Below are 49,022 nucleotides of genomic sequence, written 5' to 3' on the forward strand. Positions count from 1 at the left end.
TCCAGCCTTCCTTAACCCCGATCTGGCACAGCGCGCCTGCGGTTGACCCGTTCTTTACGCCCGCACGCGTAAGGGGCGCTTAGCCATAGACAGGAATCACCCGGGCCGTTCGATGACCAGTGCCAGTGCCATCCATGAAGGTTCCACCGGGGCCACACCGCCGCTGAGCGTGGCGATGAGCGTCTATAACGGCGCGCGCTTCCTCGAATCGGCGATCGATAGCGTGCTGGCGCAGGACTTTGCCGACTTCGAGTTCCTGATCGTGGACGACGGCTCCAGCGATGGCACCCCCGATATCCTGCGCGCCTATGCCGCGCGCGACCCGCGCGTGATCCCCATAGTGCGGGAGAATCGCGGACTGGTGGCCAGCCTCAACCAGTTGCTGGGCCTGGCCCGCGCGCCGCTGGTGGCGCGGATGGATGCCGACGACCTGGCGGCGCCCGACCGGTTCTCCGCCCAGCTCGCTTTTCTGGCCGAACACCCCGAGGTGGGCGTGCTGGGAAGCTGGACCACCGATATCGACGAATATGGCGAGCCCTGCACTGCCGGGCCGGAAGACCATCCGGTGACGCACGAGGAGTTCCTGGCCAACGTGGTGCGTGGCGGGCCGCTGCTGGCCCACCCCACCGTGATCTACCGGCGCGACGTGGTGCTGTCGGTCGGCGGCTATCACAAGGCCTTTCGCCACTGCGAGGATTTCGACCTGTGGCTGCGGCTGGCCGACCGCACCCGAATCGCCAACCTGCCCCGGCGGCTGCTGCGTTATCGCCACTATGCGGGGCAGGTCTCGCAGCGGCACGCGGTGGAGCAGCAGATCGGCGTGGCCGTGGCCCGCCTGGCGCAGGCCGAGCGCGCCGCCGGCCGCCCGGACCCCACCGAGACGCTGGACGCCCTGCCCCCGCTGGCCGAACTGGATGCCTTGTTCGGCCGCCCCGATGTGGCGCAGGAAGTGCGCGGCCGCGCCGCCCGGTCCCTCGTCTATTCGCGCGAGGCGATGACCGGCGCGGGCTATGACCTGCTGTTGCAGCACGTCGAGGAGGGCGGCACCGGGCGCGACCTGTGGCGCACCGCCGCCCGCCTGCTGCGCTTTGGCGAGCCGGCGCGCGCCCTGCGCCTGGCCGCCGCACTGGCCAGCCGATGAGCATCCGCCGCGCCGCGCTGTGGTCGGTAGCTGCGCAGTACGCCAGCTTCGCCATCCAGTTCGCCACCAGCGTCATTATCTCGCGGCTGTTCCTGCTGCCGGCTGACGTGGGGCTGTTCTCGATCGCGCTGGCGGCGGCGATGGTGGTGTCGATCTTCCAGGACATGGGCATCAGCCGCTTCGTGACCGGCCAGCCTCAGATGCGGATGGAGCACGTGCGCGACTATGCTGCCGTGGCCACCGGCATCGGCTGGGCCGTGGCGGCAGTAGTGGCGCTGGCCGCCCGGCCGCTCGAATCGTTCTATGGCGAGGCGGGGCTGGCCAGCCTGGTGCTGATCATCGCCGCATCCTACGTGGCGCTGCCGCTGGGCATCGTGCCCGCCGCGCTGCTGACCAGGCGGATGGATTTCCGCGCCCTATTCTTCGCCAATGCCGGCTCTGCGCTGGTGGGCGGCATGGTGGCGGTGGCGACGGCGGCCAATGGTGCCGGGCCGGCCTCGCTTGCCTGGGGGATGCTGGCCACGGCCCTGACCAAGCTGGTGGTGGTGCAGGTGCTGATGCCGGTGCTGCCGCGCTGGCCGCGCGCCTATGAGATCGTCCGCCCGATGCTGGGCTTCGGCGGAGCCTCCTTCATTCTCAGCCTGTCGGGATCGGTGGGCATGAGGAGCCAGGATCTGATCGTAGGCCGCCTGCTGGGGGTGACTGCCACCGGCCTTTTTACCCGCGCGGGCGCGCTGGCGGGGCAGATGTCGATGCTGGTAGTGGGGGCGATCAACGCCGTGTTCTATCCCGCCTTCGCGAAAAAGCGCGACGCGGGCGAGCCGCTGGCCGCGCCCTACCTGCACCTGGTGGCCTGCAACACCGCACTGCAATGGCCCGCCGCCCTGGGCCTGGCGCTGGCGGCCGAGCCGGTGGTGCTGCTGCTTTATGGTCCCAACTGGATCGAGGTGGCCCCATTGCTGCGCTGGACGGCGATTGCCGAGATGTTCTTCATCGCCATCCCGCTGCAGATGGACATTCCCATCCTGCTTGGCCGGATCAGGACACTGGTGTGGGTCAACCTGATCGACACCGCGCTGACCGTGGGCCTGCTGGCCACATTCTGCCTGTGGGGTGTTGAGGCCGCGGCGATGAGCCGCATCGCCACCGGCGCGGTGTGGTTCGCGATCTATGCCGCGCTGCTGGGCCACCTGCTGGCCATGCCCTGGGGCCAGGCGGCGCTAACCTATGGCAAGAGCGGCCTGTGCGCGCTGGCAGCCGGAACCCCGCTGGCCGCCACGCAATGGTTCGGCTGGTTCGGGGCCGACATGGGCCTGGCGACCCTGCTGGGCCTCGTGGCTGCTGGTGTGCTGTGCTGGCTGGCCGCACTGGTGCTGGTGCGCCACCCCTTCCTGGCCGAAGTCCACATCGCCCTGGCACAGGTGAAACGGCCCCGCCCCGTACGCCCCCAGGCGTGATTCGCCGCCTGGTTCGCGGCCGCCGCTACCGCCTTTGGCCTGCCATTGTAGGGCAGCGCGGTCCTGTGGTATTTCTCTCCCTACAATAAGGGAGCACACGGGATGGACTGGCGCACGTTCGCTGCCGCTTTGTCGCTGGCCGCACTGCCGGCCGGGGCCGCCGCCAACACGCAGGTGGCAAATTTGCCGGGGGAGGGCGCGCCCGTTGCCGCCGCCGCACCCGCCGCCACCACCGACTTGGCGCAGACGCTGGCCCAGACCTTGGCCATGCAGGTCGATGCCTATCGCCGGATGACCGTGGCCGTGCAACTGAACGGCCAGGGCCCGTTCCGCTTCATGGTCGATACCGGGGCCCAGGCCACCGTGCTCAGCCATGCCCTGGCCGACCACCTGCAACTGACCGAGCGATCTACCGCCACGCTGGTGGGCATGGCTTCCACCCGCCAGGTGCAGACCGCGCAGATCGCCGAGATCGCCTTTGGCGACCACAGCGCCTTCGATGCCCGCGCCGCGCTGGTCGACGGGGAGAACATCGGCGGGGCCGACGGCATCCTGGGGCTGGACAGCCTGCAGGACCGCCGCGTGCTGCTGGATTTCGAGAACCGCGAGATGCACATCGCCCATTCCAGCGAGCGCGCCAGCACCCGCGGGTTCGACATCGTGGTGCGCGCCCGCGCCCGCAACGGCCAGCTGATCATCGCCAGTGCCATGATCGACGGTATCCGCACCGCCGTGGTGGTGGATACCGGGGCGCAGGGGTCGATCGGCAACGAGGCGCTGCAAAACCGCCTGCGCCGCGCCCGGCAGAACACCGAGACCGAGATGACCGACATCAACGGGGTGCAGACCACCGGCATGATGCGGTCGATCCGCAGCCTGGATTTCGGCCGCGCGCAGATCAACAACCTGATGATCACCTTCACGCCCAGCCCCACCTTCGCGGCGCTGGAGCTGGATGACGAACCGGCCCTGATCCTGGGTATGAACGAACTGCACCTGTTCGAGCGCGTGGCGATCGACTTCCCCAGCCGGCGGGTGCTGTTCGACCTGCCGCCGGGCGCTTCGCTGCCCACCGCGGTGGACTTCGGGCGGCTCTAGCTATTGCGTAAGGCACGATAGCGGCCCACTTGGTGCCGCATGGGACCGCCGACAGAGAAGACCACTACGATCCCCACCCACGATGGTGGCTGGGCCACCGTGCGCCGCTTCCTGCCCTACCTGTGGCCCGATGGCCGGCCAGACCTGCGCCGCCGGATCATGGTGGCCGCGCTGTTCGTGCTGCTGGCCAAGGTGGTGGTGCTGGCCCTGCCCTTTGCCTACGCAAACGCAGTGGACACCATGTCGGCGCAAGGCGACCCCGCGCTATGGGTGGCGCTGGGGCTGGTGTTTGCCTACGCCGCCGGGCGCTTTGCCACCGTGTTGTTCGACAATGTGCGCAACGTGGTGTTCGAGCGCGTGGGGCAGGACGCGGTGCGCGAGCTGACCGAGGACGTGTTCGCCCGCCTGCACCGCCTGTCGCTGCGCTTCCACCTCTCGCGCCGCACGGGCGAGGTGACAAAGGTGGTGGAACGCGGCACCAAGTCGATCAACTCGATGATCTACTTCCTGCTGTTCAACATCCTGCCCACGGTGGTGGAATTGGCGGTGGTGGGGGTGATCTTCCAGATCAAGTTCGGCTTCGAAGTGGTGGCCGCCACGGCAATTACCGTGGTCCTCTATATCTGGGTCACTCGCCGCGTCACCGAATGGCGCACCGAATTGCGCAAGGCGATGAATGACCTGGATGGCCTAGCCATGGCCCGCGCGGTCGACAGCCTGCTGAACTACGAGACGGTGAAGTACTTCGGCGCCGAGGGGCGCGAGCGCGAGCGCTATGGCCGCGCTGCGCGCCAGTATGCCGAGGCCGCGATCAAGAGCGAGAACTCGCTGGCCTGGCTCAATATCGCCCAGGCGGTGCTGATGAACGGGCTGATGGCTGCCGCGATGGGCTTTACCGTGTGGCAGTGGAGCAAGGGCAACCTGACCCCGGGTGACCTGGTGCTGGTGCAGACGTACCTGGCGCAGCTGTTTCGCCCGCTGGACATGCTGGGCTGGGTCTATCGCACGATCCGCCAGGGCATCATCGACATGGCCGCCATGTTCAGCCTGATGGATACGGCGGTGGAAGTGGCCGACGTGCCCGGCGCACCCGCGTTGGTGGTGCGGCGGCCCGGCGTGGTGTTCGACAACGTGGACTTCGGCTACGAGCGTGACCGGCAGATCCTCCACGGCCTCAGCTTCGAGGCACCGGCGGGCAAGCATATCGCGCTGGTGGGACCATCGGGCGCAGGGAAAAGCACGATCGGCCGCCTGCTGTTCCGCTTCTACGATCCGTGGGCCGGCCGGGTGCTGATCGACGGGCAGGACATAGCGCAGGTGACGCAGGAGAGCCTGCGCGCGCACCTGGGCATCGTGCCGCAGGATTCGGTGCTGTTCAACGATACCATCGGCTACAACATCGCCTATGGCCGCGAACACGCGAGCGATGCCGAGATCGAGCGGGCCGCGCGCGGGGCGGCCATCTGGCCCTTCATCCAGAAGCTGCCGCAGGGATTGGAAACCGAAGTGGGCGAGCGCGGCCTGAAGCTGTCCGGCGGCGAGAAGCAGCGCGTGGCCATTGCCCGCACGCTGGTGAAGGATCCCCCGGTCCTGCTGCTGGACGAGGCGACCAGCGCACTCGATTCGCAGACCGAGCAGGATATCCTGGCCACCCTGCGCCGCGTGTCCGAAGGGCGCACTACCCTGGCCATCGCCCACCGCCTGTCGACCATTGCCGACGCGGATTTGATCTACGTCATTCAGGATGGGCGCGTGGCGGAGCATGGTAGCCATACCGCCCTGCTGCGCCACGATGGCCTGTACGCCGACATGTGGACGCGCCAGTTGCGCGACGAGGCGGAGGAAGGGGAAGCCATCCCCGAGCCCGCCCAGTAGAGAGAGGATCGGATCATGCGTGCCATTCTTGCAATTTCGTGCCTGGCCCTGCTGGCCAGCGCCAGCGCCGCCGGATCGCAGGACCCTGCGCCGGTAGACGTGCGCCATGCCATGCAGGCCGAGGTGAACCCCGCCATCGTCGCCATCTGGGACGTGACCAACGAGGCGCTGGACGACAACGGCAACATCTCGCCGGCGCTGATCGCCGATGCCGGATGGACGCAGATTGCCGACAATGCCGCCAGGCTGGCCGAATCGACCGAGCGGATGGCCGCGGCCGACCGCTTCATCGCGGCCAGCCCCGGCAACTGGGCGACCGAGGATTACGAGGTGTCGATGGACGTGGTGCAGGCCAGCCTTGATGCCCAGCCCGCCGCTTATCGCGCCTTTGCCGCGGCCTTCGCCGCGAAGGCCCGCGAACTGGAAACCGTCGCCCGCGCCCGCGATGCGGCCAGGCTGGCCGAGATCATGCCCGAAATGGACGGGGCCTGTGCCGGGTGCCACTCGGCCTTCTGGTATCCGGAGGCCTGAGCCCTAGCGCAAAGTCGCGCTCGCCAGGTCCAGCTCGGCCACCGGGATTACCTCCACGTCGGGCCTGATGGCGCGCAAGTCGTCGATGAACTCGGCGGCATTGCCAACGATCAGCAGCGATGTGCGCGCCGGATCGAACCAGTGAGCGCCCGCCGCCGAGGCCGCCGCCGCGCTGGCCGCGTCCAGCCGCTCGGCATAACGCGAGACTTCGGCGGGATCGATGCCCTGGGCCAGCAGGTCCAGCATGACCCCGCCATAGCCCGCGCCCGTTTCCAGCGCCCGCGCGCGGCCCCCGGCCAGCAGCAGCCGGCGGCGGGCCACGGTATCGGCATCCAGCGGCTCTGCCCCCAGCCGCGCGAACTGCTCCAGCATCACCGCCGCCACTTCGTCTGCCGTGGCATTGGCGGTCTGCGCGCTGGCCACGATCGCCGGATCATCGGCCGTGCTGCCGATCGAGGAATAGGCCCCATAGGATAGCGAGCGGCGGGTGCGGATTTCCTCGAACAGCCGCCCGTTGGCGCCAACGCCCAGCACCGCATTGGCCAGGTCCAGCGCATAGGCATCTTCCGCCCGGCGCGATGGCCCCCGCGCGGCCAGCACAACGGCGGCCTGTCCGGCATCGGGCATGTCGATCACCACGGTGCGGACCGGCTGCGGCGGCCCCGCCCGGTCCGCCACCGGGGCGGGCGCGGGGCTCCCGGCGGGCTGCCAGTCACCCAGCAGGCCTTGCACCAGGGCAAAGGCATCCTCGGGCGCAATGCCGCCAGTCACCACCACCTGCGTGCCGGCGGGCCGCCACCACCCGTGCGCGTGGGCCAGCAGGTCCTCGCGCGTGATCGCGGCCAGGCTCTCGGGCGTGCCGCCGCCCACCGTGCCATAGGGCGCCGCGCCGTAGAGCAGCGGGCGCATGGCCATGCCCGCCAGGCTGCCCGGCTCGCGCATGGCCACGCTCAGCCCGTCAATCGTGCGGGCCTTCTCGCGAGCCACCTCGTCCGCCGGATAGGTGGGGTTGCGGATCATGTCGGCCAGGATCGCGCCGGCCTCGGCCACGCCCGCGCGCGGGGCAGTGAGGATGAATACGGTGCCATCGCTGCGCGCCACGGATGACAGGTCTGCCCCCAGCCCCTCCAGCCGCCGGGCCAGGTTACGCGCATCGGCATGGGACGTGCCCTTGCCCGCCAGCAAGGCCGCCAGGTTGGCCAGGCCCGCCTGCCCGCGCGGATCGCTGGCGCTGCCGCCGGGCAGCAGCACGCTCAGCGTCACCAGCGGCACGTCGCCGGTCTGCGTGGCAATCACCTCCAGCCCGTTGGCCAGCCTGCTCCGAGCAATCGCGGGCACGGCCACGGCGGGCCGCTCGCCCGCTGCCGGCGGCGGCTGGCGCTCGCCATCGGGCAGCACCACGCGCGGCGCGCCGGTGGGCGGCGGCAGGGTGACGAACTGCGGCATGGGCACGGGGTTGGCGTATTCCGCCGGATCGTGCGGGCCGCTGGCATAGGTGATATCGGTGCGGGCGTCGGGTGCCAGATAGAGCCGGGCGACGCGCTGCACGTCCTCCACGCTCACCGCCGCAATCCCCGCCAGCCGCCGGTCGGCCGCTTGCGGATCGCCGGTCATCACCAGGTATTCGCCCAGCTCGAAGGCACGTCCGCGCGCGGTTTCGCGCCCGCGCAGACTGTCGGCTACCAGTTCGGCCTTGGCCTCGGCCAGTTCGGCGGTGCTGACCGGCCGGTCACGCAGGGCCGCCGTTACCGCAGCCAGAGCCTGCGCCGCCACCGCCGGATCGGCCCCGGCGCTGACCGTTGCCGATTGCAGCCACAGGCTCCCCTCCTCCGCGGTATCGACATAGGCTTCGGTCTCCACCGCCAGCCCCGGCAGGACCAGGCCCAGGTAGGCGCGGCTCGATTCGCCGCGCGCCATGATCGCGCCGAGCACTTCCAGCGCCGGCATGTCAGGGTGTGCGGCACCGGGCAGTTGCCACAAGGTCGCCACCACCGGCAGCGGCACGCCGGGGGCACGGGCGACGATGGTGCGCGGCGCGGTGCGGCCCGGCTCGCGCGCGGCGATGGCCACGTCCACCGGCGCAGTGCGCGGCGGGATGTCGGCGAAATAGCGCTCGACCAGCGCGCGCAGGTTCGCCGGATCGAAGTTGCCCGCTACGATCAGCGTGGCCGTGTCCGGCCCGTAATAGGCCTGGTGGAAGGCGCGGGCATCGTCCAGCGTGGCAGCGTCGAGGTCGGCCATTACGCCGATGGAGGGGCGGCGCTGGGGCAGCAGGTCGAAGCCCGCTTCGGGCACCACGAAGCGTTGCAGGATACCATAGGGCGGGGCGAGCACGCGGGTGCGCAGCTCCTCCTTCACCACGCCGCGCTCGCTTTCGAACACGTGGTCGTCGATCACCGGCAGGGCCATCCGCTCACGGTGGGTCCAGAGCATGGTTTCGAGGTATTCGGCCGGCACCGTCTCGAAGTAATTGGTCCGGTCCGGGCTGGTGGAGGCGTTGCGCGTGCCGCCCACGTCCGCCACCAGCGAGTAGATCAGGTTGTAGGGCATGTTCTCGGTCTTGCGGCTGAGAATATGCTCGAACAGGTGGGCAAAGCCGCTGCGGCCTTCGGGATCGTTCTTGGCCCCCACATCGTACCACAGGCTGGTGGTGACCGTGGCGGTGGAAGGATCGCGCAAGGCGATCACGGTAAGGCCGTTGGGCAGTTGCCAGCGATCATAGGCGATGGGCGGCACTTCCAGCGCGGTTCCGGCAGCTTCCTGCGCACTGGCCGGAAGCGGAAGGGCCAGCACGGCGCAGGCGGCCAGCAGCACGGATCTGAACATGGTCATGTGCAAGAATGGTCCCCTGGCCGGTCACAGATACAACCGGTTTCAGCCTAAACCATGTCCACGGCGCGCCGCAAGCGCACCGGCCGCTCGACCGGACACCGCCTTTGGTCGACGGGTGACTTGGTCGCAGGCCGTGATACACCCGGCCGCATGATCACCGCACTCGCCTGGCTTGAACAGACGCCGCCCAGCGTGTTCATGCGCGAGGATTTCTACGCCTATTTCGTGGCCCTGATCGGCCACGCCTGGGGCATGGCGCTGCTGGTGGGCGGCGGGCTGGCGATCAACCTGCGGGTGCTGGCGGGCGGGCCGGGAGAAGTGGCAGCGTGGCGGCGGCTGGTGCCGGTGCTGTGGCTGGGGGCCGTGCTGGCATCCATCAGCGGGCTGGCACTGCTGGCAGGCTATCCGGCCAAGGCGCTGACCAACTGGATCTTCGCCGCCAAGTTCGCCTGCCTGATCGCCGCCGCCCTGCTGACCGGGCGGGTCCTGCACGGTGGCAGCAAGCCGCAGGCGGCGCTGGCCCTGGCGCTGTGGCTGGGCGGCGTGGGCGCGGGCAAGCTGCTGCTCTATACCTATTCCATGCTGACCACGGCGGAGGTGCTGCCATGAGCGCTTATCCGGTGGACCGCGTGCTCGACCCGGTGAAGATCGTCGACTGGGCGATCGACACCGGCCTCTACGATATCGCCTATTCGGCCTGGGGCTGGCCGCTGGCGGAAATCGTCCATTTCACCGGCCTCACCCTGCTATTCGGCAGCGTCGGCTTCTTCGACCTGCGCCTGCTGGGCCTGTTCCGCGGCATCCCCTTTGCCGCCATGCACCGGCTGGTGCCGTTCGGCGTGATGGGCTTTGTGCTGAGCCTGGCCAGCGGCACGCTGTTCGTGGCCAGCGCGCCCGACCAGTATCTTTATAACCCCGCCTTCCAGATCAAGATGGTGCTGCTGGCGCTGGCGGGGGTGAACATGGCGGCCTTCTACCTGCTGGCGGCACGGCGCCTGCGCGGGCTGGGGCCGGATGATGCGGCCCCCTGGCAGGCCCGTGTCTTCGCCCTCGTCAGCCTGGTCTGCTGGACCGGCGTGATCGCGGCGGGCCGGGTGATCACCGCGTTCCGCCCGCCCGCCTGGTTCTGGTGCGCCTGGTGCGGCTAGGCCGCGGGCGTCCCGCCATAGCCCGGCCACACCACCGCCTGGGCACACTTGTTCTCCCCGCGCCACCAGTCGAAATGGGTGCGCGGCGGACCATAGAGGTGCCAGCCTTCCTCCAGCGCCTGTGAAACGCGCTCGCAGAACTCGCGGTCGTCCTTGCCGGTGAGCAGACGATAGGGGAGCTTGCCGGGCGGCGGGGTGGTCGACATCGATCGGTCTCCGGTCACAGGATATACTTGCTCAAATCCGCGTTGCCCGCCAGCCCCGCCAACCTGTCGCGGACATAGGCGGCATCGATCGCCACCGTCTCGCCCTGGCGGTCCTCGGCGGTGAAGCTCAGCTCCTCGAACAGCTTTTCCATCACCGTCTGCAGCCGCCGCGCGCCGATGTTCTCGACGCTGGCGTTGACCTGTGCGGCGATGGTGGCGACTTCGCGCACGGCGCCCTCGTCCATCGTCACGGTCATGCCCTCGGTGGCCAGCAGGGCCTGGTACTGGCTGACCAGGTTGGCCCGCGTTTCGGACAGGATGCGGACGAAGTCCTCCTCGGTCAGGCTTTGCAGCTCCACGCGGATCGGCAGGCGGCCCTGCAGTTCGGGCAGCATGTCGCTGGGCTTGGCCACGTGGAACGCGCCAGAGGCGATGAACAGCACGTGGTCGGTCTTCATCGGGCCGTACTTGGTGGCAACCGTAGTCCCTTCGATCAGCGGCAGCAGGTCACGCTGCACGCCTTCGCGGGAAACGGAGCCGCCGCGCACGTCGGACACGGCGATCTTGTCCACCTCGTCCAGGAACACGATGCCGTTGGTTTCGGCATTGGCCAGCGCCACGCGGGCCACATCGTCTTGGTCCATGCGGCGTTCGGCCTCTTCCTCCACCAGCTTGTCCCACGCATCGGGCACCTTCAGCTTGCGGCGCTTCTTCGGCGGGCCGCCAAAGGCCTTGCCCATCATTTCGGACAGGTTGATCATCGTTGCCCCGCCGCCAAGGCCGGGAATGTCCATCTGCATCTGCGGCGCGTCGGCCACCTCGATCTCCACCTCGGTGTCGTTCATGGCGTTTTCGACGATCCGCTGGCGGAAGCTTTCGCGGGTGGCCTGGCTGGCGCTTTCGCCCACCAGCGCATTGAGCAGCCGCTCCATCGCCGCCTTGCTGGCAGCCTCGCGCACCGCTTCGCGGCGGCGGTCCTTTTCCAGCCGGATGGCTTCTTCAACCAGGTCGCGGGCGATCTGCTCCACGTCGCGGCCGACATAGCCGACCTCGGTGAACTTGGTTGCCTCCACCTTCACGAAAGGGGCATCGGCCAGCCTGGCCAGCCTGCGGCTGATCTCGGTCTTGCCGCAGCCGGTGGGGCCAATCATCAGGATGTTCTTGGGCGTGACCTCGTCGCGCAGTTCGGCGGAGAGCCTTTGCCTCCTCCAGCGATTGCGCAGGGCTACGGCCACGGCGCGCTTGGCTTCGGCCTGGCCGATGATGTGTTCGTCCAGAGCGGCGACGATTGCCTTGGGTGTCAGGTTGTCCATAGGCCCCCCATGTGGCAAGCGTGCCGCGCCCCTGCAAGTCCACCCGGCCAGCGGAGTTCGCACCATCGCCACCCTGCCCCGCCTGCATCCGCAATTGGTGATCGCGCTGCTTGCCGCCGCCGTGGCGCTGGGGGCCGGCCTGCTACTGCTGGCCCTGCACAATGCCGACTGGCGGGGGGACGAATACACCTATCATGCCTGAGCCCGCGCGCTGGGCGACGTGCTGGCGGGGCGCACCTCGGTGGAGGCGGCGTGGCAGGTAGTTGTTGGCACCGGCTGGTTCATGCCCGGCATGTGCGCGGTGGCCGCTCCGCCGCTGGCCCTCGATCCGCAGGCCCCGTACTGGCTGCTGCGCGGCAGGGTGTGGCTGGTGAACATGGCGCCGCCGGCCACGCTGGCGGCGATCCTGCTGTGGCGGCACTGGCGCGATTGCCAGCCGGTGGTGCAGCAGGACGGCGCGGCGCGGTGGCTGGAGCGGGTGCCGCTTGCCTATGCCGTGCTGCTCGTGGCCGTGGCCGGCGCGGTGCTGCTGGCCTAGGGTCAGGACCCTAGATCGTTTCCACCGTCACGCGGTCATTGGTGTAGACGCACAGTTCCGCCGCCACGGCCATGGCGCGCCGGGCGATCTTCTCGGCGTCGGTCTCGTAATCGGAGAGGGCGCGGGCGGCGGCCAGGGCATAATTGCCGCCGCTGCCGATGGCGGCAATCCCGCCTTCGGGCTCCAGCACGTCGCCGTTGCCGGTCAGCACCAGCATCACCTCGGCATCGGCCACGATCATCAGGGCTTCCAGGTTGCGCAGGTACTTGTCGGTGCGCCAGTCCTTGGCCAGCTCCACCGCAGCGCGCAGCAGTTGCCCGCGATGCGCCTCAAGCTTCCTTTCCAGCCGCTCGAACAAGGTGAAGGCATCGGCGGTGGCCCCGGCAAACCCGGCGATGACCTTGCCACCCTCACCCAGCCGGCGCACCTTGCGCGCGTTGGGCTTCATCACCGTGTTGCCCATGCTGACCTGGCCATCGCCGGCGATGACCGTGCGGCCATCGCGCTGGACGCCGATGATGGTGGTGCCGTGCCAGGGAATCAGGCCGTGGCTGTGTGCGTGATCGTTCATGCCGCGCATATGGGAGCCACGCCGCAGGGGTGCAAGAACGCGCGACTTACGGGAAGGCGGGGCTTACTGCCCGCCCGCGCCGCCGGCCCCGCCGCCCATGCCCGCCGCGCCGACCGTGCCGATATTGCCGAACAGGTCCTGCAGGAAGGTGCGGTGGCGGCCCAGGGTGGGCGTCTTGTCGCTGTCGGGATCCAGGCGGACGACGTTTTCCATCCCCGTCTGGTCCATGCGGGTGACATTGCCCGCCGCGTCAAAATGCACGGCCAGCACGCGGTGCGTGGCAATGCGCGGGCGGGTGAAGGGGGCCTGCTCGGTCCGGCTGGCGACATAGTACCACACCGGCTCACCAAACTGGCTGGTCAGCGTGGGGCGGCCCAGCGTGCCCTGCACCGATTCGCGGTTGTCCAGCCCCGGCTGGACCGCGGCGACCAACACCTCGTCCACCAGGTAGCCGCGCGAAGCCTCGATCGAGGAGCAGCCGGTGGCCAGCAATCCGAAGCCAGCCGCGACCGCGATCCGCACGAAGCTCTGCATGGTGTCCTATCCGTCCTTCGATCGGCCGGGGCTTTCGCCCGCCTTGCGGGCGCGGCAACCCGGCCACATATTACCTTGGTCCAAGCCTTAGGGGCTGGCGCGCGCCGGCGCAATGCCGGTGGCGGCGGCTTGGCGTGAAAGGCTTGAACCGCCGCTTAACCGGGCGCATGGCCCGCCCGTCAACCCGTCTTCAGGAGCCTGTGGCTGCCCATGTCCTTTCTTTCCCGCCTGCTGGGCACCGGCCCCGATCCGCGCAGCGAACTGGTGCCGCTTTGGCACCGCGTGATCGAGCTGAGCCGGACGCCCGAATTCTATGCCCGCCACGGCGTGGCCGACACGGTCGACGGGCGTTTCGACATGGTCACCACCATGCTGGCCGTCACCATGCTGCGGATGGAGCAGACCCCGGCGCTGGCCGCCCGCTGCGCGCTGCTGACCGAACTGTTTGTGGAGGACATGGACGGCCAGCTGCGCGAATCCGGCGTGGGTGACCTGGTGGTCGGCAAGCACATGGGCAAGCTGATGGCCGCGCTGGGCGGCCGCATGGGGGCGCTGCGCGATGCCTTTGCCGCCGGCGGGGTTGAACCGGTGGCGCAAGCGCTGGAACGCAACCACCACTGGCGCGAAGGCGGCGGCGACCCAGCGGGCCTGGCCGCAGGCGTGCTGGCCTATCGCGACGCCCTGGCCGCGGCCTCTGAGGACGAGATCGGCAAGGGACGGATCAGCCTGTGACCGCTCCGGAATTCAGCCGCGCCTTCGATCCGCGCCACCTGGCCGATGCCGCGCAGCACCTGGTGGCAAACGAGGCGGAACGCGCGGCGCTGGCCAGGCGGTTCTCGCTGGTGGCCATCGACCGGCTGGAGGCCACCGTTTCCCTGGTGGCCGAGGGCGAGCGGGTGAAGGTGACGGGCGAACTTTCGGCCGACGTCGTGCAAAGCTGCGCGGTGACCGGCGATGACCTGCCGGTGGCCATCAGCGAGCCGCTGGCCTTCACCTTCGTGCCCACCGCCACGCCATCTGCGGCCGGCGAGGAAGTGGAACTGGCGGCCGAGGAGCTGGACGAAATCCCCTATGACGGCGCGCTGGTGGACGTGGGCGAAGCCGTGGCCGAGGAGCTGGCCCTGGCCATCGATCCCTATGCCGAGGGCCCCGGCGCCGACGAATACCGTCGCCAGTACAACCTCGATGACGAAGGGCCAAAGGGCGCGCTGGCCGAAGGGCTGGCCGCGCTGCTGGGCAAGAAGGACTGAGGACACAACGAAAAGGGCCGGAGCTTGCGCCCCGGCCCCTGTTTCCGCCTGATGGTATGCCCGATCAGAACGGGATGTCATCGTCCAGGTCGTCGCCGAAGCTGGAGCCGCCGCCAGCGCCACCGCCCTGGTTCCAGCCGCCACCCGCTGCGCTTCCGCCCGAGGACGAGCCGCCGCGCGATCCGCCGCCCCCCGAACCGCCAGAGCCCCAGTCGTCACCGCCGGACATGCCGCCGCCGCCGCTGCGCTGGCCGCCACCGCCGCCCTGCGGGCCATCGAGCATGGTCATCACGCCGCCCATGCCGCCCACCGATACCTCGGTGGTATAGCGGTCATTGCCGTTGGCATCCTGCCACTTGCGGGTGCGCAGCTGGCCTTCGATGTAGACCTTGCTGCCCTTGCGCAGGTAGCGCTCGGCCACGCCCACCAGCCCTTCGGACTGGAGCACGACCGTATGCCACTCGGTCCGCTCCTTGCGTTCACCGGTCTGGCGGTCCTTCCAGTTCTCGCTGGTGGCGATGCGCAGGTTGCAGATCTTGCCGCCGTTCTGGAAGCTCTTCACTTCCGGGTCGGCGCCCAGGTTGCCGATCAGGATTACCTTGTTGACGCTGCCCGCCATCGAATCATGTCCTCTCTTGGATAGGCGGATGGCCTAGCCAATCGGGGCCGGATGGCAAAGGCCGGTGCGGTGGGTTTTACCCAAGCCCCAGCGCCACCGCCGTCCAATAGGTCAGCCCGGCAAAGATATAGGCGAGGCCGAACAGGTAGCCCATCATCACCATTGGCCATTTCCAGCCGTTGGTCTCGCGCCGCGCGACCGCGATGGTGCTGAGGCACTGCGGGGCTAAGACGAACCAGGCGAGGAAGGCCAGCGCGGTTGCCAGCGACCAGTCTGCCGCCAGCCGGGGGCCGAGCGCCTGGGCCTGGGCATCCTCGTCCGCCGCGTCCACGGCATAGGTGGTGGCCAGGCTGGCCACGGCTACCTCGCGCGCGGCCATGGCGGGAATCAAGCTCAGCGCGATCTCGTGGTTGAAGCCGATCGGCTCCACGATCACTTCCAGCCCGCTGGCGATCTGGCCGGCAATGCTCGCCTCGCTCTGGCTCTCGCCGGGGCCGGCCTTGGGAAAGCTCAGCAGCAGCCACAGGACCACGGTGACGGTGAAGATGATCGTGCCCGCGCGGCGCAGGAAGATCCACGCCCGCTGCCACAGGCCCAGCAACAGGTCGCCCAGCGGCGGCCACTGGTACTTGGGCATTTCCATGATGAAGCCGCTGGCCGCCCCCTTGGTCACCGTGCGGCGCAGCACCAGCGCGGCCAGCATGGCCCCCACGATGCCCGCCACGTACAGGCCGAACAGCACCAGCCCCTGCAGGCCGATGCCCGGCCCTACGGCGGTGGCGGGGATGAAGGCGGCGATGATCACGGCATAGACCGGCAGGCGGGCCGAGCAGGTCATCAGCGGGGCGATCAGGATGGTGGTCAGCCGGTCCTTCGGGTCAGCGATGGAGCGGGTGGCCATGATGCCGGGGATGGCGCAGGCAAAGCTGGACAGCAGCGGAATGAAGCTGCGGCCAGACAGGCCGACATAGGCCATCAGCCGGTCCATGATGAAGGCGGCCCGCGCCATATAGCCCGATTGCTCCATCGCCAGGATGAAGGCGAACAGGATCACGATCTGCGGCAGGAACACCACCACGCTGCCCACGCCGCTGAGGACGCCTTGCGTGATGAAATCCTGCACGAAGCCCGCCGGCACGGTGGCCACGGTCAGGTCGATCAGCCAGCCCACCACGCCTTCCAGTGCATCGGCAAAGGGGGTGGCCCAGGCAAACACCGCCTGGAAGATCACGAACAGCAGGGCAAACAGGATCAGCGGCCCGGCCCAGGGGTGCAACAGCACCTTGTCGAGCCGCGCGTGCAGCCGGCGGGCGTGGCTTTCGGACAGGATCGCGCCTGCCGCCATGGCGTGGGCGGCCACACGCCGTTCGGTCAGGCCCAGGCGTTCCACCTTGTGCCGCAGGGTCATGTCCTGCCCGGCAGAAGCGGCAATGGCGGCGGTCAGTTCCGCCAGCCCGCGGCGGCGCACGGCCACGGTGGGCACCACCGGCACGCCCAGCGCATCGGCCAGGGCAGCGGGATCCAGCGCCAGCCCGTCGCGCTCGGCCATGTCGACCATGTTCAGCGCCACCACGGTGGGGCGCTTCAGGGCGATGATCTCCTGGGCGAAGACAAGGTGCTGTTCCAGGTTGCCGGCATCCAGCACCAGCACGATGGTATCGGGCGCAGCCTCGCCGGCGAAGCGGCCCATGACCACGTTGGCGGTCACCTCCTCGTCCGGGCTGCTGGCATCCAGCGCATAGGAGCCGGGCAGGTCGATCAGTTCCGCCGTGGTGCCATCGGGCAGGGCCACGCGGCCGCTTTTGCGTTCCACCGTGACGCCCGGATAATTGGCGATCTTCTGGCGCGCGCCGGTGAGGGCATTGAACAGCGCGCTCTTGCCGGCATTGGGGTTGCCGACGAGGGCCACCACGCGGGGGGCGGCGGCAGCCTGCGGGGCGGTTGCGGGATCGGCCTCGCTCACAGTTCGCGCACCGTCATGGCGCGGGCATGGACGCGGCGCAGGGCCACGGTCATCCGCCCGATCAGCACGGCGATGGGATCCTTGCCGCCAAACACCCCGCGATGGGCAATGGCCACCCGCGCCCCGGCATCCAGCCCCAGCGCCTGCAGGCGCTTGGCCTCATCCGGGGCAAGCGCGGTCCAATCCACCGAGACGATCTCGGCGCGGGTGAGCGGGGGCAGGGTATCGAGTGTCATCGGTGCAGGAACTCCCGGCAACGGCGGTTGCCAGACCTGCGGACTAATTGCAACTGCTTCGCAATAAGATGATACAGATCGAGGGAGGGAGGGGTGGTTTGCGTGCGCCGCCACCTTGATCTGGGCGCGCGAAAGCTGCCTGTCCGCTAACGACCCCATTGCGGACTCGAGACCAGTACCTTTGCAGTCTAAGCTCGCAGACTAATCGGACGCGCAAGGCTTTGAACGATGCGGCACTCTCCAATCCGATCGGCATGACATGACTGGATCACTCGGCCGAGCTCGTCTCGCAGAGTAGCCAGATCTTCGATTTTTCGCTCGACTTCGGCGAGCTGTTCGCGCGCGAGTTGGTCGATCTCATCACAAGGTTTGTCATCATGATCGGACAAGGCAATCAGCTCGCGTACCTGGGCCATGCTGAAACCCAGCTCCCGTGCTCGACGTATGAAAGTTAGCTTCACGACATGATCGTCGGAATAGTCGCGATAGTTACTGTCCGTCCGGTCTGCGACCGGCAGAATGCCCTCGCGTTCGTAATACCTTATCGTCTCGGCCTTAGTGCCCGTGGCTTGCGCCAAATCGCCGATACGCATCGCTTGACCTTGTAGTTGCTACAAGGCGCATATGTCCTCGCGACTCGAACGTTGCAAGGAGAGCGGCATGGCAAAATCCTGCTGCCAAACACCCGAACCTGACAATTCTGCACAAAACAACCCGCAGTGGCGACGTATCCTCTGGGTCGCTATGCTGGCCAACCTAGCCATGTTCCTGGTGGAAATCTTCGCAGGGATCGCGGCAGACTCCCGCTCTCTTCAAGCCGATGCGCTGGATTTCTTCGGGGACGCCGCAAACTATGCGGTCAGCCTTGGGGTGGCAGGGATGACCCTCGCTTGGCGCGCCAGAGCGGCATTATTGAAGGCCGCATCCATGCTCGCGTTTGGCCTAGGGGTCCTAGGCTTTGCGCTTCACGGTTTGATCATAGGCGCAAATCCAGAACCACAGACGATGGGCCTTGTCGGAGCACTTGCCCTGCTGGTCAATGTAGCCGTCGCAGTCCTGCTTTTCCGCTTTCGCGGCGGTGATGCCAACATGCGGTCGGTCTGGCTCTGCTCTCGCAATGACGCGATCGGCAATGTTGCTGTCATCGTTGCAGCAATCGGCGTTTTTGGCACCGGCAGCGCCTGGCCCGATCTGCTTGTTGCCGCAATCATGGCCCTCTTGGCGATCTGGAGTAGTGCCGAAGTGTTCGCACAAGCTCGCCGGGAACTGGCGTCGGGCTGAGAAGCAAGTTCCCCCAATCAATTCCACACTATTTTGAAAGACTTCCCCTGTGATTGCGACATTCCGAACGAAGCTTCTCCTTGGCACGATTGCTATTTGCACGTTCACCCAGACTAGTCTGGCCCAAGATGATGCTGATCCAATTGAAGCGATCGCCGAAGAGCGCGAGGAGGCCGGCGAAGACGAAGGCGAAGAGGAAGACGTGATCCTGGTCCAAGGCACACGGTTCGCCCGGCGTGTGCAAGACGAGGCCATTCGCATTGAAGTGATCGATCGGGAGGAGATCGAGGAAAAGGCAATCATGCGGCCCGGCAACATCGGCATGTTGCTAAGCGAAACCGGTGGCGTGCGCGTTCAAGTAACTTCACCCGCTCTGGGTGCCGCCAATGTGCGCATCCAAGGACTTGATGGGCGCTACACCCAAATTCTGGCTGATGGACTACCGCTCTTTGGGGGGCAGACTGCATCACTGGGTCTATTGCAGATCCCGCCCACTGATCTGGGGCAGGTTGAGGTCATCAAGGGGTCCGCCTCAGCGCTGTACGGGGCGTCGGCTCTGGGAGGCGTAATCAATCTGATCTCCAAGCGTCCTCGCAATGAGTTCGAAGCCGAAGTTCTTGGCAACATTACCTCCCGTGATGGCCAAGACCTGACAGGTTATGCGGCTGGACCTATTGGCGAAACCGTTGGTCTGTCCCTCACCGCAGGGGCACATCGTCAGAGCGGTCAGGATCTCGATGGGGACGGCTGGTACGACATGCCGGCATATGAGCGGTTAACCGCGCGGCCTCGTTTGCAATGGCGATCAGAAGACGGCTCCTCCGTCTATCTTACCCTTGGCGCGATGACAGAAGATCGAGTTGGAGGAACCTTGCCGGGCCGCACAGTTCCGGATGGGACCGAATTCGCCCAGACGCAAAAAACCGAGCGATTTGACGCAGGCCTCGTCGCTGAAACCCCCGTATCCGGACTGGGATCTCTCGCGATCCGAGCCTCCGCATCACAGCAAGACCATCTGCATCGGTTCGGCACGGTGGTGGAAGATGACCGGCATCAGAGCATTTTCGGCGAAGCGTCGCTCTCCCGAAGTGAGGGTGCGACCTCTTTGGTTGGTGGCGTCGCATTCCAGTCGGATGTGTTCCAATCCGACGCCTTTCCGGCTTTCGACTACAGCTATGATGTACCCGGTATCTTTGCCCAGCTCGAACATGAGGTTTCGCCGGAGTTGACCTTGGCCGGTAGCGCGCGTGTCGACTTTCATGATGAGTATGGCACGCAGTTCAGTCCGCGGTTCTCGGCTCTATACCGGCCCGGAAATTGGACAGTCCGGGCATCCGCCGGTGGAGGCTTTTTTTCAGCCACGCCGTTCGTGGAAGAGATAGAAGCGGCTGGTCTTTCGCGTCTCGAGCCTCTCGGCAACCTGAAGGCTGAAACCGCTCGAACGGCTTCGCTTGACGTGGGATACGCAGACGGCCCTTGGGAAGCGAATGTGACTTTGTTCGGAACGAATGTCGAAAGCGCCACTCGACTGCTTGAAACCGCCCCAGACCGCGTACGGCTTGTGAATATCGACGGTACAACCCGCGTTCGCGGCTCCGAATTTCTTCTGCGCTACAGGGAAGATGGCTTCACGATCACCGGCAGTTATCTTTTCGTCGACGCCACAGAACCTGCTCGCGCCGGATCGGGACGGAGTGATGTTCCGCTGACGCCAAAGCATACCGCAGGGATTGTCGGCATGTGGGAGGAAGAAGGCAAGGGCAGGATTGGGGTCGAAGCTTATTATACCGGCGCCCAATTCCTCGAGGATAATCCATACCGAAGCCGTTCCCGGTCATATTTCAATCTGGGCGTCCTTGGCGAGATAAGTCTGGGCAGGGTGAGCATCTTCGCGAACGCAGAGAATATTCTGAATGTGCGCCAGACCAAATACGACCCGCTTCTGCTGCCGCAGCGCGCTCCTAGCGGCGAGTGGACCGTTGATGCGTGGGCACCGTTAGAAGGTTTCATCCTCAACGGCGGCGTGCGGCTCCGTTTTGGCGAAGGTTGACGGAGGATGCGATTGTCCGCTTTCCACCCCCATTTCAGACGCTCCGGCCTGTGGTCAGAACGCCCACTTTCAGACGCCACGCTGTATCCCGCAGCGCCTTGGCTAAGGTGGCGATAGGATAGACTTGCGCCGGACCAAATCCCGGCTGCCTGCTGGGATCAGGAACCGCTATACCGCAACCGGCCCACGAACCGGGCCACGTCGAAATGCTCGCGGTCCTTGCCCAGCCACTTGGCCTTGGCCTTCTCGAACCGCATCACTCCGTCGATCCGGCGGGCCAGGAAGGCGCGGCTGTCGGCCTTGCCCTCGCTCTCGTCGTTGACATAGACGGCCAGCGCCGCGGCATAGATGCCGGCCAGGATCGCCCGCTTGGTATAGTGGTTGTAATCGGTGGCCGTATCGCCCGCCAGCCGCCACATCACGTCGGCGCTGTGCCAGCCCAGCTTGAGCGCGCGGGCCGCGTTCTGCGGCATGGCCTGGATGGCAAGGGCGCGGGAAATTGCCTCCTCCATGCCCAGCAGGTGATCGAGCCGGAACCAGACGAGGGCGCTGATCCGCTCGCGGATCTTCATCGCATCCAGGCTGCCATCGGCAAAGCGGGCCAGCATGGCCGCGTCCACGCTTTCCACGAAGGCGGCAATCATGTCCATTGCACCGCCGGGGAACGCCAGGCGGGCGAGCGCCGGATCGGTGCCGGTCATCTCCGCCGCCGAAGCGAGGGCAGCATCGCTCCACCCGTCGAACACCGCCGCTCGGGCGATCTCGGGCGCGAGCGCCAGGCGCAGGGCAGCAAGCGTATCCGGACTGCCGCCCGCCATCAGAAGCTGGGCCCGTAGGTGGCCGACCCGGCACGCTGGCTGGCAGGCCGCTCAAAGCGGGTAAGCACATCGTTGGTAATGTCGTTCGCGCCGCGCAGGCGGGCATAGTCGCGCGCGGACCGGCCCGAGTTATCGCGCCGGTCAGGATCGGCTCCGGCCTGCAGCAGCACGCGCATCACCTCGGTACTGCGCGAATGGACGGCGAACATCAGCGGGGTCTCGCCGGCAGAGTTGGTCACGTCCACCCGCGCGCGGGCAGCCAGCAGGGCTTCCACCCCTTCGACATAGCCGATCTGCACCGCCAGCATCAGCGGGGTGACGCCCTGGTTATCGGCCAGGTTCACGTTGGCGCGCTGGCTGATCAGGTAGCTGAGCCACGAGGCATCGCGGTCCGCCACCACGATGTGCAGCGCGGTGCGCCCGCTGGTCAGGTCGCGCGCGTTGATCACGGTGGCACCGGGCACGTTGAGGATTTCGGTCACCTTGCTCGAATCCTCGCTGCGCTTCTCGATCGCGCGCAGGAACTCGGTGCCTTCCGACAGCATCTGGGCGGCGACAGGGGTGGCGAGGCCCGCCAGCAGGAAGGCAGGCGCCAGCGCGGCGATCAGGGTACGTACGGCGGCCATTGTGCCCCCAACTCCTCAGGTCTGAATTGTGCGGACTTAGGCCCGCCTTGGCAGGATTCGTCCTTGCCGCCCCAGCGTTAGCAGAGCATGAACCGCCTTGCCATGTTCAAGCTGTTTCGCCCTGTTGCCGCCGCCCTTGCCCTCTCTCTTGCCGCCTGCGGACCTTCCGCTCCGTCCGGCCCGCCGCCGCTGGAAGGCGCGGCCATCGGTGGCCCGTTCGAGCTGGTCAACGGCGCGGGGCAGACGGTGCGCTGGAGCGATTACGACGGCAAGTGGCGCATGGTCTATTTCGGCTACACCTGGTGCCCGGACGTATGCCCGTTCGACGTGACGCGGATGATGCGCGGCTATCGCGATTGGGCGGAGCAGAACCCCGACCTGGCCGATGACGTGGTGCCGATCTTCATCACCGTGGACCCGGAGCGCGACACGCCCGAGAAGATCGCCGAATATACCTCGAAGTTCGGCCCGCAGCTGGTGGGCCTGACCGGCACGCCCGAAGCCATCAGGCAGGCCGCCGATGCCTTTGCCGTCTATTACTCGCGCGGGGACGATGATGACCAGGTGGGTTACAAGGTGGACCATTCCAACGCCGCCTACCTGATGGACCGGCAGGGCAATCCCATCGCCCTGCTGCCAGTGGACGAAAGCCACGAGGGCGTCACCGCCGTCCTCGGCGAATGGGTGCGATGAGGGACAGGTTCTGGGAGCTGCCGATCGACGCGCTCACCCGCGACGAATGGGAAGCGCTGTGCGACGGCTGCGGCCGCTGCTGCCTGCACAAGCTGGAGGACGAGGATACCGGCGAGGTGGCCGAGACCAACGTCGCCTGCCGCCTGCTCGATACCGCCACCGCGCAGTGCTCGAACTATCGCCACCGCAAGGCCTTCGTGCCCGATTGCCTGCGCCTGACGCCAGAACTGGTGCGCCGCGTGCCGTGGCTGCCGCCAAGCTGCGCCTATCGCCGCCGCGCCGATGGCGATCCGATCCCTGACTGGCACCCGCTGCTGACCGGCGATGACAAGGCGATGAAGGCCGCCGGGGCCTGCGTGGCCGGCCGCTGCATCAGCGAGGACGTGGCCGGACCGCTGGAGCACCACCTAGTCGACTGGGGGGACCGCCCGCCCCTGGGCAAGCGGCGGCGGCGATGATCGACTGGCTGCCCAGAAGTCTTGTGGGCGGCTCGGCGGCGGACCCGCAGGTAGAGGTCGATGGCCGCCTGCTGCCCGTGGCCATTCGCCGCCATGCCCGTGCCAAGCGGCTGACCATGCGCCTTGCCCCCGATGGCAGCGAGGTGCGCGTGACCATGCCCGCCTGGGGCCGCACCCGCGAAGCCGTGGACTTCGCCGCCTCGCGCCGCGAGTGGCTGGCGGCGCAACTGGCCCGCGTGCCGCAGGCCACCCCCGTCGCGCCCGGCGCCACCCTGCCCTATCGCGGGTGGGACCTGCTGGTCGACTGGCAGGTGAAGGCTCCGCGCCGCCCGGCGAAGATCGGCGAGCGGCTGGTGCTGGGCGGCCCGCAGGACAGCCTGCAACCGCGCCTGCGCCGCTGGCTGGAGGGCGAGGCGCTGGCGCTGACGGGGGCGGACCTGGCCTTCTATTGCGACCGGGCCGGATCCCCCCTGCCCGACCTGCGCCTCAGCCGGGCGGGCCGCCGCTGGGGCTCGTGCTCGGGCGCCCGCCCCGGCGCGGCGCGCTCCATCCGCATCAACTGGCGGCTGGTGATGGCACCCGACCACGTGCGCCGGTCGGTGGTGGCCCACGAGGTGGCGCACCTGACACACTTCGACCATTCGCCCCGCTTCCACGCGCTGCTGGCCGCCATCTTCGAGCATGACGTGGCCGAGGCCGATGGCTGGCTGAAGGCAAGGGGCCGGCAGCTTTATGCTCCCTTTGGCTGAGCACCCGCCCCACGCGAATTGCCTTACGCCCGCGCAATCCCTATCTCACCCGCCATGAAGCAGTTCTTCCGCGACATTTCCCCGCGCCGTGCGGTGAAGGATTTCCTTGAAGTGTGGCGCGGCGAGAACCGCCATCGCTGGCTGGTGCTGGGCGTGGCCGTGGCGCTGACCGGCAGCCTGCTGGCCCTGTTCCTGCCCGAAGGTGGCCGGGCCGATCCGCGCCCGCCGGAAATCACCTGGGTCACCACCTTCGCAGAAAGCCGCACCGCGGCTGATATCATCGCCAGCAATTGCGCCAATCAGCGCCTGAAGGACGCGCTTCAGGCCCGGATCGAGGAGCGCGAAGAACTGCGCAAGGACCTCTACGCCGCACTGGGCCGCGCCACCTTTGTCGACGTGGACGAGATGGAGGCAGAGGCCCGCGCCGAGGAAGAACGGGCCGCTGTCGAGGCCGCAGCCGCGCGGCCGGATAACCTGCCCGAAATGGCGACCATGACCGTCGAGGAATACTGCGCCCAGGCCACCCAGGGTGCCGCCGGCTGATCCGGTGACGGCGGAGGGCCTGACCAGCGAGGATCGGCGCTGGCTGGCGGCCTGCGCCGCCCTTGCCGCGCGCGCCCGCCCGCTCTCGGCCCCCAACCCCGGCGTTGCCGCGCTGGTGGTGAAGCATGGCGTGGTGCTGGGGCGCGGCTGGACCGCACCCGGCGGCCGCCCCCATGCCGAGGCCGTGGCGCTGGACCAGGCCCGCACCGCCGCAGAAGGGGCAACGCTCTATGTCACGCTGGAACCCTGCGCCCACCGTTCGCTGCGCGGCCCTGCCTGCGCCGACCTGGTGGCCGCCGCTGGCCTCGCCCGCGTGGTGATCGGCGTGCAGGATCCGGACCCGCGCACCGATGGCAGCGGGGCAGAAATCCTGCGCGCGGCGGGAATCGAAGTGGTGCTGGCCGATAGTCCCGCCTGCCGCGCCAGCCTGAAAGGCTTCCTCACCCGGCAGGCCTCGGGCCGCCCGCATGTGACGCTGAAGCTGGCGGTCAGCGCCGATGGCTTCATCGGCCCGCTCTCGGGCGAGCCGGTGGCGATCACGGGGGCCATTGCCCGCGCCCATGTCCACCGCCAGCGCGCACTCAACGAGGGGATCGTGGTCGGCAGCGGCACGCTGCGGGCCGACAACCCGCGGCTCGATGTGCGCCTGCCGGGGCTGGAAAGCCTGTCACCCGCCCGCTTCGTGCTGACGCGCGGGGAAGCGCCCGCGGGCTGGGCCGCGCTGGCCAGTCCGCAGGCGATTACGAGCCTGCTGCCGATGCAATATGTCTACGTGGAAGGCGGGGCGGCCACGGCGGCGGCGTTCCTGCAAGGCGGTCTGGTGGACGAACTGCACATCTATGCCGCCCCGCACAGCCTCGGCACGGGCATTCCCGCCTTTGGCCCGCTCGGGCCGGCGACAGGCAGCGCGCCGCCACCCGGCTTCGTGCTTGTCGACCGGCGGCAGCTTGGCGCGGATGTGCTGCTGGTCTATCAGCCGGAAGCCCATCAGCCCGGAACACTGGGGATTTAGCGCTTTATGTTTACCGGTATCGTCACCGCCATCGGCCAGATCGCCAGCGTGGAGCAGCGCGGCGACCTGCGCGTGCAGATCACCTGCCCGTGGGACCCGGCCGGGATTGCCATCGGGGCAAGCATCGCCTGTTCGGGCGTGTGCCTCACCGTGGTGCGCCGGGGCGGTGAGCCGGGGGCTGCGTGGTTTGCCGTGGATGTCAGCGCCGAGACGGTCAGCCGCACCGCCAAGGGCATGTGGGCCGAGGGCCGCGCGCTGAACCTCGAACCCTCGCTGCGGCTGGGCGACGAGCTGGGTGGCCACATCGTCACCGGCCATGTCGATGCAGTGGGCCGGGTACACGACTGGCGGCCCGAAGGCGATTCGATGCGCGCCCTGATCGCCGCGCCGCAGGGCCTTGCCCCCTATATCGCTACCAAGGGCTCGATCACGGTGGACGGCGTCTCGCTGACGGTGAATTCGGTAAAGGACCAGCCCGATGGCTCGGTGCTGTTCGGCCTCAACATCATCCCCCACACGGCGGAAGTCACCACGCTGGGCGAACTGCGCCAGGGCGGTGAGGTGAACCTGGAAATCGACGTGGTGGCGCGGTATCTCCAGCGGATGGCGAGTTTGCGGGGCTGAACTACTCCCCCTCCCGGTGGGAGGGTGTCGGAGGGCGGGTGAGTGGCCTCCGACTCCGCCTACCGTGGCACACCCTCACCCAACCCTCTCCCTCAAGGGAAAGGGCTTTTGCGCAGAAAACACTTTCCTACACGCACCAATTTAGTGCAGCCCGATTCGCGTCCACGGTGTCTGCAGCGGCGTGGATGGGCCATCCTCCGGTTCTTCGGAATGCGGAGGAAATGACCGGCGCGGGCGTCCCGGTGTTCAGCCGAACGTTCGCACCAGGCATGGCCGCCACGCGAGTGCTGCCCTCCGTCGCGTCAGTAGCTGGAGGATGGCCGCGGGCCGGCGGCAACAAATCTCGACGCGAATGAAAGTAACCTAGCTACCCAAAGCGTCGTCGAGTCCGGGCACAGAATGCGGCAACCCCGCGCCGGTCATTTGCTCCCTACCCTCCCCCGGCAGCCACAGGCGGGCCGGGGCAGCGGTGCAGGGTCAGCCCGAAACCGCCGCCAGCGCGCCCACGAACTTGTCGATGTTGTCCATCGTCAGGCCCGCCACGTTGATGCGGCCCGATCCCGCCATGTAGATGCCGTGATCGTCACGCAGCGCCTGGATCTGCTCCTTGCTCAGCGGCAGCATGGCGAACATGCCCTGCTGGCGGCCCAGCGGGGTCAGGTTCACCGCGCCGGCGTTGGAACTGGCGGCCAACTTCTGGCGCACCTGGTTGATGCGCGCGCGCATCGAGGTCAGCTCGTCCAGCCACATCTTGGTCAGGTCGGGATCGGCCAGCGCCAGGCGCACGGCGGCAGCGCCGTGATCAGGCGGCATCGACCAGCTTGCGCGGGCCAGCGTGTGGCCGTTCGAAAGTGCCTTCACCGTCTCGTCCGCGCTGGCGGTCAGCACGTAGAGCGCGCCCACGCGGTCACGATAGAGGCCGAAATTCTTGTCGCAGCTATAGGCCACCAGCGCCTCGGGCAGGCGGGCCACCACGGCCCGCGCGCCATAGGCGTCCTCGTCCATCCCCGCGCCCAGGCCCTGGTAGGCCAGGTCCACGATCGGCAGCACGCCGGTCTCGGCCAGCAGGTCCACGATCCGGTCCCACTGCTCAGGCGTGTAATCGATGCCGGTGGGGTTGTGGCAGCAGCCGTGCAGCAGCACCGCATCGCTGGGGCCGGCGGCCTTCAGCGCCGCTTCCAGCGCATCCAGGTTGGCGCTGCCATCGGCGGCGGCGTGCGGGAAGCTGACCAGCTCCACCCCGCAATCGTCCATGATCTGCGCGTGGTTGGGCCAGCTTGGCGTGCCCATGATCACGCGGGTTACGCCCGCGCGCTTGGCCACGGCGATCGCCAGGCGCACCGCCCCGGTGCCGCCGGGGGTCTGCATCCCGTCGATCCGCCCGCCCAGCGAGGGGTCTTCCCCACCGAACACGTGCGGCATCAGCGCATGGACAAAGCCCATGTCGCCTTCCGGGCCCAGGTAGGCCTTGGTCGGCTGCTCATCGACCAGCTTCTGCTCCGCCGCCTTGATGCAGGCGAACACCGGCGTGCCGCCATCGGCGGTGCGGTACACGCCCACGCCCAGGTCGATCTTGTCGGCCCGGGGATCGGCGTCATAGAGCTTGATCAGCGCCAGCAGCGCATCGGCGGGTTGTTGGGCGAGGTTGTTCAGCATAGCGGCGCGGTCCATGCCGCTGCCGGGGCGCTATCGCAAGTGCGAATTACGCCCTTACGCAATGGTCAGGGCGCATTTCCCGAAGCGATCAGAACGGCAGCCAGCGCTGCTTGTGGGAAAAGCGCATATACCCCGCGTTCACGCCCAGCCGCAGGCCCGCGCCCACGCGGATCGGAATCAGCACGGTGTTGCCCTTCCTGAGGTAGCTGGCGGTGAACCCGCCCACCAGATAGGCCTGCCCCTCGCCCGCCGGATAGCGCTCGTACAGTTCCTCGGTATCGTCGAGATTGTAGACCAGCACGAAGGTGTTGCCGGCATTGGCCCCGGCATCGAGGCCGATCGACGGGCCGGTCCAGTAGACCGGCCTGTTGCCCTCCACCCGGTGATAGAGGGTGCCCGAACCATAGCGCACGCCGAAGATGAAGGCGCCGCCGCCCTCGCGGCCCACGATATAGGCATTGGGTTCACCCTGTTCCTTCAGGATGTCCTGGATCAGCCGGGCCAGCCCTTCGGCCCCGCGGCCGAACAGGCCCTCGGCGGCGCCGATCAGGTCATCCTCGGCATAGGTGGTGCCCGGCTGGCCGGTGGCGGTGGGTGCCGCAGCGGGAGCAGCCGGGGCCGCCGGCATCTCCGCCGGGGCGGGATAGGTTTCCACCGAGGGTTCGGCATAGGCTTCCGACACCGCCGGATAGCGCTCGCTCGGCTGCGCCGTGCCATAGCTGGTGCCCGCCGTGGCCTGCGCCGCAGACTGCGACAGGTCGGCATCGATCGCCGCGCTGGGATCGACCGTTTCGAGCGACTGCGCCGCAACCGGAGCAGCAACCACCGCCAGCGCCAGCGCGCCCAGGGCCGGCAGGCCGGCGCGGCACAGATCGGCAATACGGATCAACATGGTCATTTCCCTTCCCGCCAGTCACGGCTTTCCGCCGGTCAGAAGAATCCTTTTCGGCTGAAGCGGCAATGAACGCGCGGCGATCCGAGTCCGATTTGCGGCGAATCGAATCCGCCGCACGGCCAACCCGTGGAAAACCCGCAGCCCGCCGCTTTTTGCATTTCCGGCCGCAAAGGCACCCGCGCCCCCCTTGCCCCGCATGGCCGGCCCCGTTATAGGCCGCCGCTTCCGGAGACGTGGGTGAGTGGCTGAAACCAGTTCCCTGCTAAGGAACCATACTCCTATCGGGGTATCGAGGGTTCGAATCCCTCCGTCTCCGCCACCTATGCCATCCCAAGACATCCCAGAAAGTCCCTGAAACCCGCAGAAATCTGCGGTTTTTAGCTCTTGCATCGGGAATGTCTGTTCTTATTTTGTTCCAGTCACTCCCACAATTTCTACCACACATTGTGGGAGCAATTGTGGGAGCGGAATGAGGATGGATGGCTATGGGAAAACTTACCGCTGCACAGGTCCGAAATCTCAAGACGCCCGGGCGCTACATGGATGGCGACGGGCTCGCACTCGTGATTACAGCGCCGCAGAAGGGCTATTGGGTCCTTCGGGCAACAGTTAACGGCCGGCGCCGGGATATCGGCCTGGGTTCGCTTGACCTCGTAAAGCTTGCCGAAGCCCGCGAAGCAGCGATCGATATGCGTCGTGACATACAACGAGGCCTTGACCCTGTTGCGGAACGCAAGCGTCAGAAGATTGAAATCCTAACCTTCAAGGCTGCGGCCAAGAAAGTTCATGCCGAACAGACGGCAAGCTGGAAAAATGGCAAGCACCAGGATCAGTGGTTGAACACGCTTGAGTCCTACGCATTCCCCAAGTTAGGCGACCGACTCGTCAACGATATCGAAGGCCCGCTCATTCGTGAGGTGCTTGTCGGTATCTGGCTTTCGAAGCCGGAAACTGCGCGGCGGGTCAAACAGCGAATCGGAGTGGTTCTCGATTGGGCTTATGCAAACGGCATGCGATTGACAGAAGCGCCTATGCGCTCACTAAATCGAGCATTGCCGCGTCAACCCAAGAAGGACGGGCACTTCGCCGCCATGCCCTACGAAGACGTTCCGGCTTTCATCCAGCATCTCCGCAAACGAATCAGCGTCACGCGTTTGGCACTGGAATTCCTTATATTGACTGCTGCCAGGTCAGGTGAGGTGCGTGGCGCGAAATGGTCCGAGATCGATCTTGAAAGCAAGTTGTGGACGGTGCCCGCAGACCGCATGAAAGTCGGAAAGAAGCACACTGTCCCGTTAACGGCTGCGGCGATCAACGTACTCGAGCGAGCGCGTCCCTTCTATGCCGAATGCAGCGACTTGGTATTCCCCGGGCGCAATGTCCTGCGCCCGCTGTCCGACATGACACTGCTCAAGGTGATGCGATGCGCCGCGTTGCCGTTCACGGTGCATGGCTTTCGCTCTGCGTTTCGTGACTGGGCTGCAGAACGGTCAAGCTTCCCCGGCGAGGTGGCTGAGGCAGCACTCGCGCACACGGTCGCCAACAGGGTTGAGGCCGCATATCGACGCACTGACTACCTCGACAAGCGTAAGTTGCTCATGAAAGACTGGGCGGATTTTGTGATGCCGGGGTGAGCATCTTCCAAGCTTTTTCGTTTCGCAGAGCCCTCTGCAGCCGATCCGCCATCGCCAGGCCAACAGCAACCAGTCCGCCTGCTTAACAGGGCGGTGTTCAGCCCTAGCAATGTCGAGCTGCACAAATTCCGGTTCTGAACTTTGTTCGCCGCACTTCGCTGGCTGGAAAGCCCCTTCCCAGCAAGGGAAGAGGCTTCGCCAGTGTGCGTGGGCGGCTCATAGATTATGGGCACCGCCAGCAAATCCGAGAGCAGCGAGACCCATCCACACCGCCATGGCGATCATCATCAGGTTTTCGGTGAGAGAGATGAAGCCGAGGGGGACGTTGCTCGAGCCGCCGACGCAGGCGCACTTTAAATCTCGCTTATCGACATAGACAGCCTTGAAGACCGACAGGGCACCAATCGTTCCGATGAATAACGCAATCGGAACTGACAGCCAGGTCAGCGTCCCGGAGATCATCAGCACTCCAGCAATTCCTTCTGCGAACGGATAAATATAGCTGTAAGGCACCCAGCGCTTTGCGAGTATGTCGTAATTCAGGAACATGGTCGCGAAGCTCTCAATATTCTGCAGCTTCAACAGCGCCAGCACGACCATCGAGAAGCCGATGAACCACTCGACCGCAAGCGGCGTCAGCGCACTCCCCGTGACCGCGTGGCTCGCCGCCAGCGCAGTTAACCCGGTCATCGAGAACAATGCGAGGACCGGCCGGTAGCTTGTCGCCTTGGGGTCAGCCACTTGCTTGCCGAGGAACTGCCGGAGATCATCATGGCCGCCGATCCGCTTGCCCCCGATGAACACCTGGGGCGTCGTAGCGACACCGTGCTCCGCTTTGAACGCCTCCGTCTCCTCACGCGTGGTAAGGTGGTGATCTTCGACTTCGTACTCTGCACGTTTCAGCAGGTGCACGGCCTTCAGCCCGTATGGGCAGGTATGTTTCGGCATCTCCATGCGGTAGATTACCGCCCTTCTAGTGCCTATCGTAATATTGTTCATGTCCGACATTTTGGGACTCCTTGTCATCATGTCGGGCCTGATATAGGTTCCGTACTATGGTACAGAGTCAAGGTGTCAAATCGCTCGCGGTTGGCCAGCTTGCGGCCAGTGGGAACGTGGGCGTGGAGACGATCCGTTTCTACCAACGTCAAGGTCTGCTGGAGATTCCGACCCGGGAGAGCGGAATAAGGCGTTACGGCCTCCAAGATGTGCGCCGACTACGCTTCATCAAACAGGCGCAGGCCGCTGGCTTCACACTCGAACAGATCAGGGAACTGCTGGAGCTGGATGCCGGCGAGGACCGCAGTCGCGCCCGCGACCTCGCGATGTCCCGCGTCGAGTCCCTGGACGCGAAAATTGCCCAGCTCATCTTGGCCCGCGACTCGCTCCTGAGGCTCGCGAAGGAATGCAGGGCAGGAGGTAAGGGGCCCTGCCCAATTTTGGCATCCTTTGAAATTTGATCAGCAGCCCACTGCGTCGCGGCAATTCCTTAAAGCAACGTCGGGACCCGTTCAGGCCAACTCGGTGACCCTATGAAGTTAATATCTCTAAGCGCGGTTCACAGCCGGGTTTCGCTGCGGGTGCTCCAGGTGAAGTGCGACGATGCCACAGATAATCCACCTTGATCATGCAAGGCGCGAACTGCTGGGCGGTTGGTTCCGGCTCGTCCATATCGATCATATGGCAGACGCTTGCTGACATATCATATGCCAATTCTCTTTTAGTCCGCCCGGGCCTAACTTTCTTGAAAGATCATTGAGACGCTTTGCTTGGCAGAATTGGAGCAATCAGTCGCCTGTGCTTCCCTTTGAACCAAGCAGCGATTGCCTTGCCAGTGTCAAAGTCAGGATCGGAACGATGATCCACATGACAATTGGCACCAGGCCGATGGTGGCAAAAGTCGGCATTGAACTGGAGTACTTCCAGCCCCAATCGGTGGTCGCTGCAAAATACTCGATCGCGATGGTAACCGTTAAGCCGATGCCAAGATAGATCAGAATGGCGCGTACATGCCATCGCCGTAGCCATAAGGCATTTGCAGACAATTTTGCCGTAGTCCAATAAGCAAATACCATAATGCCTGCATCGCCGAGTGTGGCGAAAAGGCAGTTTTTGATTATCTCCCACGCCGAGAGATTCTCTGTGCTGTAAAAGAACGGCATCTGAAGAATTTCCCAGAGAAACGCCAAGAAGAAGCCGTGGATGAGAATCCAAGTTTCCGGTTTTTCCAAGTGGCGCCGCATATACCCTGACCTCAAATCTACGGCTTCGCTGGTCTGAAGGCCCTAGTCACGACATTCACTCTTGCTCGTGCTCAATGGTTTTCCGCGCCAGAAACATCCATTCGGCGGCGAAAACTACCAGGATGCCGAGTACGGCATAGGCCACAATCATGGGGTCGCTGCGTAACTTCAGCATTGTGAAGGCTGCCAAGATCACCGCGTCAGCGACCAATGCTGCCAGCAGAATTGATGCTTTCGCGCCGATCTCGGTCCGCAAGTGGCGGAACACACCCCAGTGAACGAGCATATCCATCACCAGATAGAAAAACGCGCCCAACGAGGCGATACGTGACAAGTCGAATAATACGGCCAGCGCCCCTGCCACCACAACTGTATAGACCAGCATATGGCTGCGCATGCTGCCGCTCATACCAAAATGGCTATGCGGAATCATCTTCATCTTAGTTAGCATCTCGAGCATGCGCGACACGGCAAAGACGCTTGCGATGACGCCGGACATGGTCGCAGCCAGAGCGATGATGATCGTGAAATAAAACCCGATTTGGCCGAGCGCGGGTCTGGCTGCCGCAGCCAGTGAATAATCCCGTGCTTCCACGATCTGGCCGATCGTCAGGCTCGAACCGACAGCCAGTGAGACAAGCAGGTAGGTCACAACGCAGATGCCGATCGAATAGACGATTGTGCGCCCGACGTTGCGGTGCGGATCGACGATGTCGCCGCCACTATTGGTGATCGTGGTGAACCCCTTGAAGGCAAGGATGGAGAAGGCCACCGACGCGAGGAACGATCCTCCGCTCGTCATCGACACATCCTGGGCAAAGGCGCCCGAGAACAAGCCGCTCGCCCAGATAGCTGCCACGGCAAAAATGGCGATGCCACCAATCTTGATCGCTGACATGACCAGCGAAAATCCGCTGACCGAGCGATTGCCCGCGGCGTTGACCAGATAGGCGAATATAATCAAGGCCAGGGCCAGCGCGGACAGCAGCAATCCATTCTGCTCCATGCCAAACGGCCGCAGCGCGTATGTGGCAAAGGTTCGCGCCACCAGGCTCTCGTTGATGACCATCGACAGGGCCATGAGCAGCGACGCGGACGCGGCCACCACTCCTGGCCCATATGCCTTTTGCAGGATCATCGCGATCCCGCCGGAGGACGGCCACGCATTGGACATCTTGATATAGCTGTATGCCGCGAGAGCCGTAACCAGCGCCCCGGCGACGAATGAGAGAGGAAACAACGGCCCTGCCAGCTCGGCAATCTGGCCGGTCAGCGCGAAGATGCCCGCACCGATCATCACCCCGGTGCCCATGGCGATCCCGCCATAGAGGCTTATCGTCCCTTTGCCCTCCTGTTTCTTGTCCTGATTGCCATCTGCCACATGACCCGCGTGCCGGGCCTCGGTCATACCTTGGCGCTCCGCAGCCGCAGCGAGTTGAGCACCACCGAAATTGACGAAGCGCTCATCGCGAAGGCGGCGAACATCGGGCTGATAAGGATGCCGAAGAAGGGAAATAGCACCCCTGCTGCAATAGGCACCCCGGCTGTATTGTAAATCAGCGCGAAGAACAGGTTCTGTCGGATATTGCTCATTGTGGCACGGGCCAGCCGCCGCGCGCGCACGATGCCGTCGAGATTTCCTTTGACCAGCGTTATACCCGCGCTCTCGATGGCAACGTCAGCCCCGGTGCCCATGGCGATGCCGACATCGGCCTGGGCCAAAGCCGGGGCATCATTCACACCGTCGCCCGCCATGGCCACTTTCGCGCCTTCTGCCTGCAGCTCACGGATGATCCGCGCCTTGTCCTCAGGCAGGACATCGGCGCGGATCTCATCAATGCCGAGGCGCGCGGCGACAGCCTTGGCGGTGCGCTCATTATCGCCAGTTGCCATGATGATCCGCAAACCGAGCGCATGCAGTTCCTTGAGCGCGGCCGGGGTGGTTTCCTTGACCGGATCGGCGACGCTGACCAGGCCCGCCACCTTGCCGCCGAGCATCACGAACATCACGGTCTCGCCATCGTCACGCCGGGCATTGGCCTTGTCCGTCAGCGCCTCTGCCTCCAGCCCCAGATCGCGGACCAATGCGATATTGCCCAGCGCCACTGCCTGGCCGCCAACTGTGCCTTTCACGCCTTTGCCGGTAATCGCCTCGAAGTCGCTCGCCTCGTCTATTGCCACACCGCGCTCTTCGGCCCCGCGCACGATGGCTTCCGCCAGCGGATGTTCCGACCCGCGTTCGAGCGAAGCGGCCAGGCGCAGAACTTCGGCCTCGTCAAAGCCGACTTCGGGCATCACCGCGACCAGGCGCGGCTTGCCTTCGGTCAAGGTGCCGGTCTTGTCGACGATCAGCGTGTCGATCTTCTCGAAACGCTCGAGCGCCTCGGCATTCTTGATCAGCACGCCGACCTGTGCGCCGCGTCCGGTGGCGGTCATGATCGACATTGGCGTCGCCAGACCAAGCGCACAGGGGCAAGCGATGATGAGCACCGCTACCGCCGCCACCAGTGCGTAGGACAGCGCCGGCGCCGGTCCCCAGATTGCCCAACCGACGAAGGCGAGCATGGCGATACCAATCACGACCGGGACGAACACGCCCGCAACCTTGTCGGCATATTTCTGAATCGGCGCGCGCGATCGCTGGGCTGCTGCCACCATGCCGACAATCTGCGCCAGCATGGTTTCGGAACCGACCCGGGTGGCTTCGATTATCAGGGAGCCGGTGCCGTTGATTGTCGCTCCGGTCACGGAATCGCCCGCGACTTTTTCCACCGGTACAGGCTCGCCACTGATCATGCTTTCATCGACCGACGAGCGGCCGTCTCGCACGACCCCATCAACCGGCACCTTGTCACCGGGACGAACCCGCAGCCGGTCTCCGACGACAACATCTTCGAGCGCAATTTCTTCCTCGGAACCGTCCGCCCTGATGATCCGCGCACTTTTCGCCGCCAGATCGAGCAGGGCGCGGATCGCCTTGCCCGTGCCCTCGCGCGCCCGCAACTCCATCACCTGACCGAGCAGGACGAGCGTCACAATTACTGCGGCAGCTTCGAAATAGACGCCGACATTGCCATCGGCATCCCGGAAGCCATCAGGGAATATTTGGGGCGCTATGATTGCCACCACACTGAACAGCCAGGCAGCCATCACTCCCATGCCAATCAGCGAAAACATGTTGAGGTTCATGGTCCGGAACGAGTTCCAGGCGCGCACAAGGAACGGCAAGCCACACCACAGCACTACCGGAGTCCCCAACGCAAATTCGATCCACAGCGTCGTGCGCTCGCCAATCGCTTCGCGAATTCCAAGGCCAAGATACGGCCCCATGGTCAGGATCAGCAGCGGGATCGTGAGCACGGTTCCGACCCAGAACCGCCGGTTAAAATCGACCAGCTCGGGATTGGGTCCGTCTTCGGCCATTCCGGCGGATTCCAGCTCCAGACCCATGCCGCAGATCGGGCATGAGCCCATCCTGGTCTGCCGGACCTGCGGATGCATCGGACAGGTATATACCGTCCCGTCATAACCTACCGGCACACGATCATATTCTCCGGTTTCAGGGCCTTCCTGCTGATGTCCGTGTTCGCCGTGGCAGCACGCGTGCTCGCCCGATGCCTTGTCAGCCTCGCTTTGCAGGACCAGATTCATGCCACATTTGGGGCATTTGCCTGGTTTGTCCTGCTGAATTTCAGGATGCATCGGACAAGTATAGATGCTCATGATTTGTGACCTTCGCCAAATAGGAAATAGAGCGGCACGCCAAGCAGCGCGAGTACCACCGGCGCGATGACAGGCTCTGCTCTTTGGGGTGCGGACGGCTTGTGTTCTCAATCTTCACCGACGTTAACGCGTGGCAGCCGATTACGGGTATCTCGCAAAGACAGCCTGCCCCTCGGCTCCGAACGCTATCACGGCATAGGGCTGGACGTTGCCGCCTGCCTCCATGCCTGGCGATCCCATTGGCATACCCGGAACAGCAAGGCCGGTTACTCCTTCCGGCCGCTCGCGCAGCAACCTGACAATTGCTTCGGCAGGAACATGGCCTTCGATGACATAGCCGTCCACAACCATTGTGTGGCATGAGCGCAGCTCTTGCGGCACGCCGTTCTCGGCCTTGACCTTGGCCATATCCGGGCTGTCGACCGTCGTAACTTCGGCCTCCATGCTCTGCTCAATATGCGCGGCCCAGGCTTCGCAGCAGCCGCACTCAGGATCGCGGAACATGGTGTAAGTGACTGCTTGCGCCACATTCGAACATGCCGCGATCAGAGCAACAAGAATGGTAGCGGAGGAATTGAATGCAAATCGTCGAAAGCTATCCCTCGTCATTTCGAAGCTCCTTATCGTCATTCACTATTGCCAAAAAAATAGGGTGTCATTGTTATACACCGAACGAATGGCTCAACGCCCGGCCGGGGCTATACCGGAATGAACGAGGGTAAAGGCACCCTCAATATCAGTTACGTGCTGGCCAGCCCCGTCCCTCAAAATAATTGAGGGATCGGATGGAATTGTGCGTAATGGTGACGAGGAGCCATCTTGATGACCATGCAAATCAAGCCCGATTTTGACTCATCGTTCGCGGCACTGGCCATGGCGGCAGAAACTGCCCCTTCGGAAGGGTTTCTTTACGGTATCTGGCAAAGAGCCGGTCAACTTCAGGAACGGGCTAACCGGCGCCAGCGACTTGCGCTGTTTTGCGGCCTGTTCGTTATCGGCCTAGGTGCAGGTTTCGGAACCAACGGGACCGGCGTTGTGGCCAATCCGGCTTCGTTGCAGATTTCCTCGGCGGATCGTTTGTCTCCGTCAGCATTGCTGCACGTCGCGCCATGAAGCCCGCGAATTATCAGATCATCATTGCGATATTGCTTGCAGGCCTTGCGGGGTTCCTGGGAGCGGTTGCCGCCGACAGGTGGAGGCAGCAATCGGCCTCTGGCGGCTTGCATGACTTCGTCCACCATGAACTCCAGCTATCCACCGCGCAGGATGCGAGCCTGGAAGAACTCGAAGAGTCATTCGCAGCGGAGAATGCGCGGCTCGAGCTTGCCTTGCGCGGAGCCAATGGACAACTTGCTCAGGCGATGGTCCAGGAGCATGAATATGGTCCCGAAGTCGCAGCAGCCATCGATCAGGTTCATGGCCGCATGGGGGACATGCAAAAAGCTACGGTGCAACATGTGTTTGCCATGCGGGGCATTCTCAATCCTGAACAGCAGCGCGAATTTGACCGGCAGGTTTCCGCCGCCTTGACCCACGATCCACGCGAATGATGGAGAATGTCGAAGGACAATGCCAATTCTGACCGGATTCTGGTCGAACGCGTCAGAGCAGGTGATCAATCTGCCTTCGGACAGCTCATCGCGCCGCACAGCGCGCGGCTGCTAACGCTCGCTGTGCGAATGCTGGGTTCCAGCGCCGAGGCTGAGGAAGCGATCCAGGATGCTCTTGCTTCTGTATGGATTGCCCGAAACAGGCTGGATCCGGTGCAAGCAGTCGGCCCGTATCTGACCACGGTGACTCTCAACAAGTGCAGGGACCGACTCCGGCGCCGCAAATTGGCCAGCCTGATTGGGCTCACTCCCATCCTAGATGGGTGGGACATCCCTGATATGATGCCTGACCCTGAAACAGCTGCAATCAGCCGGGATTCGCTCGCGAGATTGCGTCTCGGAATAGAGCGGTTGCCCATTCGATTGCGCGAAGCGCTAGTGCTAGTCGCAATTGACGGGCGGAGCCTGCTGGAAGCAGCCGAACTGCTGGAGATTTCCGAAAAGGCCGTGGAAACACGCGTCTACCGTGCTCGAAAAATACTAAGGGAAAAATTCGCACATTTTGAGGGCTGAACGGTTCGCGTGCGTAATAGCAGCATGGATCAAAGAGACCGAAAGCCGCCAATGCCGATCCTAAATCGCAGGAATTTCCTGGGCACGAGTGCTGGCGTGTTCGGAATGGCTGGACTGGCAGCGAGCATGCCTGCTTGGGCGCAGGGGCACAGCATGCATAGTGGCAGCCTGCCGCGCGGCAACGCGTTGATCCCAGCAGGCTTTGACGAGGTATCGGGCGAGGAGATCAATCTCTCCATCGGCAGTGGGCACCGTATTGTCGAAGGGCGGCGCGGCCCCGGCGTAGCGGTCAATGGCAGCGTACCCGGCCCGCTGATCCGCCTGACCGAGGGGCAGAATGTCCGCCTCAATGTCACCAACACGCTGGACGTGGACAGCTCGATCCACTGGCACGGCCTGCTGCTGCCGTTCCAGTTTGACGGGGTGCCGGGCATCAGCTTTCCCGGCATCAGGCCCGGCGAAACCTTCGCTTACGAATTTCCGATCCGGCAATCGGGCACCTATTGGTATCACAGCCACTCGGGCTTGCAGGAACAATCGGGCCATTACGGACCGATGATCATCGAGCCGCGCGGCGGCGACCCGGTAAGTGTGGACCGCGACTATATTCTGCTCATCAGCGATTTCACCACGCTCGATCCGCATTTCATTATGAACCGGCTGCGCACCGGCGGCGGATATTTCAATCGCCAGCAGACCACCTGGACCGACGATTACCCTATGTCGGGCGAGGAGCGGCGGATGTGGGCCGAGATGCGGATGATGCCGACCGACATCGCCGATATCGGCGCTCCAACCTATACTTTCCTCGCTAACGGACGCGGTCCAACCGAAGGGATGGAGTATCTGTTCCGTGCAGGCGAACGCATCCGGCTGCGGATCATCAACGGCTCGGCGCAAAGCTTCTTCAATGTCCGTATCCCCGGCCTTCCCATGAGCGTGATAGCAACCGATGGGCAGGCGGTTCGCCCGGTCGAAGTGGACGAGTTCCAGATCGGCACCGCCGAAACCTATGATGTGATCGTCCAGCCGGGCGCGGCGCTGGCTTACAGCATCGTGGCAGAATCGATGGATCGTTCGGGCATGGCGCTGGCCACGCTGGCCAGCGCGCCGGGTGCGCGTGCAGCCGTCCCGGCGCTGCGTGATCCGCCGCTGCTGACGATGGCCGACATGGGCATGGACCATGGCGGCGGGGGCACGGATCATGCGGCGATGGGCCACGGCAGCGCTGCTGCAGCGTCGGGCGAGAGCGATGGAGGCAGCATGGCGGGCATGAACATGCGCGACACTTCGCTGTTGCCGCCCGATGTAGAGATCGGTCCGGGCATCGACATGGTCGCCATGACTCCGGTCGACAAGATGGGTGACCCCGGCCTCGGCCTGCGCGACGTGGAGCATCGCGTGCTCAATTACCGGATGCTGGTGGCGCGCGACGCCAATACTGACACGCGCGAGCCTTCACGGCTGCTCGAACTGCATCTGACCGGCAATATGGAACGCTATATGTGGTCGTTCGACGGGCGCATGTATTCCGCTGTCACCGATGTGCCGATCCACTTTGCCTGGAACGAGCGGGTGCGGGTGAAGCTGATTAACAACACGATGATGGCCCATCCCATCCATCTGCACGGGATGTTCTTCGAGATGGTCAATGGGCAGTCGGCGGCGCTGCAACCGCGGAAGAACACGATGGTCGTGCAGCCGGGGGCCAGTGCCCAATTCGATCTGACTGCAAACGAGCCGGGCGACTGGGCATTCCACTGCCACCTTCTCTACCACATGCATGGCGGGATGATGCAGGCTGTCACCGTCGCCGGACCGGAGGCCGCGGCATGATGCGCCTGCACACCGCTAGTCTGCCGTTGCTCGGGCTGGCCTTGTTGGCTGCTCCGGCAGCGGCACAGGATCACTCTGCGCATCAGGCTCAGGCCGCCCCAGCGCCCACGCCAGCGCCCACGCCCACGCCAGCGCCTGCGGACCCTCATGCCGGGCATGCCATGCCCATGGCCGACCCACCGCCGGGCCACCCGGAGGCGATGGAGGGCATGGACCATAGCACGATGGACCATTCAGCAGCCGCGTCGCCGTCGCCGGGACCGGAAATGGAAACACCGCCGCCGCCCGAAGCCGGGATTGGCCCGCCGCGCGCCGCCGACGCGATCTGGGGCGCCGATGCCATGCGCGCTTCGCGCGGGGACCTGCGGCATCATGGCGATTTTCCGCTATTCTGGTTTCAGGCCGATCGCGCCGAGTTTCAGGCCCGCGAGGGTGCGGACGGCTATCTGTGGGACGTTCAGGGGTATTACGGCGGACCCACCAGCCGGTTCTGGTTCAAGAGCGAGGGTGAAGGCAGCTTCGGCGAACGCATTGAGGATGCAGAAATCCAGGCGCTCTTTTCGCGGGCAATCGGGCCATTTTTCGATCTTCAGGCAGGCGTCCGGCAAGACCTTGCTGGGCCCGAAACAACTCATGCCGTTCTGGGTATTCAGGGGTTGGCTCCGTACATGTTTGAGGTCGACGCTGCGGTATTCCTGTCGCACCGGGGCGACCTGACCGCGCGGTTCGAAGCCGAACTGGATCAGCGGATCACCCAGCGGCTGATCCTTCAGCCGCGTGCCGAATTCAATCTGGCGGCGCAGGACGTGCCGCAACTTGGCATTGGCGCGGGGCTGGACACGGTCGAGGTCGGCATCCGCCTGCGCTACGAAATTATCCGCGAATTCGCGCCCTATATCGGCATCGAACAAAGCTGGCGGGTCGCCAACAGCGCCGATTATGCGCGCGCGGCTGGCGAAGATCCCAGTGTCACCAATTTCGTTGCAGGTATTCGTTTCTGGTTCTGAAGAAGGAAATAATCATGCATTTTCGTTCAATTATGGCCGCCATTGCCATCAGCCTGACCACCCTCGCCATGCCAACTGTCGCAACGGCTCATACCCGCGTGGTCGCCTCCACTCCCGCGCAAGGGGCAACGGTAGCGCGCCCGCGCGTTGTAACGCTCACCTTCAACGAAGCCTTACTGCCGCCGACAACCGCCACGTCAATCGTCATGACCGCGATGCCGGGCATGGCGAACCATACCCCGACCGCAATTCGCAATTTCACAACTGCGTGGTCAAACGGCAACAAGACGGTCAGTCTAACACTCCGGCAACCGCTGCGCGCCGGGTCTTACGAAGTTCGCTGGCAGGCTGCCGGGGCGGACGGGCACCGCATGAACGGCACCGTCAGCTTTACGGTCAGTTGAACAGTCCGTGGAGGGTTTGCTGCAACCCGGACTGCGATTTCTCCACTATGCTTTGCTCATGGGCCTGTTCGGTCTGCTGGCATTCCGTAACTTTGGATTGCGGAAGATCGGGTTAGGGTCAAGCGCTGGCCGGAGCCACGCTCTTCTTGTCGCTGCGGTAATCGCTCCGCTGGTGTCACTTGCACTGATGCTGGACGGCATTGCAACGATGATGGGGCAATCGGTGGGAATGCTCGACTGGGCAACCATCGAAGCGATCACGATGTCGACCAGCATGGGCTGGGCCTTCATCGCACGCATGGCACTGATGACATCCGCATTGCTGGCAATCGTTCTCATGCCATCATCACGCGGAATATCAACGTCAGTTGTATTTTACGGCCTTGCCCTGCTGACCCTGGGATGGAGCGGTCATGCGGCCGCAACCGAAGGTTGGCTGGGGCTTGGCCACCGGTTTAATAATGGGCTGCATCTGCTGGCCGCAGCGATTTGGATCGGAGCCATCGGTTGGTTCCTTCATTTGACTCTCGCGGCGCATCGAAATCCGGACAGCCATACGCTCGTGCCATTGCTTGGGGCTATGCACCGCTTCGCGCCGCTGGGTATTGCCCTGGTCGCGATCGTGGCCGCAACCGGGCTGATTAACGCGCAACTGATTTTCGGGCTGGGCAACAGCGCCGAGGCTCTCGGCACCGCTTACGGCTGGCTGCTGATCGCTAAACTCGCTTTGGTCGCTGCCATGCTTTTGTGCGCCGCGCGCAACGCTGCGATTAGCAGAAACGAGTCCCGAACGGCCGATATGGAATCCAACAGCCGCGCGAAAGCTTTGGCTTCATTGCGCGGCAGCCTGGCAACCGAGATGTCGCTGGCCATTGGCGTTTTGGCGCTCGTCGCCTTTGTTGGAATGGCATCGCCGATGGGCTGACAAACTGGCTAGCCCGGGAATGAGAGCGAACCTGAGCCCTGGTGCGAGCGCTGCGGCGGTGGACCCGCCGACTTGCCAGAGCTCTCTCCTGTTCATTCCGTTCAAGTAAAATGCCTATGTCCGAAAATACTCGCGGGCAAAAAAAAGGAAATGGAAATGAAACATATGATTATCGCAACGGCACTCGCCGCTTGTCTCGCCGCTTCACCCGCTTTGGCGCAGCAGGAGCAACACCAGCACGGGGCGGCTTCTGCCGAAACCGGGCAGCCTGATCAGGGTGCTGGGATGACGATGGGCTCCGACGCGATGCAGCAGCACAGGCAAAATATGGAGGAAATGCGCACGCTTATGCAACAAGCCCATGCTGCTACCGATCCCGCTGAACGCCAGCGCTTGATGGGCGAGCACCACCAGCTGATGCAGGCACGGATGGCCAGTATGATGCAAAGCCACAACTCCGCCATGATGCAGGCGTGTCAGGAGCAGATGGCGATGATGCACGACATGATGGGTCAGATGGCCGCACATCACGAAATGATGCCGTCAAATCAGTAAACGCGAATTCGGGCGGCCACCGGTGGCGTGCCGGGGTCGCCCGCTTCATGGTTTAATGAAAGGATTCTCGAATGGGTCAAGATCAAAACGGTGCGCTGTCGCGGTGGGACGATGAGGGCGGTGCGACCCCGTGCGGACCTCAGGAGAACCTCGCGGCGGCATGCGATGAATGGGACATTCCAGCGCCTTCGAAGGCCGAACTGATCCAATTGCGCATTCGGGTAATTGCCCTGGAAAACGTCGTATTGAGCCTTCTGTCCGCTGCTTCTGACAAGCAGCTTGAACTGGTTGCGGAGATGGCGGAGCTTATCAAACCGCGACCAGATGCCCGACAGCATTCCCTGACAATCCATGCGGCGACACAAATGACCCAGCTTGTAGAGCGATCCAGGCATTTTCGTTCCTGAATCCGGTGCATGGATCAACAGGATGGGCTCAAACGAAAACTGGACGACACGGCGATGGCTGATGTCCGGTCCGGTTCAACGGCGATAAGGCGAACTGATATGAATATCGGCCGTGAGCCAAGCATTGTTGCCCTGCGAGCGAACGCAGCGTGTTTTTGCATCACTCTTGACCGGGAAGAGCTTGCGCAAAAATTAGATGCCGAGACCGGCTCCGACGGGTTTGGCATCCGACTGACCGCTTCTCACCCCTATCTGTTTGCAAACTCGCCTGTCTTTCTAGCAACCGAGACCATGACCGCGATGAAGACGGTTGTCGCGGCAGTTGAGACGGCTGCCGCGCTTCCGCCGTTTCGTGCCGCTGTGCTCGAGTGGGCACCTGCCATCGCAGCTGCGGACTTCGGCCCGGTAGGCGCGTTGATGGGCTACGACTTTCACCTGACCGAAGCAGGTCCTGTTCTGATCGAGGTCAATACCAATGCCGGCGGCGCGTTCCTTAACGCCGCGCTCGCCAGCGCACAGCGCGCCTGCTGTTTCGAGACGGCTACGGCCCCCTATCCCGATGATGCCGTACAGGATTTTGAGCTTGGCATCGTCGCCATGTTTACTAGCGAGTGGCATCGTCAGCGCCGCGTCGGAAAACCGGCAGTCATCGCGATTGTCGACGACGAGCCTCATGCACAATATCTTTACCCAGAGTTTCTGCTCGTCAAGGCGGTGCTCGAACGGCACGGCATACGAGCCTTGGTTGTCGACCCCAAGGCACTGACAGGGTCCGCTGCCGGACTGTCGTTTGACGGGCTTCATGTTGATCTGGTCTATAACCGGCTGGTCGACTTCGCGTTTGAGGAGCCCGATCATGCAGGCTTGCGAAGCGCTTATCTGCAAGATCTGGTCGTCGTCACGCCAAACCCCCATGTCCATGCGCTGTATGCCGACAAGCGCAATCTTTCACTATTGTCCGATGCAGAGCTTCTCACCCGATGGGGCCTTCCCTTAGACGCGGTGAAAGTTCTCGAGGTCGCCATTCCGCGGACAGTACTCGTCAGCATGGAGAATGCAGACGCGCTTTGGGCCGATCGCCGCAATCTCTTCTTCAAACCCGCCCGGGGCTACGGCAGCAAGGCGGCCTATAGCGGGGCAAAGCTGACACGGAGCGTCTGGGAGCACATCACTGCCGGAGACTATATCGCGCAAACCTTTGCGCCTCCAAGCATCCGACGTATCGAGCGCGATGGCGAGGTGCTGGATTTGAAGGCAGATTTCAGGCTGTATACCTACGATGGAGCGGTCCTTCTGACGGCGGCGCGATTGTACCGGGGACAGACAACCAACATGCGCACACCGGGCGGCGGATTTGCCCCGGTGCTGGAGATCGCACTTTAAGGACAGGGTGTCCGTCATCAGAACATTCGGCGTAGATAAGCGGAGTGCGGGCCTCGTCTGTGTATTGATGCTAAGCGGCGGGCTTGGGGCGTTGCAAGCGACGATGCTCGCTGTACTGTGAAGCATGCCGGTCGTGCCAAAAGCGGCCATTCCGACCACGGCGAGCATTACCGAAGCGCGGGTGATGCGGGGCGTCTATACCGCCCCCTTCACCGGCATTCACGGCTGGTTTTGGCAGAAGCGTTCGATGAACAAAGTCTCGTTGTGGCTCGAAGGCAGCGGCGGGATGACCTCCTCGATGATTTTCAATGCGGCAGGAGAATCCGATCGTCCGTTGCAGGACGTGGAGAACGGCGTTGAAGGCAGCGCAGCGGGCCATGCGATGCAAAGCTCCGGGCAAGCCTCAGGGCAGGAGGCCGAATCATGTAAAGTGGGTGAATGAATACAGCGCCACCGCCGATTGTTGTACATTCTTTGCTGACCTGCGCGTGCCTATGCGCTACTGAACAGCAAGCGCGACCAGCATTCTGTGCTCTCTCCGGATGCATTTCCACCGGTTCGCGCACGCCGTCATTGTTTCGGCCAGCTTGGATGGAGCTCGTCGATCATGAACGCGTGGCCAGCCTTTCCTCCGGCGTGTTCGGTCACGAGATGCTGGTGGTCGGCAGGGAGGTCATCGTGGCCGTGTTCGACCGCTTCCTGATCGGCGGCAGGCCAGATCAGCAACGCAATGGCGGTGCCCACCAAGGCGATGACCGCGCTAACGCCGAACGCTGCGCCAAACCCGAATATTGCGCCGATCTGCCCCGCCAACGGATAGGCAATCAACCAGCAAACATGACTGAGGGCGAATTGCGCTGCGAACAGCGCCGGGCGAGCACCGCTGCCCGAGGAACGCCTAAGCAGCCTGCCCCCGGGCGTTACCGTGGCGGAATAGCCGATGCCGAGCAGGACCCATCCGCCGACCATGAAGCCCCAATATCCGGGCGCTGTATACACCTGCCACGATGCCGTCAGCATGGCAAGGACCGCTACCAGCAAGCTCGCGCCCGCCAGCATCATCACGCGATCCGAAATGCGCCCAAGCAGACGGGGTAGCGACAACGCGCAGAGCATTGAACCGCCGCCGAATGCCGCCAGCGTAATCGCGACCTCGCGCTGACCCAGCCCGAGCGCGCTCTGCACCAACACAGGCGTGTTGACGATCACCATCGCGCTGGCGGCGGCTGCGGCCAGGGTTATCGCCAGCAAGCCGCGCAAGCGCGGCGTCTTGAGGTAAATGCGCGTGCCCAGGGTGGTCCGTGCGTATATTCCGCCAATCGAAGCAGTCGCCTGCGACCGGGGCAGCACCACCGACAGCACCATGAGCGCCGATACCGCAAAGCCGACGCTGGTGCCGGCGAACAGCCAGTGGAAGTTGATCAGGGTCAGCAACACCGCCGCCAACATCGGGCTGAGCAGGCTTTCCAGATCATAGGCCAGCCGCGAGAGCGACAGGGCGCTGGTGTAATCCTTTTCGTCGTGCAGGATGTCAGGAATGGTCGCCTGAAAGGTCGGGGTGAAACCAGCCGATGCCGATTGCAGCACCAAGATCAGCACGTAGATTTGCCAGATCTGGTCCACAAACGGCAAAGCCAGCGCCACCAGCGTGCGCACCACGTCCATCGCGACCAGAAACGCGCGCCGGGGCAGGCGCGAGGCATAGGCCCCTACAACGGGCGCAACGCCGATAAAGGCGATCATCTTGATAGCCATCGCTGTGCCCAGCACCGCGCCGCTGTTCGCGCCCGCCAGATCGTAGGCCAACAGACCAAGCGCAACCGTCGCCAGCCCTGTGCCGACAAGCGCGATGACCTGGGCCAGGAACAGATGGCGATAGGTGCGATTGGCCAAAACCGAGAGCATGGCTACTCCACTTCCATTATGGGAATTGCCTCGGGAATTAGCCAAGCGCGGCCGTGACCCCCATTAGACAACCCGCTTGACCTCGCCATAAGCCCCTTGGGTGCGAAGTGTGATCGTGACAGGAGCTCCGGAACGGTTGCGCCAGAACCAGCCGTGGCTGCCGTCGAACGCGGCGACAAGTTCGCCTTGTTCACCGGTCGATTGCTGGCCTTTGCCGTATCCATGATACGAGATGCCCGGCCCGTCGGCATGGGTGTCGTAATTGACGTGTCCGCCATCGACCGACCAGGCGAAGGTGATCCGTGTGCCTTCGTTAGCAGTTAGCTTGATTTCCGCTCCTTCTCCCGGTGCGAGCGTGAGACTAGTGGTGTCGCTGCGGCCAGCGGCTTCGGCAGGGGCTTGGGACCCGACCACGGCCTGTGCCGCCGGTTGGGATGTGGCTAGTGCGGTTGCACCGGCCGTTGCCGCAGGGTTAGCGGCTGCGTCCAGAGCAGCTTCCTTTGCAAGCTGCTGTTTGATCTCGCCCATCTCGGTCAAGCCAATCGCGCGACCGATCCCGGTGGGATCAATCGCATATTCGGACGGCAGGACCACTGTGACAAGGATTGCAGTCGAGGCCGCCAGCGCAATGCCGGTAGCGCCAAGTAGTTGCCGTGTGGTGGGCAGGTCTTCGAGACGGGGCCGTTGGGCGTTGAACATGATTGAAGCTCCTGTCTTGATCAAGTGACGGCGAGGCCGACGAGCTGGTAGCCGACCAGTACGAAGCCGGCCGCCATAAGGATGGTGTTTGCGGCAAAGGCGTGCCGCATGAAGCTGGATGTCCGGCGCCAGAAGCCCATCACGATCAGGATCGCGCCGAGCGCGAGCAATTGCCCGATCTCAACGCCGATATTGAACGCAATCAGATTGGGTATCAGGCCATCAGGCGCGATCTGAAACTCGATGATCTTTGTGGCTAGACCAAAGCCGTGAAAGAAGCCGAAGAGCAGCGTGGCCACTTTGGTATTCGGCTGCACGCCGAACCAGCGCTGGAATGCCCCCAGATTGTCGAGCGCCTTGTACACCACAGACAGGCCGATGATGGCGTCGATGATATAGGCATTGGCACTGATCCCGGTCAGCACCCCGAACAGCATGGTGGTGGAATGGCCGATGGCGAACAGCGTGACATAAATGCCGATGTCCTTCATCCGATAAAGGAAGAAGATCACGCCGAACAGGAACAGCAAATGGTCGTATCCGGTGACCATATGTTTGGCCCCCAGATAGACGAACGGGAAGAACAGCACGCCGCTGCTTTCCTGGATATAGCCCTTGTCCCCTTCGGCCACATTGTGGGCAAATGCCTCGACCGATCCGAGCATGAGCAAGGCAATCGCAACCAGCGTTACGCACGACCATGTCCTGACGGCGTGAGAACGATTTAACCAACTGGAAGTCATGGCGTTCATCCAATCTGCGTTTCTGCGGGATCGCGGCGAAAGCGCGACAGCCAACTGCGCGAAGGCTTGTCACTGGCCGACTGCCCTCCTTCGTCCCGCCCGGTGTAGAGCATCCGATACAGCGCAGGCAGCACGATCAATGTCAGGATCGTCGAGGAAATGATCCCCCCGATCACCGCCGTGGCCAACGGTCGCTGAACCTCTGAGCCGGCGCCAACATTGAACGCCATCGGGACGAAGCCCAGTGAGGCGACCAGAGCTGTCATCATCACCGGGCGCAAGCGGGTCAGTGCGCCTTCCCGGATCGCCTCGTCCAGTTCGCTGCCCCGCTCACGCAGATCGCGGATGAATGAGAGCATCACCACCCCGTTGAGCACCGCCACACCCGACAGGGCAATGAACCCGATGCCCGCCGAGATCGACAGCGGAATGCCCCGCATCGCAAGGGCAGCCACGCCGCCGGTCAAGGCGAGCGGCACACCGGAAAACACGATGGCAGCATCCTTGACCGAGCGGAACAGAGTGAACAGCAGGGCAAAAATCAGCAGCAGCGCCATCGGCACCACGATCTGCAACCGGGTCGCGGCGGACTGGAGTTGTTCATGATCTGCCCCCTTCTGAGTGGCCCAATTTCTATTTTAGAATTGGCCAGTCAGGAGGAATGGAATGGCGAGGAAACACAAGCCGGAGGAGATTATCGGCAAGCTGCGTGAAGCCG

At 64.5% G+C, this 49,022-nt stretch carries 52 protein-coding genes, 1 tRNA gene and 1 pseudogene; 32 read left to right on the top strand and 22 right to left on the bottom strand.

Annotation, left to right across the window (positions count from 1 at the left end; all coding sequences use genetic code 11):
- The first annotated feature begins 112 nt into the window (after positions 1–112).
- From GRI99_RS17660 to GRI99_RS17680, 5 genes are all read left to right on the top strand, one after another.
- Positions 113–1,141: a glycosyltransferase family 2 protein gene (locus tag GRI99_RS17660; RefSeq protein WP_160773389.1), complete on the top strand. Its 1,029-nt coding sequence runs from the start codon at positions 113–115 to the stop codon at positions 1,139–1,141.
- Complete coding sequence (locus tag GRI99_RS17665) at positions 1,138–2,598, top strand: oligosaccharide flippase family protein (RefSeq protein ID WP_160773390.1); 1,461 nt, start codon at positions 1,138–1,140, stop codon at positions 2,596–2,598. The genes GRI99_RS17660 and GRI99_RS17665 overlap by 4 nt, the downstream gene beginning before the upstream one ends.
- A gap of 102 nt (positions 2,599–2,700) precedes the next feature.
- Positions 2,701–3,696: a retroviral-like aspartic protease family protein gene (locus GRI99_RS17670; protein WP_160773391.1), complete on the top strand. Its 996-nt coding sequence runs from the start codon at positions 2,701–2,703 to the stop codon at positions 3,694–3,696.
- 39 nt (positions 3,697–3,735) lie between these two features.
- Positions 3,736–5,571 carry an ABCB family ABC transporter ATP-binding protein/permease gene (locus tag GRI99_RS17675; protein ID WP_160773392.1) on the top strand — a complete coding sequence of 612 codons (1,836 nt, stop codon included), beginning with the start codon at positions 3,736–3,738 and terminating at the stop codon, positions 5,569–5,571.
- 15 nt (positions 5,572–5,586) lie between these two features.
- Positions 5,587–6,102 (top strand): cytochrome c, encoded by a 516-nt coding sequence (locus GRI99_RS17680; RefSeq protein ID WP_160773393.1) that lies wholly within the window; start codon positions 5,587–5,589, stop codon positions 6,100–6,102.
- Positions 6,103–6,105: 3 nt separating this feature from the next.
- On the opposite strand, the gene GRI99_RS17685 is transcribed toward GRI99_RS17680, so the two are convergent.
- The gene (locus GRI99_RS17685; RefSeq protein ID WP_237438449.1) at positions 6,106–8,934 is read right to left on the bottom strand and encodes a M16 family metallopeptidase; all 2,829 of its coding nucleotides are present in this window, start codon (positions 8,932–8,934) and stop codon (positions 6,106–6,108) included.
- A gap of 54 nt (positions 8,935–8,988) precedes the next feature.
- Between GRI99_RS17685 and GRI99_RS17690 the strand changes: the two genes are divergently transcribed.
- Together GRI99_RS17690 and GRI99_RS17695 are read left to right on the top strand one after the other, a co-directional pair.
- Positions 8,989–9,543 carry a hypothetical protein gene (locus tag GRI99_RS17690; protein ID WP_160773394.1) on the top strand — a complete coding sequence of 185 codons (555 nt, stop codon included), beginning with the start codon at positions 8,989–8,991 and terminating at the stop codon, positions 9,541–9,543.
- Entirely contained in the window at positions 9,540–10,082 is a 543-nt protein-coding gene (locus GRI99_RS17695) for a DUF6644 family protein (RefSeq protein ID WP_160773395.1), read from the top strand. The genes GRI99_RS17690 and GRI99_RS17695 overlap by 4 nt, the downstream gene beginning before the upstream one ends.
- Here the strand turns inward: GRI99_RS17695 and GRI99_RS17700 are convergent.
- Together GRI99_RS17700 and hslU are read right to left on the bottom strand one after the other, a co-directional pair.
- Positions 10,079–10,288, bottom strand: coding sequence for a DUF1737 domain-containing protein (locus tag GRI99_RS17700; protein ID WP_160773396.1), 210 nt, complete (start codon positions 10,286–10,288; stop codon positions 10,079–10,081). The two genes, GRI99_RS17695 and GRI99_RS17700, sit on opposite strands and share 4 nt — an antisense overlap.
- 14 nt (positions 10,289–10,302) lie before the next feature.
- Positions 10,303–11,601 carry an ATP-dependent protease ATPase subunit HslU gene (gene hslU / locus GRI99_RS17705; RefSeq protein WP_160773397.1) on the bottom strand — a complete coding sequence of 433 codons (1,299 nt, stop codon included), beginning with the start codon at positions 11,599–11,601 and terminating at the stop codon, positions 10,303–10,305.
- 220 nt (positions 11,602–11,821) lie between these two features.
- Here hslU and GRI99_RS17710 point away from each other — a divergent pair, with 220 nt between their 5' ends.
- Positions 11,822–12,139, top strand: coding sequence for a hypothetical protein (locus GRI99_RS17710; protein ID WP_160773398.1), 318 nt, complete (start codon positions 11,822–11,824; stop codon positions 12,137–12,139).
- A gap of 10 nt (positions 12,140–12,149) precedes the next feature.
- Here GRI99_RS17710 and hslV read toward each other — a convergent pair whose 3' ends face one another.
- The gene (gene hslV, locus GRI99_RS17715) at positions 12,150–12,710 is read right to left on the bottom strand and encodes an ATP-dependent protease subunit HslV (RefSeq protein ID WP_160773399.1); all 561 of its coding nucleotides are present in this window, start codon (positions 12,708–12,710) and stop codon (positions 12,150–12,152) included.
- 63 nt (positions 12,711–12,773) lie between these two features.
- Positions 12,774–13,244: an outer membrane protein assembly factor BamE gene (locus GRI99_RS17720; RefSeq protein WP_160773400.1), complete on the bottom strand. Its 471-nt coding sequence runs from the start codon at positions 13,242–13,244 to the stop codon at positions 12,774–12,776.
- 210 nt (positions 13,245–13,454) lie between these two features.
- On the opposite strand from GRI99_RS17720, the gene GRI99_RS17725 reads away from it, so the two are divergent.
- Both GRI99_RS17725 and GRI99_RS17730 read left to right on the top strand, forming a co-directional pair.
- Positions 13,455–13,976, top strand: coding sequence for a ubiquinol-cytochrome C chaperone family protein (locus tag GRI99_RS17725; protein ID WP_160773401.1), 522 nt, complete (start codon positions 13,455–13,457; stop codon positions 13,974–13,976).
- Positions 13,973–14,494 carry a YceD family protein gene (locus GRI99_RS17730; protein WP_160773402.1) on the top strand — a complete coding sequence of 174 codons (522 nt, stop codon included), beginning with the start codon at positions 13,973–13,975 and terminating at the stop codon, positions 14,492–14,494. Before GRI99_RS17725 ends, GRI99_RS17730 begins: the two co-directional genes overlap by 4 nt.
- A 64-nt stretch (positions 14,495–14,558) precedes the next feature.
- Here the strand turns inward: GRI99_RS17730 and ssb are convergent, their stop codons facing one another.
- The 4 genes from ssb to GRI99_RS17750 form a co-directional block, all read right to left on the bottom strand.
- A complete protein-coding gene (gene ssb, locus GRI99_RS17735; protein ID WP_160773403.1) occupies positions 14,559–15,113 on the bottom strand; it encodes a single-stranded DNA-binding protein in 555 nt (184 codons plus the stop codon).
- A gap of 76 nt (positions 15,114–15,189) precedes the next feature.
- Complete coding sequence (gene feoB / locus GRI99_RS17740; protein WP_160773404.1) at positions 15,190–17,076, bottom strand: FeoB small GTPase domain-containing protein; 1,887 nt, start codon at positions 17,074–17,076, stop codon at positions 15,190–15,192.
- Positions 17,073–17,312, bottom strand: coding sequence for a FeoA family protein (locus GRI99_RS17745; protein WP_160773405.1), 240 nt, complete (start codon positions 17,310–17,312; stop codon positions 17,073–17,075). Before GRI99_RS17745 ends, feoB begins: the two co-directional genes overlap by 4 nt.
- A 188-nt stretch (positions 17,313–17,500) precedes the next feature.
- Complete coding sequence (locus GRI99_RS17750; RefSeq protein ID WP_160773406.1) at positions 17,501–17,905, bottom strand: MerR family transcriptional regulator; 405 nt, start codon at positions 17,903–17,905, stop codon at positions 17,501–17,503.
- A gap of 67 nt (positions 17,906–17,972) precedes the next feature.
- Here GRI99_RS17750 and GRI99_RS17755 point away from each other — a divergent pair, with 67 nt between their 5' ends.
- Together GRI99_RS17755 and GRI99_RS17760 are read left to right on the top strand one after the other, a co-directional pair.
- Positions 17,973–18,593 carry a cation efflux transmembrane domain-containing protein gene (locus tag GRI99_RS17755; RefSeq protein WP_160773407.1) on the top strand — a complete coding sequence of 207 codons (621 nt, stop codon included), beginning with the start codon at positions 17,973–17,975 and terminating at the stop codon, positions 18,591–18,593.
- Between the two features lie 49 nt (positions 18,594–18,642).
- Positions 18,643–20,643, top strand: coding sequence for a TonB-dependent receptor plug domain-containing protein (locus GRI99_RS17760; RefSeq protein WP_337192954.1), 2,001 nt, complete (start codon positions 18,643–18,645; stop codon positions 20,641–20,643).
- Positions 20,644–20,801: 158 nt separating this feature from the next.
- On the opposite strand, the gene GRI99_RS17765 is transcribed toward GRI99_RS17760, so the two are convergent.
- Complete coding sequence (locus GRI99_RS17765; RefSeq protein ID WP_160773408.1) at positions 20,802–21,461, bottom strand: COQ9 family protein; 660 nt, start codon at positions 21,459–21,461, stop codon at positions 20,802–20,804.
- On the bottom strand, positions 21,461–22,087 hold the full coding sequence (locus GRI99_RS17770) for an ankyrin repeat domain-containing protein (RefSeq protein WP_160773409.1): 627 nt from the start codon (positions 22,085–22,087) through the stop codon (positions 21,461–21,463). Before GRI99_RS17770 ends, GRI99_RS17765 begins: the two co-directional genes overlap by 1 nt.
- 87 nt (positions 22,088–22,174) lie before the next feature.
- Here GRI99_RS17770 and GRI99_RS17775 point away from each other — a divergent pair, with 87 nt between their 5' ends.
- From GRI99_RS17775 to GRI99_RS17800, 6 genes are read left to right on the top strand one after another with little or no spacing between them, the layout of a single operon-like run.
- On the top strand, positions 22,175–22,780 hold the full coding sequence (locus GRI99_RS17775) for an SCO family protein (protein WP_160773410.1): 606 nt from the start codon (positions 22,175–22,177) through the stop codon (positions 22,778–22,780).
- Entirely contained in the window at positions 22,768–23,238 is a 471-nt protein-coding gene (locus tag GRI99_RS17780) for a YcgN family cysteine cluster protein (protein WP_160773411.1), read from the top strand. The genes GRI99_RS17775 and GRI99_RS17780 overlap by 13 nt, the downstream gene beginning before the upstream one ends.
- On the top strand, positions 23,235–23,987 hold the full coding sequence (locus tag GRI99_RS17785; RefSeq protein WP_160773412.1) for a M48 family metallopeptidase: 753 nt from the start codon (positions 23,235–23,237) through the stop codon (positions 23,985–23,987). Before GRI99_RS17780 ends, GRI99_RS17785 begins: the two co-directional genes overlap by 4 nt.
- 54 nt (positions 23,988–24,041) lie before the next feature.
- Positions 24,042–24,530: a hypothetical protein gene (locus tag GRI99_RS17790; RefSeq protein WP_160773413.1), complete on the top strand. Its 489-nt coding sequence runs from the start codon at positions 24,042–24,044 to the stop codon at positions 24,528–24,530.
- A complete protein-coding gene (ribD, locus tag GRI99_RS17795) occupies positions 24,517–25,542 on the top strand; it encodes a bifunctional diaminohydroxyphosphoribosylaminopyrimidine deaminase/5-amino-6-(5-phosphoribosylamino)uracil reductase RibD (RefSeq protein ID WP_337192955.1) in 1,026 nt (341 codons plus the stop codon). The genes GRI99_RS17790 and ribD overlap by 14 nt, the downstream gene beginning before the upstream one ends.
- A 6-nt stretch (positions 25,543–25,548) precedes the next feature.
- On the top strand, positions 25,549–26,166 hold the full coding sequence (locus GRI99_RS17800) for a riboflavin synthase (RefSeq protein WP_160773414.1): 618 nt from the start codon (positions 25,549–25,551) through the stop codon (positions 26,164–26,166).
- 477 nt (positions 26,167–26,643) lie between these two features.
- Here the strand turns inward: GRI99_RS17800 and GRI99_RS17805 are convergent, their stop codons facing one another.
- Together GRI99_RS17805 and GRI99_RS17810 are read right to left on the bottom strand one after the other, a co-directional pair.
- A complete protein-coding gene (locus GRI99_RS17805) occupies positions 26,644–27,822 on the bottom strand; it encodes an amino acid aminotransferase (RefSeq protein WP_160773435.1) in 1,179 nt (392 codons plus the stop codon).
- A gap of 88 nt (positions 27,823–27,910) precedes the next feature.
- Positions 27,911–28,720 (bottom strand): DUF1134 domain-containing protein, encoded by an 810-nt coding sequence (locus GRI99_RS17810; protein WP_160773415.1) that lies wholly within the window; start codon positions 28,718–28,720, stop codon positions 27,911–27,913.
- 224 nt (positions 28,721–28,944) lie between these two features.
- Here GRI99_RS17810 and GRI99_RS17815 point away from each other — a divergent pair.
- Together GRI99_RS17815 and GRI99_RS17820 are read left to right on the top strand one after the other, a co-directional pair.
- Positions 28,945–29,036: transfer RNA gene (locus tag GRI99_RS17815), tRNA-Ser, on the top strand.
- 166 nt (positions 29,037–29,202) lie between these two features.
- Positions 29,203–30,351, top strand: coding sequence for a tyrosine-type recombinase/integrase (locus tag GRI99_RS17820; protein WP_160773416.1), 1,149 nt, complete (start codon positions 29,203–29,205; stop codon positions 30,349–30,351).
- Positions 30,352–30,567: 216 nt separating this feature from the next.
- Here GRI99_RS17820 and GRI99_RS17825 read toward each other — a convergent pair whose 3' ends face one another.
- Positions 30,568–31,359 carry a MauE/DoxX family redox-associated membrane protein gene (locus GRI99_RS17825; RefSeq protein WP_237438450.1) on the bottom strand — a complete coding sequence of 264 codons (792 nt, stop codon included), beginning with the start codon at positions 31,357–31,359 and terminating at the stop codon, positions 30,568–30,570.
- Between the two features lie 47 nt (positions 31,360–31,406).
- On the opposite strand from GRI99_RS17825, the gene GRI99_RS17830 reads away from it, so the two are divergent.
- Positions 31,407–31,811, top strand: a complete 405-nt coding sequence (locus tag GRI99_RS17830) for a MerR family transcriptional regulator (RefSeq protein WP_160773417.1) — start codon at positions 31,407–31,409, stop codon at positions 31,809–31,811.
- 327 nt (positions 31,812–32,138) lie between these two features.
- On the opposite strand, the gene GRI99_RS17835 is transcribed toward GRI99_RS17830, so the two are convergent.
- The 4 genes from GRI99_RS17835 to GRI99_RS17850 all read right to left on the bottom strand — a co-directional run bounded on the left by GRI99_RS17835 (position 32,139) and on the right by GRI99_RS17850 (position 36,926).
- A complete protein-coding gene (locus GRI99_RS17835) occupies positions 32,139–32,594 on the bottom strand; it encodes a hypothetical protein (RefSeq protein ID WP_160773418.1) in 456 nt (151 codons plus the stop codon).
- Positions 32,595–32,649: 55 nt separating this feature from the next.
- Positions 32,650–33,906: an APC family permease gene (locus tag GRI99_RS17840; RefSeq protein ID WP_237438455.1), complete on the bottom strand. Its 1,257-nt coding sequence runs from the start codon at positions 33,904–33,906 to the stop codon at positions 32,650–32,652.
- Positions 33,907–33,998: 92 nt separating this feature from the next.
- The gene (locus tag GRI99_RS17845; RefSeq protein ID WP_202393173.1) at positions 33,999–36,317 is read right to left on the bottom strand and encodes a copper-transporting P-type ATPase; all 2,319 of its coding nucleotides are present in this window, start codon (positions 36,315–36,317) and stop codon (positions 33,999–34,001) included.
- Positions 36,318–36,458: 141 nt separating this feature from the next.
- Positions 36,459–36,926, bottom strand: a complete 468-nt coding sequence (locus tag GRI99_RS17850; protein ID WP_160773420.1) for a DUF411 domain-containing protein — start codon at positions 36,924–36,926, stop codon at positions 36,459–36,461.
- A gap of 213 nt (positions 36,927–37,139) precedes the next feature.
- Between GRI99_RS17850 and GRI99_RS17855 the strand changes: the two genes are divergently transcribed.
- The 11 genes from GRI99_RS17855 (at position 37,140) to GRI99_RS17905 (ending at position 45,399) form a co-directional block, all read left to right on the top strand.
- Complete coding sequence (locus GRI99_RS17855; protein ID WP_160773421.1) at positions 37,140–37,430, top strand: hypothetical protein; 291 nt, start codon at positions 37,140–37,142, stop codon at positions 37,428–37,430.
- The gene (locus GRI99_RS17860) at positions 37,427–37,867 is read left to right on the top strand and encodes a Spy/CpxP family protein refolding chaperone (RefSeq protein WP_160773422.1); all 441 of its coding nucleotides are present in this window, start codon (positions 37,427–37,429) and stop codon (positions 37,865–37,867) included. The genes GRI99_RS17855 and GRI99_RS17860 overlap by 4 nt, the downstream gene beginning before the upstream one ends.
- Positions 37,868–37,873: 6 nt before the next feature.
- Positions 37,874–38,440: an RNA polymerase sigma factor gene (locus tag GRI99_RS17865; protein WP_160773423.1), complete on the top strand. Its 567-nt coding sequence runs from the start codon at positions 37,874–37,876 to the stop codon at positions 38,438–38,440.
- Between the two features lie 51 nt (positions 38,441–38,491).
- Positions 38,492–40,276 carry a copper resistance system multicopper oxidase gene (locus GRI99_RS17870; protein WP_160773438.1) on the top strand — a complete coding sequence of 595 codons (1,785 nt, stop codon included), beginning with the start codon at positions 38,492–38,494 and terminating at the stop codon, positions 40,274–40,276.
- Complete coding sequence (locus GRI99_RS17875; RefSeq protein WP_439098446.1) at positions 40,276–41,283, top strand: copper resistance protein B; 1,008 nt, start codon at positions 40,276–40,278, stop codon at positions 41,281–41,283. The genes GRI99_RS17870 and GRI99_RS17875 overlap by 1 nt, the downstream gene beginning before the upstream one ends.
- A 32-nt stretch (positions 41,284–41,315) precedes the next feature.
- On the top strand, positions 41,316–41,687 hold the full coding sequence (locus tag GRI99_RS17880; RefSeq protein ID WP_237438451.1) for a copper resistance protein CopC: 372 nt from the start codon (positions 41,316–41,318) through the stop codon (positions 41,685–41,687).
- Between the two features lie 7 nt (positions 41,688–41,694).
- A complete protein-coding gene (locus GRI99_RS17885) occupies positions 41,695–42,612 on the top strand; it encodes a CopD family protein (RefSeq protein ID WP_500676327.1) in 918 nt (305 codons plus the stop codon).
- A 156-nt stretch (positions 42,613–42,768) separates the two neighbouring features.
- Positions 42,769–43,167 (top strand): hypothetical protein, encoded by a 399-nt coding sequence (locus GRI99_RS17890; RefSeq protein ID WP_237438452.1) that lies wholly within the window; start codon positions 42,769–42,771, stop codon positions 43,165–43,167.
- Between the two features lie 71 nt (positions 43,168–43,238).
- Entirely contained in the window at positions 43,239–43,574 is a 336-nt protein-coding gene (locus tag GRI99_RS17895; RefSeq protein WP_160773427.1) for a hypothetical protein, read from the top strand.
- A gap of 9 nt (positions 43,575–43,583) precedes the next feature.
- Complete coding sequence (locus tag GRI99_RS17900; RefSeq protein WP_237438453.1) at positions 43,584–44,957, top strand: hypothetical protein; 1,374 nt, start codon at positions 43,584–43,586, stop codon at positions 44,955–44,957.
- 124 nt (positions 44,958–45,081) lie between these two features.
- On the top strand, positions 45,082–45,399 hold the full coding sequence (locus GRI99_RS17905; RefSeq protein WP_160773428.1) for a hypothetical protein: 318 nt from the start codon (positions 45,082–45,084) through the stop codon (positions 45,397–45,399).
- Between the two features lie 128 nt (positions 45,400–45,527).
- Here the strand turns inward: GRI99_RS17905 and GRI99_RS17910 are convergent, their stop codons facing one another.
- From GRI99_RS17910 to GRI99_RS17925, 4 genes and pseudogenes are all read right to left on the bottom strand, one after another.
- Positions 45,528–46,862 (bottom strand): MFS transporter, encoded by a 1,335-nt coding sequence (locus GRI99_RS17910; protein WP_160773429.1) that lies wholly within the window; start codon positions 46,860–46,862, stop codon positions 45,528–45,530.
- A gap of 63 nt (positions 46,863–46,925) precedes the next feature.
- Positions 46,926–47,561 (bottom strand): transmembrane anchor protein, encoded by a 636-nt coding sequence (locus GRI99_RS17915; RefSeq protein WP_160773430.1) that lies wholly within the window; start codon positions 47,559–47,561, stop codon positions 46,926–46,928.
- Between the two features lie 20 nt (positions 47,562–47,581).
- Complete coding sequence (locus GRI99_RS17920) at positions 47,582–48,226, bottom strand: HupE/UreJ family protein (protein ID WP_202393181.1); 645 nt, start codon at positions 48,224–48,226, stop codon at positions 47,582–47,584.
- A gap of 83 nt (positions 48,227–48,309) precedes the next feature.
- Positions 48,310–48,918: pseudogene (locus GRI99_RS17925) on the bottom strand (efflux RND transporter permease subunit); the annotation flags it as partial.
- Positions 48,919–49,022: the final 104 nt, after the last annotated feature.

This window comes from Alteraurantiacibacter buctensis (genome assembly GCF_009827655.1).
Lineage (GTDB): Bacteria > Pseudomonadota > Alphaproteobacteria > Sphingomonadales > Sphingomonadaceae > Alteraurantiacibacter > Alteraurantiacibacter buctensis.

Bases quoted from the DNA above. Each gene is read 5' to 3' on its own strand.
- GRI99_RS17660 (WP_160773389.1), top strand. From the start codon at position 113: ATGACCAGTGCCAGTGCCATCCATGAAGGTTCCACCGGGGCCACACCG.
- GRI99_RS17665 (WP_160773390.1), top strand. From the start codon at position 1,138: ATGAGCATCCGCCGCGCCGCGCTGTGGTCGGTAGCTGCGCAGTACGCC.
- GRI99_RS17670 (WP_160773391.1), top strand. From the start codon at position 2,701: ATGGACTGGCGCACGTTCGCTGCCGCTTTGTCGCTGGCCGCACTGCCG.
- GRI99_RS17675 (WP_160773392.1), top strand. From the start codon at position 3,736: ATGGGACCGCCGACAGAGAAGACCACTACGATCCCCACCCACGATGGT.
- GRI99_RS17680 (WP_160773393.1), top strand. From the start codon at position 5,587: ATGCGTGCCATTCTTGCAATTTCGTGCCTGGCCCTGCTGGCCAGCGCC.
- GRI99_RS17685 (WP_237438449.1), bottom strand. From the start codon at position 8,934: ATGACCATGTTCAGATCCGTGCTGCTGGCCGCCTGCGCCGTGCTGGCC.
- GRI99_RS17690 (WP_160773394.1), top strand. From the start codon at position 8,989: ATGTCCACGGCGCGCCGCAAGCGCACCGGCCGCTCGACCGGACACCGC.
- GRI99_RS17695 (WP_160773395.1), top strand. From the start codon at position 9,540: ATGAGCGCTTATCCGGTGGACCGCGTGCTCGACCCGGTGAAGATCGTC.
- GRI99_RS17700 (WP_160773396.1), bottom strand. From the start codon at position 10,288: ATGTCGACCACCCCGCCGCCCGGCAAGCTCCCCTATCGTCTGCTCACC.
- hslU (WP_160773397.1), bottom strand. From the start codon at position 11,601: ATGGACAACCTGACACCCAAGGCAATCGTCGCCGCTCTGGACGAACAC.
- hslV (WP_160773399.1), bottom strand. From the start codon at position 12,710: ATGAACGATCACGCACACAGCCACGGCCTGATTCCCTGGCACGGCACC.
- GRI99_RS17720 (WP_160773400.1), bottom strand. From the start codon at position 13,244: ATGCAGAGCTTCGTGCGGATCGCGGTCGCGGCTGGCTTCGGATTGCTG.
- GRI99_RS17725 (WP_160773401.1), top strand. From the start codon at position 13,455: ATGTCCTTTCTTTCCCGCCTGCTGGGCACCGGCCCCGATCCGCGCAGC.
- ssb (WP_160773403.1), bottom strand. From the start codon at position 15,113: ATGGCGGGCAGCGTCAACAAGGTAATCCTGATCGGCAACCTGGGCGCC.
- GRI99_RS17745 (WP_160773405.1), bottom strand. From the start codon at position 17,312: ATGACACTCGATACCCTGCCCCCGCTCACCCGCGCCGAGATCGTCTCG.
- GRI99_RS17750 (WP_160773406.1), bottom strand. From the start codon at position 17,905: ATGCGTATCGGCGATTTGGCGCAAGCCACGGGCACTAAGGCCGAGACG.
- GRI99_RS17755 (WP_160773407.1), top strand. From the start codon at position 17,973: ATGGCAAAATCCTGCTGCCAAACACCCGAACCTGACAATTCTGCACAA.
- GRI99_RS17765 (WP_160773408.1), bottom strand. From the start codon at position 21,461: ATGGCGGGCGGCAGTCCGGATACGCTTGCTGCCCTGCGCCTGGCGCTC.
- GRI99_RS17770 (WP_160773409.1), bottom strand. From the start codon at position 22,087: ATGGCCGCCGTACGTACCCTGATCGCCGCGCTGGCGCCTGCCTTCCTG.
- GRI99_RS17775 (WP_160773410.1), top strand. From the start codon at position 22,175: ATGAACCGCCTTGCCATGTTCAAGCTGTTTCGCCCTGTTGCCGCCGCC.
- GRI99_RS17780 (WP_160773411.1), top strand. From the start codon at position 22,768: ATGGGTGCGATGAGGGACAGGTTCTGGGAGCTGCCGATCGACGCGCTC.
- GRI99_RS17785 (WP_160773412.1), top strand. From the start codon at position 23,235: ATGATCGACTGGCTGCCCAGAAGTCTTGTGGGCGGCTCGGCGGCGGAC.
- GRI99_RS17790 (WP_160773413.1), top strand. From the start codon at position 24,042: ATGAAGCAGTTCTTCCGCGACATTTCCCCGCGCCGTGCGGTGAAGGAT.
- GRI99_RS17800 (WP_160773414.1), top strand. From the start codon at position 25,549: ATGTTTACCGGTATCGTCACCGCCATCGGCCAGATCGCCAGCGTGGAG.
- GRI99_RS17805 (WP_160773435.1), bottom strand. From the start codon at position 27,822: ATGCTGAACAACCTCGCCCAACAACCCGCCGATGCGCTGCTGGCGCTG.
- GRI99_RS17810 (WP_160773415.1), bottom strand. From the start codon at position 28,720: ATGACCATGTTGATCCGTATTGCCGATCTGTGCCGCGCCGGCCTGCCG.
- GRI99_RS17820 (WP_160773416.1), top strand. From the start codon at position 29,203: ATGGGAAAACTTACCGCTGCACAGGTCCGAAATCTCAAGACGCCCGGG.
- GRI99_RS17825 (WP_237438450.1), bottom strand. From the start codon at position 31,359: ATGTCGGACATGAACAATATTACGATAGGCACTAGAAGGGCGGTAATC.
- GRI99_RS17830 (WP_160773417.1), top strand. From the start codon at position 31,407: ATGGTACAGAGTCAAGGTGTCAAATCGCTCGCGGTTGGCCAGCTTGCG.
- GRI99_RS17835 (WP_160773418.1), bottom strand. From the start codon at position 32,594: ATGCGGCGCCACTTGGAAAAACCGGAAACTTGGATTCTCATCCACGGC.
- GRI99_RS17840 (WP_237438455.1), bottom strand. From the start codon at position 33,906: ATGGGCACCGGGGTGATGATCGGTGCGGGCATCTTCGCGCTGACCGGC.
- GRI99_RS17845 (WP_202393173.1), bottom strand. From the start codon at position 36,317: ATGAGCATCTATACTTGTCCGATGCATCCTGAAATTCAGCAGGACAAA.
- GRI99_RS17850 (WP_160773420.1), bottom strand. From the start codon at position 36,926: ATGACGAGGGATAGCTTTCGACGATTTGCATTCAATTCCTCCGCTACC.
- GRI99_RS17855 (WP_160773421.1), top strand. From the start codon at position 37,140: ATGACCATGCAAATCAAGCCCGATTTTGACTCATCGTTCGCGGCACTG.
- GRI99_RS17860 (WP_160773422.1), top strand. From the start codon at position 37,427: ATGAAGCCCGCGAATTATCAGATCATCATTGCGATATTGCTTGCAGGC.
- GRI99_RS17865 (WP_160773423.1), top strand. From the start codon at position 37,874: ATGTCGAAGGACAATGCCAATTCTGACCGGATTCTGGTCGAACGCGTC.
- GRI99_RS17870 (WP_160773438.1), top strand. From the start codon at position 38,492: ATGCCGATCCTAAATCGCAGGAATTTCCTGGGCACGAGTGCTGGCGTG.
- GRI99_RS17875 (WP_439098446.1), top strand. From the start codon at position 40,276: ATGCGCCTGCACACCGCTAGTCTGCCGTTGCTCGGGCTGGCCTTGTTG.
- GRI99_RS17880 (WP_237438451.1), top strand. From the start codon at position 41,316: ATGGCCGCCATTGCCATCAGCCTGACCACCCTCGCCATGCCAACTGTC.
- GRI99_RS17890 (WP_237438452.1), top strand. From the start codon at position 42,769: ATGAAACATATGATTATCGCAACGGCACTCGCCGCTTGTCTCGCCGCT.
- GRI99_RS17895 (WP_160773427.1), top strand. From the start codon at position 43,239: ATGGGTCAAGATCAAAACGGTGCGCTGTCGCGGTGGGACGATGAGGGC.
- GRI99_RS17900 (WP_237438453.1), top strand. From the start codon at position 43,584: ATGGATCAACAGGATGGGCTCAAACGAAAACTGGACGACACGGCGATG.
- GRI99_RS17905 (WP_160773428.1), top strand. From the start codon at position 45,082: ATGCCGGTCGTGCCAAAAGCGGCCATTCCGACCACGGCGAGCATTACC.
- GRI99_RS17910 (WP_160773429.1), bottom strand. From the start codon at position 46,862: ATGCTCTCGGTTTTGGCCAATCGCACCTATCGCCATCTGTTCCTGGCC.
- GRI99_RS17915 (WP_160773430.1), bottom strand. From the start codon at position 47,561: ATGTTCAACGCCCAACGGCCCCGTCTCGAAGACCTGCCCACCACACGG.
- GRI99_RS17920 (WP_202393181.1), bottom strand. From the start codon at position 48,226: ATGCTCGGATCGGTCGAGGCATTTGCCCACAATGTGGCCGAAGGGGAC.